The 41918-nt window shown below is 40.6% G+C and carries 41 protein-coding genes and 1 tRNA gene; 35 read left to right on the forward strand and 7 right to left on the reverse strand.

What is annotated here, in order from left to right; all coding sequences use genetic code 11:
- From tnpA (BLR11_RS10000) to BLR11_RS10010, 3 genes are all read right to left on the reverse strand, one after another.
- Nucleotides 1-222 (reverse strand): IS200/IS605 family transposase (gene tnpA / locus BLR11_RS10000; protein WP_218118779.1); only part of this gene is annotated, 222 nt, incomplete at its 3' end.
- 190 nt (nucleotides 223-412) lie between these two features.
- Complete coding sequence (locus BLR11_RS10005) at nucleotides 413-1147, reverse strand: type I 3-dehydroquinate dehydratase (RefSeq protein ID WP_091651468.1); 735 nt, start codon at nucleotides 1145-1147, stop codon at nucleotides 413-415.
- Nucleotides 1148-1222: 75 nt separating this feature from the next.
- Nucleotides 1223-1297: transfer RNA gene (locus BLR11_RS10010), tRNA-Arg, on the reverse strand.
- Nucleotides 1298-1481: 184 nt separating this feature from the next.
- On the opposite strand from BLR11_RS10010, the gene BLR11_RS10015 reads away from it, so the two are divergent.
- From BLR11_RS10015 to BLR11_RS10065, 11 genes are all read left to right on the forward strand, one after another.
- The gene (locus tag BLR11_RS10015; protein WP_091651470.1) at nucleotides 1482-2999 is read left to right on the forward strand and encodes an FGGY-family carbohydrate kinase; all 1518 of its coding nucleotides are present in this window, start codon (nucleotides 1482-1484) and stop codon (nucleotides 2997-2999) included.
- A 308-nt stretch (nucleotides 3000-3307) separates the two neighbouring features.
- On the forward strand, nucleotides 3308-4165 hold the full coding sequence (locus BLR11_RS10020; protein ID WP_091651473.1) for a 3-hydroxybutyryl-CoA dehydrogenase: 858 nt from the start codon (nucleotides 3308-3310) through the stop codon (nucleotides 4163-4165).
- Between the two features lie 52 nt (nucleotides 4166-4217).
- On the forward strand, nucleotides 4218-5000 hold the full coding sequence (locus tag BLR11_RS10025) for a short-chain-enoyl-CoA hydratase (RefSeq protein WP_091651476.1): 783 nt from the start codon (nucleotides 4218-4220) through the stop codon (nucleotides 4998-5000).
- Between the two features lie 207 nt (nucleotides 5001-5207).
- The gene (hrcA, locus tag BLR11_RS10030; RefSeq protein ID WP_091651575.1) at nucleotides 5208-6245 is read left to right on the forward strand and encodes a heat-inducible transcriptional repressor HrcA; all 1038 of its coding nucleotides are present in this window, start codon (nucleotides 5208-5210) and stop codon (nucleotides 6243-6245) included.
- A gap of 15 nt (nucleotides 6246-6260) precedes the next feature.
- Nucleotides 6261-6875 (forward strand): nucleotide exchange factor GrpE, encoded by a 615-nt coding sequence (grpE, locus tag BLR11_RS10035; protein WP_091651479.1) that lies wholly within the window; start codon nucleotides 6261-6263, stop codon nucleotides 6873-6875.
- A 34-nt stretch (nucleotides 6876-6909) separates the two neighbouring features.
- The gene (gene dnaK, locus BLR11_RS10040; protein WP_091651481.1) at nucleotides 6910-8760 is read left to right on the forward strand and encodes a molecular chaperone DnaK; all 1851 of its coding nucleotides are present in this window, start codon (nucleotides 6910-6912) and stop codon (nucleotides 8758-8760) included.
- 23 nt (nucleotides 8761-8783) lie between these two features.
- Entirely contained in the window at nucleotides 8784-9992 is a 1209-nt protein-coding gene (gene dnaJ / locus BLR11_RS10045) for a molecular chaperone DnaJ (protein ID WP_091651484.1), read from the forward strand.
- On the forward strand, nucleotides 9989-10867 hold the full coding sequence (prmA, locus tag BLR11_RS10050) for a 50S ribosomal protein L11 methyltransferase (protein WP_091651490.1): 879 nt from the start codon (nucleotides 9989-9991) through the stop codon (nucleotides 10865-10867). The genes dnaJ and prmA overlap by 4 nt, the downstream gene beginning before the upstream one ends.
- Complete coding sequence (locus BLR11_RS10055) at nucleotides 10867-11595, forward strand: 16S rRNA (uracil(1498)-N(3))-methyltransferase (RefSeq protein WP_091651493.1); 729 nt, start codon at nucleotides 10867-10869, stop codon at nucleotides 11593-11595. Before prmA ends, BLR11_RS10055 begins: the two co-directional genes overlap by 1 nt.
- On the forward strand, nucleotides 11595-12911 hold the full coding sequence (gene mtaB, locus BLR11_RS10060; RefSeq protein ID WP_091651496.1) for a tRNA (N(6)-L-threonylcarbamoyladenosine(37)-C(2))-methylthiotransferase MtaB: 1317 nt from the start codon (nucleotides 11595-11597) through the stop codon (nucleotides 12909-12911). Before BLR11_RS10055 ends, mtaB begins: the two co-directional genes overlap by 1 nt.
- Before the next feature lies 1 nt (nucleotide 12912).
- On the forward strand, nucleotides 12913-13257 hold the full coding sequence (locus tag BLR11_RS10065; protein WP_091651499.1) for a histidine triad nucleotide-binding protein: 345 nt from the start codon (nucleotides 12913-12915) through the stop codon (nucleotides 13255-13257).
- A gap of 44 nt (nucleotides 13258-13301) precedes the next feature.
- On the opposite strand, the gene cshA is transcribed toward BLR11_RS10065, so the two are convergent.
- A complete protein-coding gene (gene cshA / locus BLR11_RS10070; protein WP_091651501.1) occupies nucleotides 13302-14870 on the reverse strand; it encodes a degradosome RNA helicase CshA in 1569 nt (522 codons plus the stop codon).
- 304 nt (nucleotides 14871-15174) lie between these two features.
- Here cshA and secA point away from each other — a divergent pair, with 304 nt between their 5' ends.
- The 20 genes from secA to BLR11_RS10170 all read left to right on the forward strand — a co-directional run bounded on the left by secA (nucleotide 15175) and on the right by BLR11_RS10170 (nucleotide 36109).
- A complete protein-coding gene (gene secA / locus BLR11_RS10075; protein WP_091651504.1) occupies nucleotides 15175-17643 on the forward strand; it encodes a preprotein translocase subunit SecA in 2469 nt (822 codons plus the stop codon).
- A gap of 55 nt (nucleotides 17644-17698) precedes the next feature.
- Nucleotides 17699-18824, forward strand: a protein-coding gene (gene prfB / locus BLR11_RS10080; RefSeq protein WP_425433755.1) for a peptide chain release factor 2 whose coding sequence is annotated in 2 segments (ribosomal slippage) — nucleotides 17699-17770 and nucleotides 17772-18824 — 1125 coding nt in all. Because the reading frame shifts where the segments join, the coding sequence is not laid out codon by codon here.
- Nucleotides 18824-19507 (forward strand): LmeA family phospholipid-binding protein, encoded by a 684-nt coding sequence (locus BLR11_RS10085; RefSeq protein WP_091651510.1) that lies wholly within the window; start codon nucleotides 18824-18826, stop codon nucleotides 19505-19507. Before prfB ends, BLR11_RS10085 begins: the two co-directional genes overlap by 1 nt.
- An 11-nt stretch (nucleotides 19508-19518) precedes the next feature.
- Complete coding sequence (locus BLR11_RS10090; RefSeq protein WP_342707200.1) at nucleotides 19519-21579, forward strand: DUF5693 family protein; 2061 nt, start codon at nucleotides 19519-19521, stop codon at nucleotides 21577-21579.
- Nucleotides 21572-22675, forward strand: coding sequence for a polysaccharide pyruvyl transferase CsaB (gene csaB, locus BLR11_RS10095; protein ID WP_091651516.1), 1104 nt, complete (start codon nucleotides 21572-21574; stop codon nucleotides 22673-22675). The genes BLR11_RS10090 and csaB overlap by 8 nt, the downstream gene beginning before the upstream one ends.
- Nucleotides 22676-22689: 14 nt before the next feature.
- Nucleotides 22690-23526 (forward strand): transketolase, encoded by an 837-nt coding sequence (locus BLR11_RS10100; RefSeq protein WP_091651518.1) that lies wholly within the window; start codon nucleotides 22690-22692, stop codon nucleotides 23524-23526.
- Nucleotides 23526-24458: a transketolase family protein gene (locus BLR11_RS10105; RefSeq protein WP_091651521.1), complete on the forward strand. Its 933-nt coding sequence runs from the start codon at nucleotides 23526-23528 to the stop codon at nucleotides 24456-24458. Before BLR11_RS10100 ends, BLR11_RS10105 begins: the two co-directional genes overlap by 1 nt.
- Before the next feature lie 25 nt (nucleotides 24459-24483).
- The gene (ftsE, locus tag BLR11_RS10110) at nucleotides 24484-25170 is read left to right on the forward strand and encodes a cell division ATP-binding protein FtsE (protein WP_091651524.1); all 687 of its coding nucleotides are present in this window, start codon (nucleotides 24484-24486) and stop codon (nucleotides 25168-25170) included.
- A complete protein-coding gene (gene ftsX, locus BLR11_RS10115) occupies nucleotides 25160-26047 on the forward strand; it encodes a permease-like cell division protein FtsX (RefSeq protein ID WP_091651526.1) in 888 nt (295 codons plus the stop codon). The genes ftsE and ftsX overlap by 11 nt, the downstream gene beginning before the upstream one ends.
- 3 nt (nucleotides 26048-26050) lie before the next feature.
- Entirely contained in the window at nucleotides 26051-27244 is a 1194-nt protein-coding gene (locus tag BLR11_RS10120) for a murein hydrolase activator EnvC family protein (RefSeq protein WP_091651529.1), read from the forward strand.
- A 12-nt stretch (nucleotides 27245-27256) separates the two neighbouring features.
- Nucleotides 27257-28408, forward strand: a complete 1152-nt coding sequence (locus tag BLR11_RS10125; RefSeq protein ID WP_091651531.1) for a S41 family peptidase — start codon at nucleotides 27257-27259, stop codon at nucleotides 28406-28408.
- Between the two features lie 80 nt (nucleotides 28409-28488).
- Complete coding sequence (gene obgE, locus BLR11_RS10130; RefSeq protein ID WP_091651534.1) at nucleotides 28489-29760, forward strand: GTPase ObgE; 1272 nt, start codon at nucleotides 28489-28491, stop codon at nucleotides 29758-29760.
- Nucleotides 29761-29774: 14 nt separating this feature from the next.
- Nucleotides 29775-30068, forward strand: coding sequence for a YhbY family RNA-binding protein (locus BLR11_RS10135; RefSeq protein WP_091651537.1), 294 nt, complete (start codon nucleotides 29775-29777; stop codon nucleotides 30066-30068).
- An 11-nt stretch (nucleotides 30069-30079) separates the two neighbouring features.
- Nucleotides 30080-31210 carry a glutamate 5-kinase gene (gene proB / locus BLR11_RS10140; protein WP_091651541.1) on the forward strand — a complete coding sequence of 377 codons (1131 nt, stop codon included), beginning with the start codon at nucleotides 30080-30082 and terminating at the stop codon, nucleotides 31208-31210.
- A 19-nt stretch (nucleotides 31211-31229) separates the two neighbouring features.
- Complete coding sequence (locus BLR11_RS10145; protein ID WP_091651544.1) at nucleotides 31230-32480, forward strand: glutamate-5-semialdehyde dehydrogenase; 1251 nt, start codon at nucleotides 31230-31232, stop codon at nucleotides 32478-32480.
- Between the two features lie 144 nt (nucleotides 32481-32624).
- A complete protein-coding gene (gene nadD, locus BLR11_RS10150) occupies nucleotides 32625-33251 on the forward strand; it encodes a nicotinate-nucleotide adenylyltransferase (protein ID WP_091651547.1) in 627 nt (208 codons plus the stop codon).
- The gene (gene yqeK / locus BLR11_RS10155; protein ID WP_091651549.1) at nucleotides 33224-33823 is read left to right on the forward strand and encodes a bis(5'-nucleosyl)-tetraphosphatase (symmetrical) YqeK; all 600 of its coding nucleotides are present in this window, start codon (nucleotides 33224-33226) and stop codon (nucleotides 33821-33823) included. The genes nadD and yqeK overlap by 28 nt, the downstream gene beginning before the upstream one ends.
- On the forward strand, nucleotides 33824-34819 hold the full coding sequence (locus tag BLR11_RS10160) for an LCP family protein (RefSeq protein ID WP_245675137.1): 996 nt from the start codon (nucleotides 33824-33826) through the stop codon (nucleotides 34817-34819).
- Between the two features lie 35 nt (nucleotides 34820-34854).
- Entirely contained in the window at nucleotides 34855-35208 is a 354-nt protein-coding gene (gene rsfS / locus BLR11_RS10165) for a ribosome silencing factor (protein ID WP_091651552.1), read from the forward strand.
- Nucleotide 35209: 1 nt separating this feature from the next.
- Nucleotides 35210-36109, forward strand: a complete 900-nt coding sequence (locus tag BLR11_RS10170; protein WP_091651555.1) for a CvfB family protein — start codon at nucleotides 35210-35212, stop codon at nucleotides 36107-36109.
- A gap of 40 nt (nucleotides 36110-36149) precedes the next feature.
- Here the strand turns inward: BLR11_RS10170 and dprA are convergent, their stop codons facing one another.
- Genes dprA through BLR11_RS10185 form a run of 3 tightly spaced genes read right to left on the reverse strand, consistent with a single transcriptional unit; the run spans nucleotide 36150 to nucleotide 39153 of the window.
- Entirely contained in the window at nucleotides 36150-37253 is a 1104-nt protein-coding gene (gene dprA / locus BLR11_RS10175) for a DNA-processing protein DprA (protein WP_091651558.1), read from the reverse strand.
- Between the two features lie 4 nt (nucleotides 37254-37257).
- The gene (locus tag BLR11_RS10180) at nucleotides 37258-38775 is read right to left on the reverse strand and encodes a YifB family Mg chelatase-like AAA ATPase (RefSeq protein WP_091651560.1); all 1518 of its coding nucleotides are present in this window, start codon (nucleotides 38773-38775) and stop codon (nucleotides 37258-37260) included.
- Nucleotides 38776-38787: 12 nt separating this feature from the next.
- Nucleotides 38788-39153 (reverse strand): YraN family protein, encoded by a 366-nt coding sequence (locus BLR11_RS10185; RefSeq protein WP_091651563.1) that lies wholly within the window; start codon nucleotides 39151-39153, stop codon nucleotides 38788-38790.
- A 417-nt stretch (nucleotides 39154-39570) separates the two neighbouring features.
- On the opposite strand from BLR11_RS10185, the gene BLR11_RS10190 reads away from it, so the two are divergent.
- From BLR11_RS10190 to tnpA (BLR11_RS10205), 4 genes are all read left to right on the forward strand, one after another.
- Nucleotides 39571-40296, forward strand: a complete 726-nt coding sequence (locus BLR11_RS10190; RefSeq protein ID WP_091651566.1) for a DUF169 domain-containing protein — start codon at nucleotides 39571-39573, stop codon at nucleotides 40294-40296.
- 199 nt (nucleotides 40297-40495) lie between these two features.
- Nucleotides 40496-40696, forward strand: a complete 201-nt coding sequence (locus BLR11_RS10195) for a Flp family type IVb pilin (RefSeq protein WP_091651569.1) — start codon at nucleotides 40496-40498, stop codon at nucleotides 40694-40696.
- A 347-nt stretch (nucleotides 40697-41043) separates the two neighbouring features.
- Nucleotides 41044-41505: a hypothetical protein gene (locus BLR11_RS10200; RefSeq protein WP_143006428.1), complete on the forward strand. Its 462-nt coding sequence runs from the start codon at nucleotides 41044-41046 to the stop codon at nucleotides 41503-41505.
- Between the two features lie 191 nt (nucleotides 41506-41696).
- Nucleotides 41697-41918, forward strand: a 222-nt coding sequence (gene tnpA / locus BLR11_RS10205; protein WP_218118779.1) for an IS200/IS605 family transposase, incomplete at its 3' end; no start/stop codon positions are given.

Consider the following 41918-nt stretch of genomic DNA (forward strand, 5'->3'; position numbering starts at 1 on the left):
AGATACGGACAACTTAGGTGGAATACTCACTAACATATGTATATGATCCCTACACGCATTAGCTTCCAGTATTTCTACATCTTTCCGGCTACATAATTCCCGTAAAATTTTTCCAATATCTTTTTTTAATTTCCCGTAAATCAATTGTCTACGGTACTTGGGTGCAAACACAAGATGATATTTACATCTCCATTTTGTATGTGCTAAACTTAAAGTGTCCATGGATAGCATTTTCCTCCTTTGCTCTAAGTACGGTTGGCGAACCTGTGCTTAGTATAGCAAAGGAGGTTTTGCTTTTTCTACCTATAGCTATAAGCTTTTAGAACCATACGCACAGCGTATGGTTTTCAATACGACAAAAAAACTGGATTCTGTCATAACAGAATCCAGTAAAATAAAAGGGATATATTTTCTATTTTTTCAAAATGGATGCCAGGGTATCCGCATTGATATAGGTGTTTGCATCTTCTTCCTGACAAGAGGCATATACAATGGGAGAGTGGAAGGTATTACCGGCGGCTAAGGCGTTACGGGCGATAGCACCGACTGGTTCACAAATTACCATTGTTCCGTCATGAAGGGCGGTAAAGGTATCAACAATACCTGTCAGATCGGATATATCCGTTTCTTTCTCTACGGGTCGGTATAAATGGTATATTTCTACATCTTTATTATACGCATTTTCCAGCTGGGCGGCTATTTCTTGCCGTGTGGCATCTGTGGCTGCTGCTATGAAAAGAATTGGGATTACCTCTGTATCCAGAGCTAAATCAATGGCATCGGCAATATGCTGTTCATCTCGATCCATATCAATTTCCACGGCATTGGGAATGCCCGAACGAATTGCAAATGTTATGATATCACGGTAGTCTCGGTCGGTTTGAAAATAGGAATCAAGATTGGAAAAGCGGCAGGAGAAGATAATCGGGTTTTCTTGAAATTGTAAACTGATTGTCATGAGCGCATTCCAAAGTTGGGAAAGATTGGCACCACCATTGAACGAATCTGATTTAAATTCGACGAAATCAAATGCATGTTCTTTAATTATATGACTTTGGCTGATTGCGCTGTAAATGCTTTCAGGAGTAAGGGGAACACATATTTTAGGATTTTCTGTGTTTAATTTGGTATAACCGATTTTTATCATTTAGATTTCCTCCTTATATATAAGAATGAAATTACATATAAATAAAGAGCAGCCGTTTAAACGGTTGCTCTTTTTTGGTGCGCCCGGTAGGAATCGAACCTACGCACCCGGTTCCGGAGACCGGTGCTCTATCCCCTGAGCTACGGGCGCATGATAAAAGTAAAAATATAAAGTGGTTTAAAAAGCACTTTACTATATTATCATGTTTTCAAGAAAATATCAATACAATTATTGATGAGATTACCCAAAGTGTTGCTATTTCAAATTTTCGATGCTATTATTGGGAAAGAATATGCATATGAACATTATTCATGATATTACGAGGTGCATGAACATGGAACAAAAATATTATATCGGATTTGATGCGGGAACGCAGAGCGTTAAAGTGGCTGTTTACGATGACACATTGCAGTGTGTGGCAATGGATACGGCGAAGACAACGTTGACTTATCCTCATCCAGGCTGGGTACAGATGGATATTGATGAATATTACCGATTAATCAAGCAATGCATGAGAACCTGTTCGGCTAAATTGAAGGAGCAGGGGATACCCGTTACTTCCGTGCGGGCTATTATGGGAGATGGTATTATTTGCGGGATTGCCGGCGTTGATGCAGACGGAAATGCCGTTACGCCTTTTATTAATTATCTCGACAGCCGTACTATGGAAGATGTGGAGGAACTTAGACAGCAGAAACTTGATATTTGGGCACGGGAGACTGGAAATGCTGAGCCGAATTGCATGTTTCCAGCTATGTTTGCACGGTGGTTTATCAAGAACAGTGAACCATTTCGAACGCAAGGTGTAAAATTCATGCATAATTGTCCGTATGTCTTGCTGCACTTAGCAGGACTTAAAGGAACAGACGCCTTCCTCGATTGGGGGGTAATGTCCGGGTGGGGTTTGGGATATAATGTTATGAATAAGCAATGGTCCGAAGAACAATTGAAAATTTTAGGAATTCCCGGAAAATATATGCCGAAGATTTTAAAACCATGGGATATTATTGGAGAACTTTGTGAAAAGGATGCCAAAGAAACAGGGTTTCCTGCAGGAATCCCTATTTGTGCTGGAGCTGGGGATACGATGGAATCCATGATGGGAAGCGGTGTGTTGGATGCTGGAAGTGCTGTAGATGTGGCGGGCACTTGTGCCATGTTTTGTGCTGCAACAGAAGGAATTGTTCCAGAGTTGTCTGTTCCCGGGAGTGGTCTTATTTTTAATTCAGGTACGCTTCCCAATAGTTATTTTTATTGGGGTTTTGTTCGGACAGGCGGGTTGGCGCTCCGTTGGTTTAAAGATAGTATCTGTCGGCATGAAGAAGATACATATTATGAAAAGCTGGATTCCTTAGCCGGCCGACATCCTGCCGGCTGTGACGGCGTTATGTTTATTCCTTATTTAACGGGAGGAAATGGAGCGTTTCAACATGTGCGGGGAACTTTTTTAGGGTTAACGCTTGATTCTGATCAAGGCGCTCTTTGGCGTTCTGTGCTGGAAGGGATTGGATACGATTATTTGGAAATAACAGATTTATACCGTCATGCCGGCATTTGCATTGATAAACTAACAGTTACTGAAGGCGGAAGCCAAGATTCATTATGGAATCAAATTAAAGCAGATATGCTTGATACACAGGTTCTGACATTGGAAGTTGCCGGCGGAGCCGTTCCAACCAATTGTATTGTTGCGTCATATGCAGTTCATGACATCGTTGATTTGAAATCTGTGCTGCAGCGAAAATTAACGCCGAAGGAAGTCTATATGCCCCATAGTGAAAATACAGCATTATATCGGCGTAATTATGAGAAAAGAAGGAATGTGCTGAAGGCTTTGAATGAAGCTGAATAGAATCTGTGTGCGGAATAAACGGGTTTGTGAAAAAACTCAAAAAGTTCACATGATAAAAGTTCATAATATAACATAATCTATTGCGTATTTTGCATATCCGTATGTAAAGTACGCATTTTTAAGCACTTTCCCATGGTTGAGCGTATTTTCTTTCATTTATTTTATTATAAAAGAGTATAATTCAGTAGATTTTTTTACTAAGTGTGGTATACTATACATGTAAGCAAGGCAACTAAAATATCTAAATGCGTGATAGATGGGAAAAAAACAAGTGAAAAAAATCACGCGAATTGAAGGAGGAGTTAGTAATGTTTTGTAAAAAAGTAATGGTTATTGGTGCCGGTACAATGGGTTCAGGTATTGCTCAGGTATTTGTAACACATGGTTGTGAAGTTGTTTTGAACGATATTAAACAAGAGTTCATTGATGGTGGGAAAGCAAAGATTGACAAGAACTTAACGAAACTTGTCGGCAAAGGCAAAATGACGCAGGAAGATAAGGATGCTGCTATGGCCCGCATTACAGGTTTTGTTGATGTAACTAAAGAAAGCATGGCAGGGATTGATCTCGTTGTTGAAGCGGCTATTGAAAACATGAAAATCAAAGCTCAGATCTTCAAGAATTTGGGTGAATGCTGTGAACCGCATACTATTCTTGCCAGCAATACATCTTCCTTGGCTATTACGGAAATTGCTGCTGCAACCAATCGTCCGGATAAAGTGATCGGAATGCATTTCTTTAACCCGGCTCCTGTTATGAAACTTATTGAAATCATTGATGGTATTGCTACTTCTGAAGATACTTTCAAAAAAGTTTTCGAAGCATCTGAAGAATTAGGAAAATCTCCTGTTAAAGTAACTGATTTCCCCGGCTTTGCAGGAAATCGTATTGTTATTCCGATGTTAAACGAAGCTGTATTTGCTTTGATGGAAGGTGTAGCTTCCAAAGAAGATATTGATAAAGTTTGCCAATTAGGTTTTAATCATCCGATGGGACCACTGGCTCTCTGTGATTTGATCGGTAATGATGTAGTACTTCATGTAATGGAAGTTCTATATGATGGTATGGGAGATCCTAAATATCGTCCGTGCCCGCTGCTCGTTAAATACGTACAAGCTGGATATCTTGGCCGCAAGACCGGCAAAGGTTTCTATGACTATAAATAATGGTTGTATTTGCTGATAAAGTATTCGTATAATTACAGGAGGTTTAGTCAATATGGAGTACCAGAACATTCTTTTTAGTGTGGAAGACGGAATTGGCATGCTGACAATCAATCGTCCGAAAGCTTTAAATGCTTTGAATGCAGCGACAGTTGCGGAAATGAAAGATTGTGTTGAAAAAGTTGCTGTTAATTCTGACATCAAAGTATTGGTTATTACCGGGTCGGGGGATAAATCCTTTGTTGCCGGTGCTGATATCAAAGAAATGGCTACTAAAAATCCAGCTGAAGGACGTGCGTGGGGAATTTTTGGACAAAACGTATTTACAGAAATCGAAAAATTACCGCAGCCCGTAATTGCAGCTATTAACGGGTTTGCACTTGGCGGGGGCTGTGAATTGTCCTGTGCCTGCGATTTCCGGTATGCTTCTGAAAATGCTAAATTTGGTCAACCAGAAGTTGGCTTAGGCATTACCCCTGGTTTCGGTGGTACACAACGTTTGACTCGTGTAGTTGGGCGCGGTTATGCTAAAGAATTAATTTATACAGGTGGTATGATTGATGCTCAGGAAGCGCATCGCATTGGTTTGGTTAACAAGGTGGTTCCTCAAGCTGAATTAATGGATGTTGTCATGAAGGTTGCTAAGAAGATTGCTAAAAATGCACCTGTAGCTGTTCAGATGTCTAAAGCTGCTATTAATAATGGTGTTAATTGCGATGTAGTAACCGGTATTTCTTACGAAGCGGAAGTATTTGGCCTTTGCTTTGCAACGGCTGATCAAAAAGAAGGTATGGGGGCTTTTGTTGAAAAGCGTAAACCGGCCTTTACAGGTAAGTAATACTATTAAGTTATTTTATTGATAAGGCAAAAGTGCATTCCGGAATCCGGAATGCACTTTTTTGTATTTACATTTGACTTTTTGACTTTTATTTGATTTTTTGCCTTAAAATCATTGACAAATGAGACTTAACATGCTATGTTTTATATAGTTATTAGCACTCAATTAAAACGAGTGCTAAAATATAAAGAAGCAGAGGTGATAGATATGGACATGGATGAAAGAAAAAAGAAAATACTGCAAGCTATCATTCAGGACTATATCACATCTGCTGAACCTGTTGGTTCGAGGACTATTGCCCGTAAATATAATCTTGGCGTAAGTGCTGCGACGATCCGCAATGAAATGTTTGATTTAGAAATGCTGGGTTTTTTGGAACAACCCCATACATCGGCCGGCCGCGTTCCTTCCGCCAGAGGATATCGATTTTATGTTGATTGCTTGCTGCAGCCTACAGAAATCAGCAGTGAAGAGAAAAAAATTGTACAAGGCTGGTTTCAAGATAAAATGAGCGATGTTGATCAAATTTTCCAGTCAACGGCTAAAGTTTTATCTCGTATTACACATAATGTGACGTTAGTGATGGCTTCTCGGCAAATGACGTCTAAATTAAAGTATATCCGTTTTTTGCCACTTGACGACTATCGTGCTATTATGATTGTTGTGACCGATACAGGGCAGATTGAAAATTGTATTTATTCTAAGCCGGTATCTGCAACGCTGGATGATTTAAATTTGATTGCAGAGAAATTAACGCATTATTTATCGGGAATCCCCCTGTCTGACATTTCTATGCAGATGATTGATAAGCTTCATGAAAGTATTGTAGATGATGTAGAACTGTATCGCGTAGCGTTTCGATCGTTGACAAAATCGTTCCATAAACAGCAGTTATATAAAGGCGGCACGATGGAGCTCCTTAATAAGCCTGAATTTAAAGATGTAGATAAAGCTAAAAATTTATTTACATTATTAGAGGAACAAGATTTAGTGGCAAATCTTTTGATGGGAGATGAGGGAGCACATAATAAAAAAGTAAGTGTGCGTATTGGCGATGAAGCAAATCTTTCTTCTATCAATGACTGCAGTATTATTGAAGCTACATTTTCCGATGACAATGTGGTTCTGGGGAAAATAGCAGTTTTGGGGCCTACACGGATGGAATATGCAAAGATTATCGGGCTTTTAGATTTTATGAAACAACACTTACAATATATACTAGAGCATTACCATGATAATCAATAGGAGGGTTTGAGACACATGGATGACGAAAACAAAAAATCAGATGTAGAAACAACTGATACATCTAAAGAGGAAGCAAAGGACACACAAGAAACGATATCGGAGGTAAAAAAAGACACTGCACAATCAAAACAGGCAGAAGATAAGATAGATGATGCAGCAGCGGCACAGTCCGCAGCAAAAGAAACATCCGATGCGGTTCTTGATGCGGTGAAACAGCAGTATATGCGTCTGCAGGCAGATTTTGCTAATTATAAAAAACGTACTGCCAGTGAAAAACTGCAAATTTCTGAAGTTGTAAAGGTAGATATATTAACGGGTATATTGCCTATTATAGATAATTTTGAACGGGCATTATGCGTACCGCAGGATCAAGTAACAGATGATATAAAATCCTTTTTAGATGGATATCAGATGATATATAATCAATTAATGACAGTACTTAAAAAAGAAGGTCTGCAGAAAATTGATGCAGTTGGCAAGCCTTTTGATCCTAATTATCACCAAGCTGTCATGCGCACTCCTAGTGATGAATATGAAGATGATATAGTGATTGAAGTATTACAGGAAGGATACCTGCTGGGAGAAAAAACATTACGCCCAGCAATGGTAAAAGTTGCATTTAACGGTTAATTATCGTTGTAATAAAAGAATGGAGGAATTTAAAATGGCTAAAGTAATTGGTATTGATTTAGGTACGACTAATTCGGTTGTCGCAGTAATGGAAGGGGGAGAACCTACTGTTATTACAAATACGGAAGGTTCTCGGTTAACACCATCCGTTGTAGGATTTTCTAAAACAGGGGAACGTCTTGTCGGGCAGCTGGCAAAACGTCAGGCTGTTTCTAACCCGGGAAATACGGTTGCTTCTATTAAACGGCACATGGGCGAAAGTTATACGGTAGATATTAATGGGAAAAAATATACGCCGCAGGAAATTTCTGCCATGATTTTACAAAAACTGAAAGAAGATGCAGAATCCTATTTGGGTGAAAAGGTAACCCAAGCGGTTATTACTGTTCCGGCATATTTTTCTGACAGTCAGCGTCAGGCTACGAAAGATGCTGGTAAAATAGCTGGACTTGATGTACTTCGTATTGTAAATGAACCAACAGCAGCTGCTTTGGCTTATGGCCTTGATAAAGGCGGCGATGGTAAAATCCTGGTATTTGACCTTGGCGGTGGTACGTTCGATGTTTCTATCCTTGAATTAGGAGATGGCGTATTCGAAGTAAAGGCTACAAACGGCAATACAAAACTGGGTGGCGATGATTTTGATGATGTTGTTATGAACTGGATGGTTGCAGAATTTAAGAGTCAGACCGGCATTGATCTTTCCCAGGATAAGATGGCGGAACAGCGTTTGAAAGAAGCTGCTGAAAAGGCTAAAATAGAATTGTCTACGGTTCTTTCCACTAATATTAATTTGCCGTTCATTACAGCCGATGCAACCGGTCCGAAACATTTAGATCTTAATTTGACACGTGCGAAATTTAATGAACTTACAGCAGATCTTGTGCATGCTACGATGGAACCGACTCGTAAAGCGATTGCTGATTCAGGTTTTTCAATCAATGAAATTGATAAAATTATTCTCGTCGGTGGTTCCAGCCGTATTCCGGCTGTACAGGAAGCAATCAAGTCTATCCTCGGCAAAGAACCTAACAAGGGAGTTAATCCGGATGAATGTGTAGCTGTGGGTGCTGCTATTCAGGCTGGCGTACTTGTTGGCGATGTCAAAGATGTATTGCTTCTCGATGTTACCCCGTTGTCTTTGGGGATTGAAACATTGGGCGGTGTATTTACTAAAATTATTGATCGCAATACGACGATTCCTACGTCGGGAAGCCAAGTGTTCTCTACTGCTGTAGATAATCAACCTTCCGTTGATGTTCATGTACTGCAGGGTGAACGTGAAATGGCTGCTGATAATAAAACGTTAGGCCGCTTTGAACTTTCCGGAATTCCATCTGCCCCGCGTGGTGTACCTCGTATTGAAGTATCATTTAATATAGATGCGAATGGTATTGTGAATGTTTCGGCAAAAGATTTGGGAACTGGCAAGGAACAAAAAATTACAATTACTTCCTCCAGCGGCTTGGATAAGAGCGAAATTGACCGTATGGTCAAGGAAGCAGCTGCTCATGAAGCGGAAGATAAAAAACGCAAAGATGGAATTGAAGCCAAAAATAATGCGGATTCTATTATTTATCAGGCTGAAAAAACAATTAAAGATCTTGGGGATAAAGCAGATGCCGCTAAGGTTTCTGAAATCAAGGATAAAATTGCAAGTTTAAAAGAAGCTGTGAAAACCGATGATGTAGATAAAATTAAAGCAGCGACAGATGAATTGACAAAGCCGTTATACGAATTAACCAGTGAAATGTATAAACAAGCGGATGCACAGCAGCAAGCGGCACAGCAAAGCAGTGGTGCGCAACAAGGTTCACAAGAAGCGCCGAAGGATGAAAAAGTCGTCGATGCGGATTATAAAGTAGTCGATGATGACAAGAAGTAAGATAGATAAGAGGGGCTGCCCATATGAGTAAAGATTATTATGAAGTTCTAGGCGTTTCTAAAGACGCTAGTGATGACGAAATCAAAAAAGCATTTCGTAAGCTTGCCATTAAATATCATCCCGATAAAAATCGGGATGATCCTAAGGCAGCTGAAGAAAAATTCAAAGAAATAAATGAAGCATATAGTGTTCTTTCGGATAAACAGAAACGAGCACAGTATGACCAGTTTGGACCGGAAGCCTTTCAAAATGGCGCCGCAGGTGCGGGTGGTTTTGGACAGGGTGGTTTTGGCGGTTTTGGTCAAGGAGGTTTTGGACAAGGCGGCTTTGGCGGTTTCGGAGACATTTTTGATACGTTTTTCGGCGGTCAGGGCAGCCGCCAGACCAATGGGCCTGAACGAGGTGCTGATTTGCGCTTCGATGTAGATATTTCTTTTGAAAATGCTGCTTTCGGTGTGGAAATGGAAATTCAGGTTCCTAAGAATGAAACATGCGATCATTGTCATGGATCAGGAGCGGAACCGGGGAGTAAAGTAGACACATGTCCTATCTGTCATGGAACAGGACAGCAGCGAGTTGTTCAAAATACGCCTTTTGGGCAAATGGTCAATGTACGAACGTGTTCCCATTGCGGTGGCACGGGTAAGATTGTTCATGAAAAATGTAAGAAATGTCACGGAGAAGGTACTCTTAAGATACGTAAAAAGTTGAAAATTAAAATTCCCGCAGGCGTTGATGACGGGGCTCGCTTACGTGTAGCTGGTGAAGGCGAACCCGGTGTGCGTGGTGGCGGACATGGTGATTTGTATGTATATATTTATGTACGAAAACATAATCATTTTGAACGTCGGGGGAATGATGTACTGTCAGAAGAAACCATAACCTTTGCTCAGGCAGCTCTTGGAACTACGATACGAGTGGATACGCTGGATGGCAAGGTTGAGTTAAAGATTCCTGCTGGTACACAAACGGGAACGAGTTTCCGCATTAAAAACCGTGGAGTACCTTATCTTCAATCTGAAAAGCGCGGCGACCACTATGTGCGCGTTCAAGTAGCGACACCTAAACATTTAAATGATAAGCAGCGTCAAATTTTAAAAGAATTTGCGGCTTCTTGTGGTGAAAAATGGGTGGGGGAGCCTGAAAAGAAAGATGGTTTTTGGGATAAAATAAAAAAAATGATTCGCACTTGGTTTGATCGTAAGTGCATGATATGGGGATTTAACGAATGAAATGGAAGCAAATAGACTTGTTCGTCCCCGAAGAGGCCACCGAATTGGTGGCCCTTCTTTTATGCGAGTACGGTAGTAACGGTTCTATTATTGATGAAGAGAAATCACATGGGTCCTGTGTTTGCGTTACGGCGTACTTTCCGACAGAACAAGAAAATATAATATGTATTTTAAAGGAAAAGGTAAAAGAGCTGGAAAACCGCGGCGTTTTTAAAGGGACATGGACCATTTCGGAGACGCAATCCGATGATTCTTCGTGGCTGCATACTTGGCAGGAATATTTCCATCCTAAGAAAATATCGGATCGCTTTTGGGTTGAACCAGCTTGGGAGGCTGCGAATCCCGGGAGCGATGATTTGGTTATTACTATTGAGCCGGGGGTTTCTTTTGGCAGTGGATTGCATGATACAACGAGTCTTTGTATTTCGTATCTTGAACAAACGGTCAAAGGTGGAGATACGGTTTTTGATATCGGAACCGGCACGGGTATTCTTGCAATTGGTGCCGCAAAATTGGGAGCAGCACATGTTACTGCCGTTGACCTTGATGAAAAGGCGGTAGTACAGGCAGCTGTCAATATAGAACTTAATCATATGGCTGCATATATTAATGTGTCCTGCAGTGATTTATTGAATTCTGTAGTACATGGTCCGGATAAAGCGGATGTCATTGTAGCGAATATTGTAAGTGATGCTATTATTGCTTTATTGCCGGCGCTTCCCAAGTATCTGCGTGAGGGCGGTATTTTTATTGCCAGCGGAATTATTGATGATCGTATTGAAGATATACGCAGGGCTGCGGATGAAAACAATTTTATATGGATTGATGAGCAACTCCGTAATGGATGGTACGCTGTTCGTATGAGGTGGATGTGATGAGAAAAATTTTTACATCGTTTCCTTTGACTAGTACATTTGAATTATCTTCTGATGATGCGCATCATGTGATGGTAGTATTGCGTCATAAAGTAGGTGACAGTATTGCTGTAACAGATTCTACGGGAACTACATATGATTGTATTATTACGCAGATAGAAAATCATGCTGTGTTTTTGACACCTGCTCATAAAATAAGTGATGCCGTTATTTCGAATGGAAAGATAATCCTTGCCGCGGGATTGCTTAAGAATGATAGATTTGAATGGATTGTTCAAAAAGCTGTTGAATTAGGTGTGGACCGCATTATTCCTGTACAAATGAATCATTGTGTAGTAAAATTAAATGAAACGCGCCAACAGGATAAAATTAAACGCTGGCAGAAAATTGCGTTAGAAGCGGCAAAACAATGTGGCCGCAATGATGTTCCTGAGATCACTGCTGTTTTTGATATCTCTAAGCTTGTGAAAGAGTATCGTGATGTGCGTTTTGTTGTTCCCTATGAACAGGAGACGGCACCTTTTCACGATATTTGCCAACAAGTGAGAACCGGTGACATAGTCATTTGCATTGGACCGGAAGGCGGATTTGACAAAAATGAAATTGCTTTGCTGCGTGAAAAAATACCTTGGTGTCGCACGGTGTCATTGGGTACACGCATTCTCCGGGCTGAAACTGCGGCGATAGCAGCTATTTCAATTATTATGTATGAAAGAGGATTTAACTAATGTCTACAATTGCATTTGCCACTCTTGGGTGCCGTGTCAATCAATATGATACGGACAGCATGCGTGGTTTATTTTTATCTCATGGGTATCATGAGGTTAATTTTCATGATGTAGCAGATGTATATGTCATCAATACCTGTTCTGTTACGCAAATGGGAGAGAAAAAATCACGCCAATATATTCGGCGCGCGAAAAAATTAAATTCATCTTCCGTTGTTGTTGTGACAGGATGTTATGCACAACTTGAACCGGAACTTATTTCTGCAATGGAAGGTGTCGATGTTGTTATTGGCACAAATGAAAAGCATCGCATTGTGGATATTGTTGACATGTATATTGGAGAAGGACAAAAACATGCTATTACGGCGGTTCGTGATGTACGGGCGTATAATGAGTTTGAAGAAATTCCTTTATATCCGTCGGCAGTAGAACATACACGAGCAGACCTGAAAATTCAAGAAGGGTGCAATAATTTTTGTACATATTGCATCATTCCCTATACAAGAGGAAGTCTTAAATCCCGGAAACCGGATGCCGTTATTGAAGAAGCAAAACATCTTATTACCTATGGATTCAAGGAAATTATACTTACAGGAATTCATTTAGGAGCCTATGGGGTGGATCTTCCTGAACAGCCAACATTAGCTTTGATTTTGCGCCGCCTTCTTGAAGAAACAGAGGTACAACGCATTCGGATGGGGTCTATAGAATCATTGGAAGTTGATGAAGACTTGATTGCTGTCATAAATTCTTCGGACCGAATTTGCCCGCATCTTCACTTGCCGCTGCAATCGGGATCAGATGAACTATTATCATCTATGCACCGACATTATACGAAAACCGAGTATGTTCAATTAATTGAGTATTTACGTGCAAGTATTCATGGGTTAACTGTTTCAACAGATTTGATTCTGGGATTTCCCGGTGAAACAGAGTCCTTGTTTCAAGAAACCTTAGAGACACTGGAATATTTGAAGTTTTCACATATTCATGCATTTCCATATTCACCCAGGCCGGGAACGCCGGCAGCCAGTATGGAGAATCAGGTTCCCGAGCAAGTAAAAAAACAGCGGGTGTCGCTTGTCAATGATTTGACAAAACGGCAGCAAAAAGAAGAAATGCAGCAAATGCTGGGACATACTGTTCTGGTTTTAATAGAAAAACAAACAGGGGATAGCGGCGAAGGGTTTTCGGAAAATTATGAACGGGTTCAAGTAAGCGGACTTCCAGGTAATTACGAAAAAACAATAGTTCGGGCCGTATTAAAAAAAGTAACGGACGATACGTTATTAGGTGAATTCAGAGAGGGTGAATAAAATGGAAGATTGTTTATTTTGTAAAATTATTATGGGTGAAATACCTAGTGCAAAAGTGTATGAAGATGAAAATTTCTTTGCTTTTAAGGATATTGCACCAGTGGCACCTGTACATGTTCTTGTTGTTCCCAAAAAACATATTTGCAGTATTGCTGATTTAAAACCCGAAGATGCAGAAATAGCAGGTAAAATGCTATATGCTATCCAAAAGGTAGCGGATCTGCTCGGGTTGTCTCAAGATGGCTATCGAGTTGTTTTCAATACTGGTGAAAAAGCAGGCCAGACAGTACACCATATGCATGCACATATTCTCGGTGGTAAGGAAATGGCTTGGCCGGGAGTATAACGTAAAAAAAATCCTCATCAGAAATTTTTCTGATGAGGATTTTTTTAATCCTTAAAATAAGGCTTAAAAACAGAACGGTTTGGTTCTTTGTGTTGTTTTTTTTCAGTTGATTTGCGTGGTTCACGCGGTTTACGATCTGAGGAACGAGAATCGCTGAACCGACGTTTTTTTTCTCGATCACCGGAACTTCGATGTGAATCTCCTTCATGTTTTCGATCTTTGTTTCCTGAATAGTCACGGCGGCGGTTTGTGTTATTGCCGGAATGAAAGCTGCGCTTTATACGAAGGGGTGCTTCCTCTGTAATTTTTACAGGAGTCGTATCTGGTTCTTTCGTCAGCAGTTTAATGGCCGCGGAAACCAAGGCAACAGAATCAAAATTAGACAATAATTCTTCGGCACTGGCACGATAGCTTTCTACACTTCCGTCTTCGGCTGCGGCGGCAAGGTTTCTGATAGCACTCTGCTGCGCGCCTTCAAGAGCTTCAGAGAAGGAAGGGGCTTTGCGGCGGGGAATAGGCCGTTTGATTAACCGTTCAATAGTACGGAGATGTTCTATTTCACGAGGAATGACAAAGGTCATGGCTTCGCCGGTTTGTCCGGCACGGCCGGTACGGCCGACTCGATGAACATAGCTTTCCGGGTCCTGCGGCAAATCATAGTTATATACGTGTGTAACACCGCTGATATCTAATCCACGGGCAGCTACATCTGTAGCGACGAGGATATCAATCGTTTTTTCACGGAATTGACGTATGACCGTATCTCGTTTAGCCTGTGTTAAATCTCCGTGGATGCCTTCCGAAGAAAAACCGCGTTTTTTTAATGCTTCGGATACTTCATCGACACGACGTTTCGTGCGGACAAAAATAATCGCTAAATCGGGATCCTGCAAATCGAGCAGTCGGCAAAGTATATCAAACTTTTGACGATCGGGTACTTCGATGTACGATTGTTCAATAAGGTCAATTGTAACTTCCTTTGCTTTCATGCGTATGATCTGCGGATCGTGCAGAAATTTCTGCGCCAATTCTTGGATCGGCTTAGGCATAGTTGCTGAAAAAAGCAATGTTTGCCGAGTATCTGCTGGAGTGGCAGCCAAAATTAGGTTGATGTCATCAATAAAACCCATATTGAGCATTTCATCGGCTTCATCAAGTACAATCGTTGAGATATGGTTGAGACGAATTGTACCTCGTTTCATGTGGTCAATCAAACGACCTGGTGTAGCTACTACAATCTGTGGATTTTTGCGCAGGCGGCGAAGTTGGCGGTCAATATCTTGACCACCGTAAATTGGTAGTGCTTGAATATTGGTAAATTGGGCAAGGTGGTTGATTTCTTCAGCAACCTGCATTGCCAGTTCACGTGTTGGTGATAAGACAACAGTTTGGATATCTTTTGTAGGTGTTGCGGCCAAAATTTTCTCCAGCACGGGAATTGCGTAAGCAGCCGTTTTCCCTGTACCAGTTTGAGCTTGGCCGATCATATCGTTACCGGACAGTGCGACCGGGATGGATTCGGCTTGAATGGGGGTTGGTTCTTCAAATCCCATTTCGTTCAGGGCTTGGATGATTACGTCATTGATGTTCAGTTCTTTAAATTTTTCTAACATGTATACCTCCTATTAATGTAACTTATCTAGTATAGCATTGATTGTTATAAAAAGATAGAGAAAACAATAAAGTATTTTTATTATTTCCTATCATGCACGCATAAGATGCAAGATTGATGAATGTTAATAAACCGACAAAAAACAAGTGTTATTCCTTTGGTATTTGTGGTATGATACATATCGTGACAGACGAAGTAGAAAAGATGGATATTTTTGACTAATAATATGTATTTATGATAAAATATATTATTGATGTTAATAGAGTAGATATCTTATTTGTGCAATTAATTGGAGGGCTGTTCAGGTGTTTGACAAATTAGTAAATAGATTACTTGGAAACAATACAGAGCGCGAATTGAAAAAAATGTGGCCGATTGTTAAAGATGTCAATAGATTGGAAGCTTCATTGGCAGATTTAAGTGATGCTTCGCTGGCAGGTAAAACGTTGGAATTCAAAAAGCGCATACAGGAAGGCGAAACATTGGATGACTTGCTGCCTGAAGCATTTGCTGTTGTCCGCGAAGCGTCAAGACGAGTTACGGGAATGCGGCATTTTGACGTGCAATTGCTTGGCGGTATTGTGCTTCATCGCGGCGATATAGCGGAAATGAGAACAGGTGAAGGGAAAACTTTGGTTGCAACCTTACCTGTCTATTTGAATGCATTGTCCGGCAAAGGAGTTCATGTTGTCACCGTCAATGATTATCTGGCTACCCGTGATAGCGAAGAAATGGGTCAAATTTATAAATTCTTAGGGATGACTGTCGGATTGATCGTCCATGATTTAGATTATGACCAGAGACGCCGTGCGTATAATGCCGATATTACATATGGAACAAACAACGAATTCGGTTTTGATTATCTGCGGGATAATATGGTGATCAGCGCGGATCAGATGGTACAGCGCCCTCTTAACTATTGTATCGTCGATGAAGTTGACAGCATCCTTATTGATGAAGCCCGTACACCATTGATTATCTCCGGGCCGGGAGAAAAATCAACAGATATGTATTATACGCTGGCTGCCATTGTAAAGCGTCTGAAAAAAGATGAAGATTATACAATGGACGAAAAGCAGAAAACTATCGCACCAACAGAAGAAGGCGCTCATAAAATTGAAAAAATGCTGGGTATCAGCAATATGTTCGATAATGAACACCTGGAATTGAACCACTTGGTTATTCAAGCCTTGCGGGCCTGTTTTATGATGCATCTGGATAAGGATTACGTCGTTAAAAATGGGGAAATCGTCATTGTTGATGAATTTACCGGCCGTCTTATGTACGGCCGTCGGTATAGTGATGGACTGCATCAGTCTATTGAAGCTAAAGAAGGCGTCAAAGTTCAAGGTGAAAGTAAAACATTGGCGACTATTACCTTCCAGAATTATTTCCGTATGTATAACAAACTGGCAGGTATGACTGGTACAGCTAAAACAGAAGAAGACGAATTTAATAAAATTTATAAGCTGGATGTATATGTTATTCCGACCAATATGCCGATGATACGTAAGGATCTGCCGGATATGATATACAAAACAAAAAATGCTAAATATCGTGCCGTTGTTCGGGAAATTAAGGTGCGTCATGCCAAAGGACAGCCGTTGCTGGTGGGTACGACCTCCATTAGTCAGTCGGAAATCATCAGCGGGCTTTTGAAAAAAGAAAATATTGTGCATAATGTATTAAATGCTAAATATCATGAAAAAGAAGCGGAAATCATAAAAGAAGCAGGACAGCCTAATATGGTAACTATAGCTACCAATATGGCCGGCCGTGGTACAGATATCAAATTGGGTAAAGGAGTTCCTGAATTGGGCGGACTCATGATTATTGGGACAGAACGCCATGAAAGCAGACGAATTGATAATCAGCTTAGAGGACGTTCCGGACGGCAGGGAGATCCGGGAACTACACAATTTTTCTTGTCCTTGGAAGATGATCTTATGCGGATTTTCGGTTCTGATAACATTTCCAAGGTAATGGATAAGCTGGGAATGGATGAAGATGAACCGATTACACATTCTATGATTACTAAATCCATAGAAAAAGCACAGAAAAAAGTAGAAGCCCATAATTTTGAAATTCGTAAGTATGTATTGGAATATGATGACGTCATGAATCAGCAGCGTGAAGTTCTCTATGGACAACGGCGCCAGGTTCTGCAGGTGGAATCACTGCGGGAAACAATTATCGGCATGGTGGATGACATTATCATGGATGGATTGGAAAAATACGCCAATGAGAAACTATATCCGGAAGAATGGGATTTTACAGGTCTCTTACAGCAAATGGAACAATACTTTGTGCCTAAGGGAGCTACAACGGTCCAGGAACTGGAAAATCTCAGCCGTATAGAAGTACAAGACAAATTGCATACGATTGCAACCGAACTGTATGATGTCCGTGAAAAAGAAATAGGCGCGCCGACGATGCGTGAATTGGAAAAGGCAATTATGCTGCGTGTTGTTGACAGCAAGTGGATGGATCACTTGGATGCGATGGATGCATTAAAAGAAGGAATCAATCTGCGTGCTTATGGACAGAAGAATCCGCTTGTCGAATATAAATTTGAAGCTTACGAAATGTTTGAAGAAATGGTGGATTCCATTAAGCGGACTGTTGTTACCTTCTTGTACCACATTCAAATCACGTACAGCAGCACTGTACCGAAAGCGGAAAATCATTTGGAGGGAGCCACAACGGTACATCCGGAAAACAAGCCGGTCAGTAAGGAAGACATCGAAGCAGATGAACGGCAACATGAAAAATAGAAATATCCCGTTGCTGATGATATAAATGTATATATTTTGAAAGATGGTGAAACTTGTGTTATTAGATGAAATTAGAAAACCTTTAGAAGATTTACAAAAAAGAATACAAGAAATCGGGGATTCACTTTAACTTAGCTCGAAAAAAAGAAAGAATAATGGATTTCGATATACAGATGAGTGATCCGACTTTTTGGAATGATCAAGATAGAGCAAAAACAATTTCTCAAGAAGCCACGCTTTTAAAAACAGAAGTCGAAGGACATGAAGCATTGGCCAATAAAGCGGCGGATTTAATGGATTTCTTGGAAATGGCCATGGAGGAGGGAGATACCTCTTTAACAGAAGAAATAGAAAAGCAATATGAAGAACTGGAAAAAGAAATAGAAAAACGGGAAATATTACTGTTGCTTTCCGGTGAATATGATAATTGCAATGCTATTTTGACTTTTCATGCCGGTGCAGGGGGAACGGAAGCACAGGATTGGACACAAATGCTCATCCGTATGTATACGCGTTGGGCTGAGCAAAATGGATATCGTATCATCATGATGGATATGCAGCCCGGTGACGAAGCCGGCGTTAAAAGTGCGATGTTCACGATTGAAGGCGACCATGCATATGGATATTTAAAATCGGAAAAAGGTGTTCATCGTTTGGTTCGAATTTCTCCGTTTGATGCAGCGGCCCGCCGCCATACCTCCTTTACGGCGGTCGATGTTATGCCGGAACTTCCTGACGATATGGATATAGACATTAACATGGAGGAAGTGCGGGTTGATTATTTTAGAGCCAGTGGAGCGGGGGGCCAGCATGTCAATAAAACGAGCTCGGCTGTCCGAATGACACATCTTCCAACAGGAATTGTGGCACAGTGCCAAAATGAACGTTCGCAGGTACAAAACAGAGAGATGTGCATGAAGTATCTGCGTGCTAAATTATTTGAGTTAGAACAGGAAAAACAGGCACAACTCAAAGCGGAAATTGGGGGTACCCATCAAGCTATTGAATGGGGAAGCCAAATTCGCTCATATGTGTTTCACCCGTATAATTTGGTTAAAGATCATCGTACCGGAGTGGAAACCAGCAATACCCAGGCCGTGATGGATGGAGATCTTGAGCAGTTTATTGAAGGGTATTTACAACAAGAGAAGGACAAAAAACTAGCGAAACAGGACCTATAATGAAAAAACTGATTATTTTTTTGATATGCGTCGGCAGTTTTGCTTACGGAGCCAATCAATATGCTCCGCAACTTGCCGAAGAAGGACTGTATCATTCCCTGCAAAATTCGATGCAGCTGCGGCGCTCTGATGTGAAAGTGACGGCACAGCCGGGAATAAAAATATTGACAGGGTCGATGGATCATGTTCAGATTCATGGTCAGGATGTTCAAGTCGGCAGTATAAAGCTGACTTCCTTTGACTGTAATCTGCAGGGGGTCCATTTCAGTCCGCAAGCCTCTCTTATGGATGGAAAATTGAGTATTATGCGTGCAGAGAGTGGAGACATGACAGCATCTATACGCAGCGAAGATTTGCGTAGTTTTTTGATAGATAAGGTCGATAATCTTTCCAATGTAAAAGTTGTATTTGACGATGATACAGCATACGTAACCGGGACGATGTCCTTAGGCGGCATCATCGAAGCGAAAGCAAGCATTCGCGGACATTTTGGAATGCAGGAAAATAAGCTTATGTTTATTCCTACGAATGTTTCCGTTGAAGGAATGGGAATGGCCTACAAAATGAAATCACCCAGCGTTGAGATATATGATTTTTCAAACTTTCCTCTGGGAATCCTGCCGGATACGGTTACCATGCAGCATGATATGTTAACCATCCATGGCAGAGTACGTAATTATTAATCAAGGTGGATATGATGGAATATACTAATAAACGCAGTAAAACGTTGATGATAATCGCGATCTTGATAGGCCTCTTGTGTGCTGTTTACATGTGCGTTCAGCGATATCATGTCGAACAAGAAAACACAACAATAGAAATGGCGCTAGATTATGATGCGATTTTGGCCATGGCACGTAATGACGGCTATGATACAGATGCGGCCTTGGAAAAATGCCGTGAAGCTGGGATAACCAGTTTTACTATTTACGATTCAACATTAAACAAATTGACCCAGCGGGGAGAATTATCATTGATTACCAAGCTGGGTTTCAAGTTATATTATCCTCAATTCAATATTTCGGATTTATCCTATGATTATTATGTTATCGGGAAACCGAAGGGAACCAAGGACGCCTATTTTAATGAAGTTTGCATAGATTTAAAAAAACGTCTGGGAGATAAGAATGTAAAAGTATTGGATAACCCGCAATACCGGATTATGGGGGTACGTGGTGTTATGCCGGCGTTAGGTGAAATGAATTTGGGAATTCTGACTGCTGATGCAAATGAAATCGCTGCACATGGATTTCATGTCATTCTGCGCCCGACAAATTATAGTAATGTAACGAAGGATAAAGTAGAAAGTTTCTTTGATCGTGCAGATACAATTCAAAATGTCAGCGGGATTATGTTTGTTGGCAAAGAGGTACTGGGATATAATCCGGATCCGGCCATGCATAAGGACATGCTGGATTATACAGCAGCATGTCTAAAGCAGCGCAATTTACCATTTTATATGATTGAATCAGTAAATCAACTGCAGTATAATACACAAGACGGTATGTATGATTTGGCCGGCTTGCTTAATTATGATACCGGACGAGTGTATGCCATGGCTAAGGAGGAATTGGAAAAGATATCTCCGGAAGAAGCGGCGATGCGTTATTATATCAGCGATTTAGAACGAAATGTACGTATCAATCTATTCGCTTTGTATAAAAAACCGGCTCATGGACTTAGTCTGACAGATACCAATTTAAAATATATTTCTGATGTGTCAAGTAAACTTAAGGACCGTGGATATCATTTAGGCAAGGCGTCTATTTTGCCGGCGTACTATCCGAATACGATTTTATTAGCTATTGTCGCGGCAGCGGCTGTATGCGGCTTTATTCTTACTTTTAATTTGTTATTTCCTCTGGGAGACAAATATAATTACATATTAATGGCAGTTGGTATATTAGCAGCTGTCAGTGGTGCGTTTGTTGCCAAGGGTGCATTATTTTTACAAATTATGGCTGTGGGTTGTGCTACCGCCACTCCTGTGGCTTCTATTCTTATCTTGCTGGATTGGTGGAAGAAAAAAAATATAACGAAAAAATTAGGTTTTGTCCGTGTTTTGCGAGATGGTACTGTTGGTTTGGCCTGTGCTGTAGCCATGTCGATGATCGGCGGGTTATTTATCGCGGCAATGTTGGGAAATATCCGTTTCTTTATGGAATTTGATTTTTATCGCGGTGTTAAATTGACCTTCATACTGCCGATTGTTTTGGTTTGTATTGGATATATACGGCGTTTCCCATTGTTTGATCGGACGATAAATTCGCCAGAAGAGTTTATTGATTTTGTAAAACATTTCCTGAATATTCCCATTAAAATGGGTTCACTTATGCTTGTTGGGTTTTTAGCGTTTGCGGCGTTCGTTTTTGTTGGCCGCAGCGGACATACTGCCGGTGTTCCTGTACCCGGTGCAGAAGTAGCAATGCGGCGCTTTTTGGAAAATACGATGTATGCCCGGCCGAGAGAAAAGGAATTTCTTATAGGGCATCCAGCATTCTATCTGATGGTGGCGGCAATGTATCGAAAATGGCCGCAGATTATACATTTTCTCATGGTTGTAGCTGCAGCTATCGGACAAGGATCAATGGTGGAAACATTCGCTCATATTCGTACACCTATTGAAATGTCTTTTGTAAGAGGACTTAATGGATGGGTGACGGGAATGGTTCTTGGAATCATCGTTGTTTGTGCATTGCCTATTTTTCAATATATCACGGCGTGGATGGGAAAGCAGGTGAGTCGCCGTGACTAAAATTGTTATTTCTGGATATTATGGTTTCGGTAATGCCGGAGATGAAGCAATGCTGGCGGCTTTATTGGACTCTATTTTGGAAATAATACCGGAGGCCGATATTACGGTCATCACAGGAAACGAAAAGCTTACAAAAATGAATCATGGAGTGAAAACAGTACACCGATTAAATTTTTTCGGGATAACGGCAGCGATTGCCCGCAGCCATATATTGATCAGCGGCGGCGGCAGTTTATTGCAAGATGTGACTAGCTCCCGCAGTTTATACTACTATTTAGCAATTATACGAATCGCGTTATTATTGCATAAGCCGGTCATGTTGTATGCACAAGGAATCGGTCCTCTGCGGCATCGCAATGCTAGAGAGGCTGTCCGTAAGGTGTTGGAACGTGTAGACATGATAGGAGTGCGAGATGAAGAATCGAAGAAAGAATTAATTTCGATCGGTGTTCTTACTCCGCCAATCGAGGTTACTGCGGATGCTGTATTGTCTGCCAATCCGGTTGATAAAAAACTGGGTTTTCTTCTTTTAAAGAAGTATGATATTACCGGGATACGCCCCAGAATAGGGATAGCGATACGGAATTGGAAAAACTTAAGCCATTATAAAATTGAAATAGCTAAGGCTGCCGATGTACTACAAGAGCGGTATAATGCCAATATTGTCTTTGTACCTATGCAGTTTCCCGATGATATTCAAGCTGCAGAAGATGTGTGCGGATTTATGAAACGGCAGGCAATTATTCTTAAAGAGCGGTATACAACGGTAGAACTTATGTCGATTATAGGCTGTATGGATGTGCTTTTAGGAATACGCTTGCATGCACTTATTTTTGCATCCATTATGCACGTTCCCGTGACGGCTATTTCCTATGACCCTAAAATCAACAATTTTATTGATTTAATTGGCGAACGCCTGTGTGGTACAATGGAGACAGTTACGGCGGATATGCTGATTAACGATTTAGATAAAAAATTAACGGTGGGTCAGCTGGCTCCGCCTGTGTTGATCCGCATCAACGAATTGAGAGAGTTATCTCTCCGAAATGCGTATTTAGCATTAAAAGTTATTGAAAAATATTCAAATTCTCTATGAATCGGAGGCACGTTATGCAAACCTTAACTGATGAACAAGTACAATCTGTGAAAAACTATGCCGCGGCAATGCGCAGGGAAATCATAAAAATGATTACCGAAGCTCAATCCGGACATCCCGGTGGTTCTTTATCCATTGCGGATGTAGTGGCTTTGCTATATGATGTAGAAATGAATGCATCACCACAGGACCCGCATAATCCAGACCGAGATCGTTTGGTTTTATCAAAAGGACATGCGGCGCCTGCAATATATGCAGCATTAGCATTAAAAGGATATTTTCCGATCGCTGAACTTGGTGGATTACGTAAAATCGGACGATTGCTGCAAGGACATCCAGATATGAAGCATATTCCCGGTATTGATATGTCTACCGGATCTTTAGGGCAGGGAGTTAGTGCTTCATGTGGAATTGCAATAGCAGGAAAACTTGACCATAAGGACTTCCGCGTATTTACGATTATGGGTGATGGTGAACAAGAAGAAGGTCAGGTTTGGGAAGCGGCAATGTTGGCAGCCCATTATAAGTTGGATAATTTGACCGCATTCCTCGATAATAACGGACTGCAAATTGATGGCAAAATCGATGAAGTTATGTGTCCTGAACCCTTACCAGATAAATGGCGGGCTTTTGGCTGGCATGTTATTGAAGTGAACGGTCACGATGTACAGGAATTGCATCAGGCTGTTTGTGAAGCAAAAACGATCAAGGGAAAACCTACCATGATTATTATGCATACCGTAAAAGGAAAAGGTGTTCCTGAAATGGAAAATCAAGCTGGATGGCATGGCAAAGCGCCATCAGCAGAACAATGTGCAATATTCTTATCGGAATTGGAAGGTGAACAATAATGGCAAAAGCAACGCGTGATGCATACGGCGAAGCCTTGGCTGAATTAGGTGCCGTTAATAATGATATAGTTGTTTTAGATGCTGATTTATCAGCTTCTACTAAAACTAATGTTTTTAAAAAAGCATTTCCAGATCGGCATTTTAATGTAGGTATAGCAGAACAAGATTTAATTGGAGTAGCTGCTGGTTTGGCTGCGACAGGAAAAATTCCTTTCGCCTCTTCTTTTGCAGTATTTGCAACAGGCAGAGCTTTCGAACAAATCAGAAATTCTGTTTGCTATCCCCGGTTGAATGTAAAAATTGCCGCGACACATGCCGGTATCACAGTAGGAGAAGATGGAGCTACACACCAGGCAAATGAAGATGTTGCTATTATGCGTTCGCTGCCTAATATGTCTGTTGTAGTTCCCGCTGATGCAGCTGAAACAAAAGCTATTATTAAGTGGGCAGCAGCATATGATGGACCTGTTTACATTCGAATGGGCCGTTCCAAAGTACCGGACATTTTTGATGATTCTTATCAGTATACGTTTGGCAAGGGGATTGTATTGCAGGATGGGGTAGATGTAACGCTCATTGCTATGGGAATTATGGTCGCAAAAGCACAAGAAGCGGCTAAGCAATTGGAAAAAGAAGGTATTTCCGCTGCTGTTGTTAATATGAGCACGATAAAGCCGATTGATGCTGCGATGATTACTGCGTATGCGAAAAAAACAGGGGCTGTTGTTACGTGTGAAGAACACACGATTATGGGAGGGTTAGGCAGTGCTGTTGCTGAAGTTCTTGGCGAATGCTGCCCAGTTCCGTTAACTCGTGTAGGAATGAATGATGTTTTTGGTGAATCAGGGACACCGGATGAACTGTTGGTTAAATTTGGATTAACAGCCGAACATATTGTCCAGGCAGCTAAGGCTGTTATTGCTCGTAAATAAGCAGCTGCTTGAAAAGAGGTAAACTATGATTTATTTTAGGGATGTATCAAAAATTTATGATAATGGCTCCGTTGCATTAGATCATGTTACGGTTCATATTGAAAAAGGCGAGTTTGTTTTTGTTGTAGGAGCCAGCGGTGCCGGTAAATCAACGTTTATCAAACTTTTGTCGCACGAAGAACTTCCCTCATCGGGAACTGTCGTTGTCAATGGTATTGAAGTTAACCGTATCGCAAAAGATCGTGTACCTTATTTACGTCGTAAAATGGGGATTGTCTTTCAGGATTTCCGGTTGCTTCCGAATAAGACTGCGGCAGAAAATGTAGCGTTTGCCATGGAAGTTATCGAAACACCGCGTAAAGTAATCAAAGAACGTGTGCATAACGTTCTTGATTTGGTTAATTTGGTGGGAAAGGCAGATGCACTGCCGCAAAATCTCAGCGGTGGTGAACAACAGCGTATTGCGATTGCCCGGGCTATTGTGAATCGACCGCTTATGTTGATTGCTGATGAACCTACAGGTAATTTGGATCCTGATACGTCACGCGGAATCATGGATTTGTTTACTAAAATCAATCATATGGGAACAACGGTATTGATGGTTACACATGATAAGCAAATGGTGGATATGATGAATAAGCGAGTGATAGAAATCGTTGATGGCAGAATTGTCCGTGACGAACAGAAAGGGGCATACGGCGATGAAGATTAGAACTATGCGTTACTATACGTCGGAAGCCTTTACCTCTTTTAGACGCAACAGCTTTATGTCATTTGCTTCTATTGCTACTGTAGCATTGTCGTTATTTATATTAGGCGTTTTTATGACGATGGTAGCTAATCTTGATTATTTTGCCGATAATTTGGAAAATCAAGTTCAAATCAGTGTGTATTTGAAAGACGGGATTACTACTGATCAGGTAATGAAGGTAGGACGGGAATTAAAAGAATTGCCGGATGTTAAGTCTATTGAATTTACCGATAAGGCTAAAGCAATGGATCGTTTGAAAGAAAGGATGAAAGACCAACCTGGTATTTTAGATGCACTGGAAGGTAAAAATCCATTACCTAGTTCGTATGAAATTACGTTTACTAATCCTGAGGCGGTAAAGAAAACAGCAGCTGTAGTTGCTAAATATCCAGAGGTAGAAAGTTCACATTACGGGCAGGAAATTGTTGAACAATTATTTTCAATTACGCAGGTTATTCGTTGGGGCGGTATCGCTCTTATTATATTTTTGACATTTGCTACGCTGTTTATTATTTCTAATACAATTCGCTTAACCGTGTTTGCACGCCGCAGAGAAATAGGAATTATGAAATATGTAGGTGCTACTAATTGGTTTATCCGCTGGCCGTTTCTTTTGGAAGGATTGTTTTTAGGTTTCATCGGCGGACTTATTGCGGATATGGCACTATTTCAATTTTATGGTTTTGTTACTACGGAAATCCATGAATCATTGGCATTTTTACCGATGGTCAGCATGTATCCGTTTATGTATAAGACCGGGAGTGTGCTTTTAATTATCAGTATGATTATTGGTGCACTAGGTAGTACGATTTCTTTGAAACGTTATATGAAGGTGTAATATATGGTAAAGCAAATGTTTGGAAAAAAAGTTATTTCGGTTATGATTATTTCGGCTATGCTTACTCCTTGTTTTGCGGTGATGGCGGATGATGATGATGCAGATTTGCAAAATCAATTATCTGATGTACAATCCCAAATGGATCAGCAGGCACAAAAAAAGAATGAAGCAGAAGCTGTTATTGGCAGTGTTTTTGAAAAATTACGAGTTACGCAGGAAAATCTTGATGCGGCATTAAAGGAATTTAAGACGGTTTCTGATCAACTTGCACAGACCGAAGAACAGATAACAAAAACACAAGCTGAATTGGAAAAAACACAGGCTAACTTAAGTCGGCGTCAGGACGTTTTGAGTACACGTATTCGAGATATTTACATGCATGGACAATTAAACTATTTGGATGTCGTTATTGGAGCCAAAGATTTCAGTGATTTTTCTAATCGTGTTGAATTGTTGAAACGTATTGTAAATTCAGATATGGAACTTATCACTTCAATCAAAGATGAACGAGATAAAATCAATGAACAAAAAGCAGTATTGGAACAAGAACGGCAAAAACAAGTTGAATTGAAGGCGGAATCAGCTAAGAAGAAAGAAGAAGTTGAAAAGCGCAAAGCAGAACAGCAGGCCATTTTGAATAAGGCTCAAAATGATAAGGCAACAGCGGAACAGGCGTATAATGAATTGGAAGCATCTTCACAGCAAATCGGTGATATGCTCCGTTCCCGTGCGGCAGCTCGTGCCGTCGCTGCTTCTGGTTCGGATTCTTCCGGCGGAGGTTCTGATAGCAGCTATTATCAGCCGGTCAGTGGTTCTGGCAGATTTATATGGCCGGTAAACGGTGTTATTACCTCTCCGTTTGGATATAGAAACCATCCTATATTCGGCCGTCAGATCCTCCATTCTGGGATTGATATCGGGGTTGATTCAGGGACACCGGTGCATGCTGCTGATAGTGGCGTTGTTGTGGAAGCGGGATGGCTGGGCGGATATGGCTATGCTGTCGTTATTGACCATGGCAATGGACTTTCTACTTTGTATGGACATAATTCGTCACTGAATGTATCGGCGGGGCAATCTGTTTCACAAGGTCAAGTTATTGCGTATTCCGGATCGACCGGAAATTCTACCGGTCCTCATGTTCATTTTGAGGTACGTGCCAATGGGGATCCTGTTGATCCCACTGGTTATCTATAATAGGTGCATTACATGAAAATCAAGTATAAAAAAATTGTAAGTTTTGTATGGTATGGAGGAGCATGGATATTTTCTGCAATACTTTGTTCTATTACAGTATTTATGCTAGGGTCATACTATTATACCGGCTCGCCAACTGGTTTTTTTAAACTGGTCCGTACGTTTAGCATTGTAGAATCGCGATATGCCGGAGAAATAGATAAGGAAAAATTATTAAACGGAGCATTGGAAGGGATAGTAGCAAAACTTTCAGATAAGCACTCTATCTATCTTGACGGCGATAATTATGCATCTTTTGCTAATCAAACCTCGGCATCGTATGCCGGCGTGGGCATATACCTTGGTAAAAACGATCAAGGACCTTTTGTTGTAGAAGTTGTGGATGACAGTCCGGCTAAAGAAGCGGGTATTCAGCGCGGTGATGTTATTATTGCAATTGATGGAAAGCCCGCGAATGAAATGGATATTGAACAAATAGCACAAGATATTCGTGGTCCTGTAGGATCTACTGTCACACTTGTACTAAGTCACAAAGGAACGGAATATACGAAGGAACTGGTGCGGAGTCAAATACAGTTAAAAACAGTAGGCGGCCAGCTTATACCAGGAACTGATATTGGTTATATACGTGTAGCTATTTTCAGTGAAAAAACGGGTAAGGAATTTACCGACTTGTATCAGTCCTTGCGGCAGCAGGGAATGGGAAAAATGATACTTGATTTACGAAATAATCCCGGCGGACTTGTTGATCAGGCGGTTACTGTTTCGAGTAATTTTGTACCGCCGCATAGTACGATTGTTTCTTATGTCGACCGTTCTGGAAAGGAAACAGATTTCACAGCGGATGGGACTGTCGATAGGATTCCCATGGTGGTACTCATCAATGAAAATACAGCTAGTGCGGCAGAAATCGTAGCAGGAGCCGTTCAAGATTTAAAAATTGGTACAATTGTCGGAGTTAAAAGTTATGGAAAAGGAACGGTTCAAGGAATTTATCCTATAGATGAAGGCAATGCCGTTAAATTAACTGTTGCAAAATATAAAACAGCGAATGGCAGATTTATAGATGGGGTTGGAATCGAGCCGGATGTAGTAGTTCCTTTGCAGGCCAATGATACGACAGATAAACAGTTTGAAAAAGCGTATGAAATATTGAATCAGTAGGACAGATAGACAAGAGACATGGTCCTTACTGGCTGTGTCTCTTTTTATAATATGATAGTGTTCTGTAAATGAGGTGTAATATGTTTATAGATAGAGCAAGAATATTTGTGCAGTCAGGTAAAGGCGGAGATGGCATGAGCAGTTTCCGCAGAGAAAAATTTGTACCTAATGGAGGCCCGAATGGCGGCGATGGCGGACAAGGCGGAAGTGTGATACTTGTTGCCGATAAGAATGTAAATACATTAGTAGATTTTCGATATCGCCGTTTGTTTAAAGCAAAGCCGGGCGGCAAAGGTCAAGGAAGCAATAAGTTTGGACGCGATGCGGAAGACTTTTTGATTCCCGTTCCCGTGGGGACCGTTGTAAAGGATGAAGCTACAGATCACGTTATTGCCGATTTGAGTTATGATGGACAACAAGCTGTAGTTGCCAAAGGCGGCCGCGGCGGCCGTGGAAATTATCATTTTCGGACAAGTGCAAATCGTGCACCTACCTTTGCTGAAATGGGGGAACCTGGAGAAGAATACTGGCTGCGTATGGAACTTAAAGTGTTGGCAGATGTTGGTCTTTTAGGATATCCCAGTGTTGGCAAGTCTAGTATTTTGCGTCAAGTATCGGCGGCAGAACCGGAAGTTGCAGCATATCACTTTACTACATTGAATCCTATTTTGGGGGTCGTGAATTTATCAGATCACCGCAGTTTTGTTATGGCCGATATTCCCGGACTTATTGAAGGCGCCAGTGAAGGCGTAGGTCTGGGGCACGACTTTTTACGACATATTGAACGTACCAAGATTTTAATACATGTGCTGGATGTATCTGGGTCTGAAGGACGTGATTCGATAGAAGATTTTGAAAAAATCAATAGTGAATTAAAAAAATATAATGAACGGCTGTCTCGTAAATTGCAAATTGTAGCGGCTAATAAGATCGATCTTTTAGAAGATTCCGATAATCTGGAACGAGTCCGTGAATATATGAATGCAGAAGGGCAGGAAGTTTTTCCTATATGTGCAGCGACAGGAGAAGGAATTCCTGAACTTTTAGAACGAGTTTGGACTCTTTTGCAGGAATATGCTGCTGAACCGGAACAAACAGAGGAAGTCGTTGTATATAAGGCAGAAAATAAACCTGATTTTGAAGTACATCGTGATGATACAGGGGCATTTGTTATCACAGGACCTCGTATTGAAAAGTTGGCAGCGATGACGAATTTCACTGATGATCAATCCTTGCGTCGATTCCAGCGGATTTGGCGATATATGGAACTTGATAAATTATTGATAAAAAATGGTATTAAAGACGGAGATACAGTTCGTATTAATGATATGGAATTTGATTTTCAAAAATAGGGAGGGTACAATAGATGATAGGTAAAGATAAACGACAGCTGAAAGCCATGGCGAGTCTGATGACGGCAGTAGTACAAATAGGTAAAGATGGATTGACGGATGCTGTTATTGACAGTTCCCGAGCAGCTATTACAGCTAGGGAACTGATTAAGGTACATGTACTTAATAATGCCGGTCTTGATACGAAGGAAACCATGAGTGAACTTGCAGACATGCTGGGAGCGGAACTTGTTCAGGTTATCGGCCATTATGGAATACTGTTTAAAAAGAAAAAGGAAAAGTCACATTATGATTTCATCCAAGATTAAGGATGGTAGAGATGACAGATATACGCGAAGGTTTTATTCATAAAAACCGCATTATAATAAAAATTGGATCAAGCACGCTGACACATGCATCCGGTAAATTAAACTATCATCGCATTGAAAAATTGGTTATGGAGATAGCTGATTTGCAGAATCAGGGAAAACAGATGATTTTAGTTACGTCTGCAGCTGTCAGCGCAGGTATGGCTCCACTGGGACTATCAGAGCGTCCGCAGAATATTCGGGAAAAGCAAGCCTTGGCCGCTGTCGGACAAGGTGTATTAATGAATATTTATGAAAAGATGTTTCGTGATTACGGCCAAACGGTAGGACAAATATTATTGACTCGTATGGATTCATATAACCGAAAAAATTTTATGAATTTGCGTAATACATTGCTGACCCTATTAGATATGGGGGTTATTCCGGTTATCAATGAAAATGATGCGGTGGCTATAGACGAATTGAAAATCGGGGACAATGATACCTTATCTGCTATTGTCGCATCTATCGTGGATGCAGACTTGTTGGTTATTCTATCTGATGTGGATGGACTGTATACCGCAAACCCACTGACGCATGCAGAGGCATCCGTTATTTCTCAAGTTGATGAAATCAACAAGCATATTTATGATATTGCAGGGGGCGCTGGAACAAGCCGTGGAACAGGCGGTATGTATACCAAAATTCAGGCAGCAGCTATTGCTGCGGCTTCCGGTGTTGATATGGTCATTGCTTCCGGAAGCGAAGCGGATATTATTCGCCGTGTTTGTGATGGCGAAGTAACGGGAACCTTATTTAAGGCCAAAGATACCAATCTTCATACAAAAAAACGGTGGCTCGTATCGGGATTGCGGATACATGGATCTATTATTGTTGATAAAGGATGCCGTGATGCTATTGTGGAACATGGATCAAGCGTTTTGCCAGTGGGTGTAGTAGATGTTATCGGTGATTTTGGTGAAGGAGATATTATCGAGGTTTCGTACGACGGATTGGTTGTCGCTAAGGGAATTGTCAATTATGATAGTGGTGACGTACAGCGGATCAAAGGCGTTCGAACCACTAAGCTTTCGGATATCTTAGGGCATGATGGATGTTATGAAGAAGTTATCCATCGTGACAATCTTGTTGTCATGCAATAGCATAAAGGAGGATAGAATAATGGAATCGGAAGTTGTCATTAAAGCGAAAGCCGCCCAAGTAGCTTCGCGGGAAATAGGGATAGCCTCTACAGAACAAAAAAATAAAGCACTAATATGCATTGCAGAATTATTAGAAAAAAACACAGAGAATATTATTGCAGCTAATATGCAGGATATAGAACATGCACGGACACATGGCATGTCGGAAGCGATGCTTGATCGATTGAGACTGACAAAAAGCCGTATAGAGGATATGGCGGCCGGCGTACGGCAAGTAGTTGATTTACAAGATCCCGTACATATTTCGTTAAAAGAAATATGCCGCCCGAACGGATTGAAAATTACCAAAGTGACGGTTCCTCTTGGAGTTGTTGCAATGATTTACGAATCGCGTCCGAATGTCACTGTTGATGCAGCTGCTCTTTGTATTAAATCAGGGAATGCTTGCGTTTTACGAGGCGGAAGTGAATCTATCCATTCTAATACGGTCCTTGTACGTATTTTAAAGCAAGGACTGCAGCAGGCAGGTCTTAATCCGGATAGTGCCGCACTATTGGAAAATACGGATAGAGCTTTGGTACAAGAACTGCTGACACTGCGTCAATATATTGATGTAGCGATTCCGCGCGGCGGTGCCGGGCTTATCCAAATGGTTGTGCGTACTGCCAAAGTACCGGTAATTGAAACAGGAAGCGGTGTATGTCACGTATATGTGGATAAGCAAGCAGATCTTGATATGGCGGTGCGGATTGTAGAAAATGCAAAAGTATCGCGTCCTTCCACTTGCAATTCGATGGAAACCCTCCTTGTTCATACAGATGTAGCAGCGGATTTTTTACAAAAACTTATCCCTGTTTTACAAAAACAAAATGTAGAGATGCGCGGCGACATACTGGCTCAAAAGGCAGGCACAGGTGTTAAAGCTGCTGATGATACCGATTGGGGACAAGAATATAATGCGTTGATCATGTCAATCAAAACAGTAGCGTCTATAGATGAAGCGATGGAACACATCAGGAGATATGGAACAAAGCATTCGGAGGCTATTGTGACAGAAGATACGGCAGCTGCCGAACGTTTTTTACAGGAAGTAGATGCAGCGGCGGTATATGTCAATGCTTCGACTCGCTATACAGACGGCTTCGAATTCGGATTTGGTGCCGAAATCGGAATTAGTACACAAAAACTTCATGTCCGAGGTCCTATGGGATTGGAGGCTTTGGTAAGTTACAAATATATCATTCATGGACAAGGACAGATCCGTACATGATGTCGCTTATACGCGGGTATATACGTACATTTCGTCAGTATGCGAGTTCACCTAAAACACAGTACGAGTACAAACATTATGCCTTGTTTTTATTGTTGTTTCTGATGGTATTGATAGTAGTTTGGGGAGGAATATACCTATATCATGGATATACGTAAAATCGGAATCATGGGCGGTACCTTTAATCCTATACATTTGGGACACTTAATGATTGCCGAAGAAGCACGACAGCATTATGGATTGGAAAAAGTGATCTTTATTCCTTCCTATATTACACCGAATAAAGATATGACAGGAGCGGCAGCGGAACAACGCTTGGAAATGACACGGCTGGCTACTTGTGATAACCCGTATTTTATGGTAAGCGATATAGAAATCCAGCGTAAAGGATGTTCTTATACGATTGATACACTTCGTTATCTAAAACAGCTATATGGTATATCTTGTCATCTTTTTTTTATATGCGGTACGGATACGATACAAGATCTTCCTAATTGGAATGACCCAGAACAAGTATTAGATCTTTGCGAATTTGTAGGAGCTACACGTCCTGACGGAACGGAAACTATTGATAATATTATTGCATATTTTGGAGAATTAGGCAGACATATTCATAAACTGGAAGTACCGACGATGGAGCTTTCTTCTACGGAACTTCGATATCGTCTGCAACATGGTATGTCTGTCCGATACTTACTTCCCAGTAAAGTCCGGGATTATATCATTAAAAATGAGGTTTATTTATGTATGAAGAATGTAAAGCACGAATAAAGAATGACTTGGAAGCCATTCTTTCTAAAAATAGATATACACATGTATTAGGAGTGGCGACAGCGGCCCGAGAATTGGCGGAACGCTATGACAGCGATCCGGATAAGGCGGAATTGGCAGGATTGCTGCATGACAGTGCTAAAGAATTAAAATTGTCGGAAATGCAGCAGTTAGCTGAAAAATCTTTTGGAAACCAGCTGCCTCCTGAAATTACAGCTATTGGAAGTTTGCTTCATGGTTATGCGGCGGTAACGATTGCTAAAGAAAAATACGATGTTCATGATGCTGATATTTTAGCTGCGATAGCCCATCATACGACGGGGGCGCTGTATATGAGTACGTTGGAAAAAATTGTGTTTCTTGCCGATTACATCGAAGAAAGTCGTGATTTTAACGGCGTACAGCACTTGCGGGAAATGGCAGCAAAAAATTTGGATCAGGCGGTTTTATGTGGATTTGATTCGACAATTTCACATTTACTGGAACAGGGAAAGCAGATTTTTGTAGGTACAGTTCGCTTTCGCAACAGTCATATCGAATATATGAAAAAATGTAATAGGGAGCGCAGATAGATGGAACGCAAAAAAAAGACACGGCGCCGGCGTTATAAATCAAATTTGCCAAAGAAAAAACGTAATATCAAAAGAATACTGATAATCGTGTTAGTCTTTGCGGCGGTTATTTGGATGATGGCGACGGCATATCAACGATATAGCCAGACTAGGAATACGCAGCTGCAAAACCGGATTGATGCTGTTCAAAATGGTTCTTCTGATTCATTTACGCAGGTTAGTCCGGATATTCCTTTATATGTACTTCTTGTCGGTGTTGATGATAAGACTCCACATCAAGCCAACTTTGTTGCTTTAGCAGCCGTCAATAAAGAGAAAAAACATATTGATTTTATCATGCTTCCCGATAATACAAAGATAGAAGGCCGTCAGGAAAAAGGAAATCAACGTTTGGCAGATATTTACAGTGAAGGTGGATTAAAACTGACGCAGGCTGTAGTAGAGGACATTTTTCATATTCCGATTCCGTATTATGTTGTACTGACGCAGGATTCATTTAAAAAATTGATCAATGATAATAATGGAATATCTATCTATGTAGAACGAGATATGTATCATGAAGATCAACAAGGTACTACCGATATTGATCTTCAGCAAGGATATCAGCATCTGGATGGAGAGAAAGCGCTGGGATATATGCGTTATGTAGATCAAGATGGACAGCTGCCGCGGGTACAGCGTCAGGAACGTTTTGTAAAACTTTTTTATACGGCAATGGAAAAACATTTTGGTGTGACAAACATGTTCCGTATGTACAGGTACTGGAAAAATGTAGATTCTAATATTTCAGCTAAAGAAATAGCCGGATTGGCATATACATTTAAAGATACACCTGTTTCGGATATTACTTTTTATATCTTGCCAGGTGAATATTCTAAGATAAAAGGCCAGAGGTACTGGTCATATGATCCGATTAATGTGCAAAAAATACTGGGAAATTCCAATAACGCTATCGCTACGGATCCCAATGCAGTAAAGAATATAGATAGTAAATAATTTTACACGTATGATTATTGAAAGGGAGTTAACTAATGACAGAAAAACAAAAAAAATCTTATGAAATAGCGGCACAGGCAGTATATGATAAAAAAGGAATGAATATTACGATACTGGATATGAAACACACCTCTATCATGGCCGATTATTTCTTGATTTGCAGTGCTAAAAATATCCGACAAACACAAAGTATTGCTGACTATGTGGAAGAACAGCTTAAAAGCAATGAAATTGAAGTCCGGCATGTGGAAGGATACCGATCCGGCCGCTGGATACTTCTCGATACAGGAGATATGATTGTACATATATTTACGGAAGAAGACCGCAGTTTTTATGATTTAGATAATTTGTGGTGTGACGCCGGACGCATTGCGTTCGCAGGTGAATAACATGGCAGAAACATTGCAAGAAAATAGTATTGTTTCTTTAGAGGTACTTCGCTTAGGCGAAATGGGAGCTTTTTTAAACGGAGGAACCGGCAATACGAATGATGACATTCTTTTGCATAAAAATCAGCAGACAAATCCTGTAAATGTAGGGGATAGCGTTACTGTGTTTTTATATCACGATCCGGCAGGCAGGTTGACTGCCAGTATGAATTTGCCTAAGATTAAAGTAGGACAGATTGGCTATACTCCTGTTATTAATACTACTCGATTTGGCGCTTTTGTTGATGTAGGGACAGAACGAGGGATTTTTATGCCTTTTGCAGAAATGAAAGGACGGCCTAAAGAAGGTGAGTACGTATGGGTCAAATTGTATGAAGATAAATCTCATCGTTTGGCCGTGTCTATGGAAGTAGAAGATGAAATGCGGCGGGCTTCAAAGGCGGCGACAGATGCTAAAGTGGGTGACTGGGTAGAAGGTGCTATATATAATATGACCGACCAAGGTGCCTATCTCATGACACGAGAACGTTGGATCGCCTTTTTGCATCGCAGTGAATTTACCCGCCCTATATTAATAGGACAAATGATCAAAGGCCGTATTACCTATTTACGGGAAGATGGCCGTATTAATATTTCATTGCGTCCTACGAAGGAAAATGCTATGCAGGATGATTGTGATAAAATTATTGCTTTTTTAGTAGAAAGAAAAGGAAAAATCCCGTATGGAGATAAAACCGCCCCTGCCGTTATTAAAACAAAATTTGGTTTAAGTAAAGCAGCTTTTAAAAGAGCAATGGGACATCTTATGAAAGAAAAAAAAGTAAGGCAGGAAGATGGCTGGACATATTTGATACCTTCGGCCGAAACGGATGAGGAAAAAGAAAATATAGAGATGTCATAACAAAGAACTGCAGTGAATTTATATTCACTGCAGTTCTTTGTTATGAGGGGGAACGAATATAACGGCCTGTACGATCTTCCCATATAAGCCCCTTTATCATAAGAGTGGTTATCGTGCGGCTGATGGTGCCAGCGTCTATTTGAGAGCATACAATAAGATCATCCTGGGATAACGCTTCGTCATATGGGATATACTGTAAAAGAGTATTTTCCAGCAACGTGAGAGACATATCGCTATGTTTATCTGGCGGTGAATCTATCGGTATGCTGCAATTCCAGCCATATTCATTTAACAGGTCCACTGTTTTTGTTAGTGGAATAGCTCCCATGCGCAGTAACTCATTTGTACCTTCGCTGGTTTTGGAAAATATACTGCCGGGAACAGCAAATATATCACGCCCTTCTTCCAGAGCGAAATCTGCGGTAATTAAGGAACCGCTTCGTTTAGCAGCCTCTATGACGATGACACAGCGGGCCAATCCACTGATGATACGGTTGCGAGCCGGAAAATGCTGCGGCAGCGGCTCGATTCCCGGAGCATATTCAGATATAATTGCACCATCCCTATCTAATATATCCTGAAATAATCGTTTGTTTTCAGGAGGGTACCATGTATGAAGACCACAAGCCATGACCGCGATGGTTGGTTTTTCTGCCTGCAATGCCCCCGTATGTGCTGCGGTATCTATTCCCCGGGCCCCGCCGCTTACGATTGTGATATCCTGCGCGCTCAGATTTTGCGCAATATGGAGTGCCGCATTTTTACCGTAGGAAGTACAACGGCGAGAACCCACGATGGCTGCATTTTTTATGCTACCAGATAATGTTCCACGATAAAATAATGCAGCAGGCGGATTATAGGTCTGTGATAAAAGGGGGGGATAGTTGACATCCTGATAGCTGATTATCTGTAAATTAAGCTGGTTTATACGGGTTAAAAAACGGTCCCAGTCAAAACACTTTTTTTCCTGTGAAATTTTTAATTGTTTTTCTGTGCAGTGATGGAGTAGATTAAAAATCTCTTTGTCTGCTGCTTTCCAGGCTTTTTCCGCAGAACCGAAATAATGAACTAATTTGCGTACGCCGCTGGGGCCGATAAAAGATAACGACTGCCATGCGGCAGTATAGAGTTGTTCGTTTGTCATTGTTTTACATCCTTTGCAAGTTGTTGCGATAGCTTAACGCTTCAGCGACATGGGTATCCTCAATAACAGCACTGTTGTTTAGATCGGCAATTGTGCGCGATACTTTTATGATGCGGTCATAACTGCGGGCACTCAGTTTTAATTTATCAAATGATGTGTGAAGAAGTCTTTGCGCTTCTTTGGTCATCGGGCATGTTTCTTTAAGCGCTCGATGACTCATATGCGCATTACAGGTGATACGGTAGTCATGCAGTCTTGTTTCTTGCAACTGGCGTGCTTTTAATACGCGTTCACGTATGCAATCGGATTTTTCTTGTGGGAGTTCTGCGGTTAGTTCGGTGTATTGAGGTCGCTGTACTTGTACGTGGAGATCAATGCGATCCAGAAGTGGACCTGATATTTTTCGAATATATCGGCGAATTTCACCAGCCGTACAAGTGCATTCTCGGTCTTTATCACCTAAATAACCACAAGGACAGGGATTCATAGCGGCGATAAGCATAAAACGAGCCGGGTAAGACAATGTTGCATTGACGCGTGCTATATTTACTATTCCATCTTCTAGTGGTTGTCGAAGGACCTCTAATACAGATCGGGGAAATTCCGGAAATTCGTCAAGAAATAAGACTCCATTATGACTTAAAGTAACTTCACCTGGTTTAGGAATCGTACCGCCGCCAATAAGACCGGCAGTAGAAATCGTATGATGAGGGCTGCGAAAAGGTCGCTCTGTCAGCATATCAACCTGCTGAAAAAGCCCGGCTGCGCTGTATATTTTTGTAACCTCCAGCGATTCGTGTATATTCATCGGCGGAAGTATAGTGGCAATCCGCTTGGCCAACATGGTTTTTCCCGCTCCGGGGGTACCTATCATCAATACATTGTGTCCGCCGGCGGCTGCAATTTCTAATGCTCTTTTTGCTGTATATTGGCCTTGTACTTCTGAAAAATCAACATTATATTCTGGCATTGTGAGCCGTTCCTTTGTTCGGACCGCAGGAGTAAGCGGACAAAGACCCGTGAGATGATTGATTATTTCACAGAAAGTAGAAACGCTATAGATGTTCATATTTTCGCAGAGAAGCGCTTCTGTCGTGTTTTCAGGACAGACATATACATGCTTAAATCCTTCCTGCATACCCTGCAGGACCATGGAAAGAACGCCCGTAACAGGACGCAGATGTCCGTCTAATGACAGTTCTCCGATAAATAAAGAACTGGTAGTTTTATCAGAAGCAATTTGACCGCTGGATACCATAATGCCAATGGCAATAGCGGTATCTAAACCGGCACTATCTTTCTTTAAATCGGCCGGAGCCAGATTTACTGTTATTCGGCGCATAGGAAAATCGTATGCTGAGTTTTTCATAGCAGAGCGTACTCGCTCTTTCGATTCTTTAACGGAAGTAGTTGCCAGACCTACGATTTCAAAAGCAGGGAGTCCATTTGAAATATCTGTTTCGACTTTAATGATATTTCCGTGAAGTCCTAATGTTGTAGCTCCGTGTATACATGCGAACATAAATATTCCTTTCTAATAGGACACGATGAATGCGTTTTTGATGTGATGTATGCGGTAATTTTTGTCGGCTCCTGCCATTACTTCTATTACGTCAAATCGGCAAGGGCTGTTCCAACTGTTTTTCTGGGTTAAATATCCTTCCGCAACTTTTTTTAATTTATATTGTTTGCGATATTCTACTGCTTCAGACGGGCGGCCGTAGTGAAAAGAGATCCGGGTTTTTACTTCTATGAAAATAATCATATTGTTTTTTTGCGCGATGATATCTATTTCTCCGATACGTGTCCGAAAGTTTTTAATAAGGATAGTATATCCATGATTTCGAAGATACTTGACTGCTAATGATTCTCCGAGGTTTCCCAGTTCTTTATCTTTCATTTTCTAAAAATCCTTTCTTTATTAATATAAAATATACTATATCAAGGAATCATTAAAAGAAGATAGTTTCATTGTAAGAATACCATTAGAAAAACGGATAAAAATTTATTGTCGATTAAAAATAAATTAAAATTGCAAATATAACAGTTGTGTGACATTTATTTTACAGTTTTTCTACTCTTTAAGTAAGCGCGTAGACGTCGTAAAAAGTCTGAATTATAATATGTTTAGCATAAAAAAAAAACGAATAGGATTTCAAAAAATCGGTGTATAAAAGCAGAGAAAAAAGATGGAAGAACATAATTCATATTTACGGTATGATAACAATGCAAATCAGTTTCAGTGCGTTCTTGTTTTTATAATATCTTGAATAGTATAACAAGGAAAAGACAAAAATATAAAAGAGGGATTGATTACATGAACAGTAAATTAATCGAAGCATTGGCATTGCGATATGAACCGGTGGCTGTTTTACTTAGCAATACAAAGCCAGAATATGCACTTCAAAGTAAAGAGGGTGTTAGAAGCTGTATCATTCCTTTGTTTATTGCAGCAATGAAGGGAAACGTCTCTGTTTTTGAACGAAAAACTACTATGTGTCCCGGTGCCATAGCCGGATTAGGGTTTGGAACATTCCCTAATTATCCTGATGGAATTGAGTATTTTTTGACGACAGGAAAACCAGGACAGTTTGAAGGAGAGGGATATATAAAAACGCCGGAACTTGGTAAAAATTTTGTTGAATGCCTGCCAATTACAGACATATCCTATCAATATGTTATTTTTAAACCATTGTCACAAGTTAATATAGATGAAGAACAACCTGCATTATGTGTTTTCTGTGTTACAAACGATCAGTTGTCGGCACTTATCGTAATGGCTAATTATTACAAACAGGGAAATGAAAATGTTGTGATTCCACAAAGTTCCGGCTGCCAATCTATTTTTTTGATACCGTATGCGGAATCACAGAAAAAGAATCCAAGAGCTGTGGTAGGATTGACCGATATTACGGTACGGCCTATGTTAGATCCGGATATTGTATCTTTTGCTGTTCCCTATGCCATGTTTGTTGAAATGGAACAAAATGTAAAAGGCAGCTTTCTTGAAAAAAAATTGTGGCAGAGAATGAAAGGAAGGTAGGTACTGTTAGAAAATGTAGGGAATAATGATATAAAAAAATCCTAAAGAAGAATTTATTTTGTTTTATAAAGTTATGAATAGTTTCTTTTTTTAGAATTTTTTGTTACAATAACATATATAGAAAAGGGACAGTACGGTGAGCCAATTATATACCCAATAAAAAGGTATATAATTGGTGTCAAGGAAAGGAGGAAGGGGTATGTTAACGTATATGCAATATGTAATGAATCGTTATTTGGGTGAAAAAGGTCAAGGTCTTACGGAATATGCGATTATTTTGCTGCTTGTAGTTCTTATTGGGGTTATGGTATGGTTTGGTTTTAATATCAGAGGGTCGTTATCGACAATTTACAGTAAAATTGGCACTAATATTTCTAGTATTGCAAACACTTCAACGTAAAGTATTGTCTTGATAAGAGTGTTTAACGTATATTTGCTATATACCGTTGCGTGGTCCCTTGTTTGATGAAAGGCAGATATAATATTTATTTGCTAATGACGGAAAAATTGCCCGTGCATTTTGTACGGGCAATTTTGATATAGCTAAGTCGAAACGTGATGATAAAATTGTATGTGGAATTATATATGGATTGTAAAATTGTTAATAATGAATATAACAGTTGTGTGACACTTTTTTCACAGTTTCCTTACTCTTTGACTCATCTGCTAGATTATATTCAAAATGTGTTTTATAATGATTTTATCAAACAGATACTAATTGTCAGCACTATAGCGGGGTGAGTTAATATGAAAAAAATAGTACATGCATTAATATTAGGAACTTTTTTATTTTCGTTGAGCGGGATAGGAATAACAAATACATATGCAATGTCGCCACAAGATGGGCCACAGTGGCAAAATAGCAATAATCATCAAGGACCTAATAATCATGATAGACATGGGCAAGAAAATCATCAACAGGGATATGATAATCATGACAGACACTGGCAGGACAATCATCAACCAGGCCCGGACCATCACGACAGACAATGGCGAGACGACCATGATAGGCAATGGCGGGAACATTCACGGGAATGGAGTGACCATGATCGCGAATGGCGGGAACATGAAGGTGATAGACATTGGCGAGAAGTTCATGCACGCGAATGGCATGATTGGTATCAGTGGCACCATGATAATGGGGATAACGGATTTAGTGAATTTTTATTAGGTACGATATTTGGAGTTGTTTTAGCGTCAGCTCAATAACATATGGAAGTGATAAAGTCCCATTTCTCAGTTTTTACGAGAGATGGGACTTTTTTGTCGTATTGAAAACCATACGCTGTGCGTATGGTTCTAAAAGCTTATAGCTATAGGTAGAAAAAGCAAAACCTCCTTTGCTATACTAAGCACAGGTTCGCCAACCGTACTTAGAGCAAAGGAGGAAAATGCTATCCATGGACACTTTAAGTTTAGCACATACAAAATGGAGATGTAAATATCATCTTGTGTTTGCACCCAAGTACCGTAGACAATTGATTTACGGGAAATTAAAAAAAGATATTGGAAAAATTTTACGGGAATTATGTAGCCGGAAAGATGTAGAAATACTGGAAGCTAATGCGTGTAGGGATCATATACATATGTTAGTGAGTATTCCACCTAAGTTGTCCGTATCT

This window comes from Megasphaera paucivorans, assembly GCF_900103535.1.
In the GTDB taxonomy this organism is placed as follows: domain Bacteria; phylum Bacillota; class Negativicutes; order Veillonellales; family Megasphaeraceae; genus Megasphaera_A; species Megasphaera_A paucivorans.

Excerpts from the sequence above, each read along its gene's own strand:
- BLR11_RS10005 (WP_091651468.1), bottom strand. The coding sequence starts at position 1,147 with ATGATAAAAATCGGTTATACCAAATTAAACACAGAAAATCCTAAAATA.
- BLR11_RS10015 (WP_091651470.1), top strand. The coding sequence starts at position 1,482 with ATGGAACAAAAATATTATATCGGATTTGATGCGGGAACGCAGAGCGTT.
- BLR11_RS10020 (WP_091651473.1), top strand. The coding sequence starts at position 3,308 with ATGTTTTGTAAAAAAGTAATGGTTATTGGTGCCGGTACAATGGGTTCA.
- BLR11_RS10025 (WP_091651476.1), top strand. The coding sequence starts at position 4,218 with ATGGAGTACCAGAACATTCTTTTTAGTGTGGAAGACGGAATTGGCATG.
- hrcA (WP_091651575.1), top strand. The coding sequence starts at position 5,208 with ATGGACATGGATGAAAGAAAAAAGAAAATACTGCAAGCTATCATTCAG.
- grpE (WP_091651479.1), top strand. The coding sequence starts at position 6,261 with ATGGATGACGAAAACAAAAAATCAGATGTAGAAACAACTGATACATCT.
- dnaK (WP_091651481.1), top strand. The coding sequence starts at position 6,910 with ATGGCTAAAGTAATTGGTATTGATTTAGGTACGACTAATTCGGTTGTC.
- dnaJ (WP_091651484.1), top strand. The coding sequence starts at position 8,784 with ATGAGTAAAGATTATTATGAAGTTCTAGGCGTTTCTAAAGACGCTAGT.
- prmA (WP_091651490.1), top strand. The coding sequence starts at position 9,989 with ATGAAATGGAAGCAAATAGACTTGTTCGTCCCCGAAGAGGCCACCGAA.
- BLR11_RS10055 (WP_091651493.1), top strand. The coding sequence starts at position 10,867 with ATGAGAAAAATTTTTACATCGTTTCCTTTGACTAGTACATTTGAATTA.
- mtaB (WP_091651496.1), top strand. The coding sequence starts at position 11,595 with ATGTCTACAATTGCATTTGCCACTCTTGGGTGCCGTGTCAATCAATAT.
- BLR11_RS10065 (WP_091651499.1), top strand. The coding sequence starts at position 12,913 with ATGGAAGATTGTTTATTTTGTAAAATTATTATGGGTGAAATACCTAGT.
- cshA (WP_091651501.1), bottom strand. The coding sequence starts at position 14,870 with ATGTTAGAAAAATTTAAAGAACTGAACATCAATGACGTAATCATCCAA.
- BLR11_RS10085 (WP_091651510.1), top strand. The coding sequence starts at position 18,824 with ATGAAAAAACTGATTATTTTTTTGATATGCGTCGGCAGTTTTGCTTAC.
- BLR11_RS10090 (WP_342707200.1), top strand. The coding sequence starts at position 19,519 with ATGATGGAATATACTAATAAACGCAGTAAAACGTTGATGATAATCGCG.
- BLR11_RS10100 (WP_091651518.1), top strand. The coding sequence starts at position 22,690 with ATGCAAACCTTAACTGATGAACAAGTACAATCTGTGAAAAACTATGCC.
- BLR11_RS10105 (WP_091651521.1), top strand. The coding sequence starts at position 23,526 with ATGGCAAAAGCAACGCGTGATGCATACGGCGAAGCCTTGGCTGAATTA.
- ftsE (WP_091651524.1), top strand. The coding sequence starts at position 24,484 with ATGATTTATTTTAGGGATGTATCAAAAATTTATGATAATGGCTCCGTT.
- ftsX (WP_091651526.1), top strand. The coding sequence starts at position 25,160 with ATGAAGATTAGAACTATGCGTTACTATACGTCGGAAGCCTTTACCTCT.
- BLR11_RS10120 (WP_091651529.1), top strand. The coding sequence starts at position 26,051 with ATGGTAAAGCAAATGTTTGGAAAAAAAGTTATTTCGGTTATGATTATT.
- BLR11_RS10125 (WP_091651531.1), top strand. The coding sequence starts at position 27,257 with ATGAAAATCAAGTATAAAAAAATTGTAAGTTTTGTATGGTATGGAGGA.
- obgE (WP_091651534.1), top strand. The coding sequence starts at position 28,489 with ATGTTTATAGATAGAGCAAGAATATTTGTGCAGTCAGGTAAAGGCGGA.
- BLR11_RS10135 (WP_091651537.1), top strand. The coding sequence starts at position 29,775 with ATGATAGGTAAAGATAAACGACAGCTGAAAGCCATGGCGAGTCTGATG.
- proB (WP_091651541.1), top strand. The coding sequence starts at position 30,080 with ATGACAGATATACGCGAAGGTTTTATTCATAAAAACCGCATTATAATA.
- BLR11_RS10145 (WP_091651544.1), top strand. The coding sequence starts at position 31,230 with ATGGAATCGGAAGTTGTCATTAAAGCGAAAGCCGCCCAAGTAGCTTCG.
- nadD (WP_091651547.1), top strand. The coding sequence starts at position 32,625 with ATGGATATACGTAAAATCGGAATCATGGGCGGTACCTTTAATCCTATA.
- yqeK (WP_091651549.1), top strand. The coding sequence starts at position 33,224 with ATGTATGAAGAATGTAAAGCACGAATAAAGAATGACTTGGAAGCCATT.
- BLR11_RS10160 (WP_245675137.1), top strand. The coding sequence starts at position 33,824 with ATGGAACGCAAAAAAAAGACACGGCGCCGGCGTTATAAATCAAATTTG.
- rsfS (WP_091651552.1), top strand. The coding sequence starts at position 34,855 with ATGACAGAAAAACAAAAAAAATCTTATGAAATAGCGGCACAGGCAGTA.
- BLR11_RS10170 (WP_091651555.1), top strand. The coding sequence starts at position 35,210 with ATGGCAGAAACATTGCAAGAAAATAGTATTGTTTCTTTAGAGGTACTT.
- dprA (WP_091651558.1), bottom strand. The coding sequence starts at position 37,253 with ATGACAAACGAACAACTCTATACTGCCGCATGGCAGTCGTTATCTTTT.
- BLR11_RS10180 (WP_091651560.1), bottom strand. The coding sequence starts at position 38,775 with ATGTTCGCATGTATACACGGAGCTACAACATTAGGACTTCACGGAAAT.
- BLR11_RS10185 (WP_091651563.1), bottom strand. The coding sequence starts at position 39,153 with ATGAAAGATAAAGAACTGGGAAACCTCGGAGAATCATTAGCAGTCAAG.
- BLR11_RS10190 (WP_091651566.1), top strand. The coding sequence starts at position 39,571 with ATGAACAGTAAATTAATCGAAGCATTGGCATTGCGATATGAACCGGTG.
- BLR11_RS10195 (WP_091651569.1), top strand. The coding sequence starts at position 40,496 with ATGTTAACGTATATGCAATATGTAATGAATCGTTATTTGGGTGAAAAA.
- BLR11_RS10200 (WP_143006428.1), top strand. The coding sequence starts at position 41,044 with ATGAAAAAAATAGTACATGCATTAATATTAGGAACTTTTTTATTTTCG.